This window comes from Phenylobacterium sp., assembly GCF_041913825.1.
In the GTDB taxonomy this organism is placed as follows: Bacteria; Pseudomonadota; Alphaproteobacteria; order Caulobacterales; family Caulobacteraceae; genus Phenylobacterium.
In genome coordinates this window covers 54,418-109,097 of the sequence record NZ_JAYSEO010000005.1, presented here as the reverse complement: position 1 = coordinate 109,097, position 54,680 = coordinate 54,418, and the positions used below count along the sequence as shown (strand labels likewise).

At 71.2% G+C, this 54,680-nt stretch carries 55 protein-coding genes (2 of these 55 only partly in view); 30 read left to right on the top strand and 25 right to left on the bottom strand.

Annotated features, from left to right (window positions below):
* Positions 1-1,058, top strand: partial view of a transglycosylase domain-containing protein gene (locus ACE3Q8_RS05335; RefSeq protein WP_374469327.1) — the 3' portion only. Its footprint begins 1,015 nt before the window's first position; the window shows 1,058 of its 2,073 coding nt (coding positions 1,016-2,073); its start codon lies off the left edge, out of view; its stop codon occupies positions 1,056-1,058.
* Between the two features lie 6 nt (positions 1,059-1,064).
* Here the strand turns inward: ACE3Q8_RS05335 and ACE3Q8_RS05330 are convergent, their stop codons facing one another.
* The 4 genes from ACE3Q8_RS05330 to ACE3Q8_RS05315 form a co-directional block, all read right to left on the bottom strand.
* Complete coding sequence (locus tag ACE3Q8_RS05330; RefSeq protein ID WP_374469210.1) at positions 1,065-3,425, bottom strand: PAS domain S-box protein; 2,361 nt, start codon at positions 3,423-3,425, stop codon at positions 1,065-1,067.
* Between the two features lie 69 nt (positions 3,426-3,494).
* Positions 3,495-4,685: an acyl-CoA dehydrogenase gene (locus ACE3Q8_RS05325; protein WP_374469209.1), complete on the bottom strand. Its 1,191-nt coding sequence runs from the start codon at positions 4,683-4,685 to the stop codon at positions 3,495-3,497.
* Between the two features lie 68 nt (positions 4,686-4,753).
* Positions 4,754-5,437 carry a Fe2+-dependent dioxygenase gene (locus ACE3Q8_RS05320; protein WP_374469208.1) on the bottom strand — a complete coding sequence of 228 codons (684 nt, stop codon included), beginning with the start codon at positions 5,435-5,437 and terminating at the stop codon, positions 4,754-4,756.
* A gap of 92 nt (positions 5,438-5,529) precedes the next feature.
* On the bottom strand, positions 5,530-7,830 hold the full coding sequence (locus tag ACE3Q8_RS05315; RefSeq protein WP_374469207.1) for a TonB-dependent receptor: 2,301 nt from the start codon (positions 7,828-7,830) through the stop codon (positions 5,530-5,532).
* Positions 7,831-8,005: 175 nt separating this feature from the next.
* On the opposite strand from ACE3Q8_RS05315, the gene ACE3Q8_RS05310 reads away from it, so the two are divergent.
* Positions 8,006-8,197, top strand: coding sequence for a hypothetical protein (locus ACE3Q8_RS05310; RefSeq protein WP_374469206.1), 192 nt, complete (start codon positions 8,006-8,008; stop codon positions 8,195-8,197).
* Positions 8,198-8,209: 12 nt separating this feature from the next.
* On the opposite strand, the gene cysQ is transcribed toward ACE3Q8_RS05310, so the two are convergent.
* Together cysQ and ACE3Q8_RS05300 are read right to left on the bottom strand one after the other, a co-directional pair.
* Entirely contained in the window at positions 8,210-8,986 is a 777-nt protein-coding gene (gene cysQ, locus ACE3Q8_RS05305; RefSeq protein WP_374469205.1) for a 3'(2'),5'-bisphosphate nucleotidase CysQ, read from the bottom strand.
* Positions 8,983-9,177: a DUF3553 domain-containing protein gene (locus ACE3Q8_RS05300; protein WP_374469204.1), complete on the bottom strand. Its 195-nt coding sequence runs from the start codon at positions 9,175-9,177 to the stop codon at positions 8,983-8,985. Before ACE3Q8_RS05300 ends, cysQ begins: the two co-directional genes overlap by 4 nt.
* Before the next feature lie 65 nt (positions 9,178-9,242).
* Between ACE3Q8_RS05300 and chpT the strand changes: the two genes are divergently transcribed.
* The 3 genes from chpT to ACE3Q8_RS05285 all read left to right on the top strand — a co-directional run bounded on the left by chpT (position 9,243) and on the right by ACE3Q8_RS05285 (position 11,144).
* Positions 9,243-9,905 carry a histidine phosphotransferase ChpT gene (gene chpT / locus ACE3Q8_RS05295; protein WP_374469203.1) on the top strand — a complete coding sequence of 221 codons (663 nt, stop codon included), beginning with the start codon at positions 9,243-9,245 and terminating at the stop codon, positions 9,903-9,905.
* A 61-nt stretch (positions 9,906-9,966) separates the two neighbouring features.
* The gene (locus ACE3Q8_RS05290) at positions 9,967-10,335 is read left to right on the top strand and encodes a response regulator (protein ID WP_374469202.1); all 369 of its coding nucleotides are present in this window, start codon (positions 9,967-9,969) and stop codon (positions 10,333-10,335) included.
* A complete protein-coding gene (locus ACE3Q8_RS05285; protein WP_374469201.1) occupies positions 10,332-11,144 on the top strand; it encodes a protein-glutamate O-methyltransferase CheR in 813 nt (270 codons plus the stop codon). The genes ACE3Q8_RS05290 and ACE3Q8_RS05285 overlap by 4 nt, the downstream gene beginning before the upstream one ends.
* Positions 11,145-11,212: 68 nt before the next feature.
* Here ACE3Q8_RS05285 and ACE3Q8_RS05280 read toward each other — a convergent pair whose 3' ends face one another.
* The 4 genes from ACE3Q8_RS05280 to ACE3Q8_RS05265 are packed head-to-tail and all read right to left on the bottom strand — an operon-like array spanning position 11,213 to position 13,982.
* Positions 11,213-11,350: an entericidin A/B family lipoprotein gene (locus ACE3Q8_RS05280; RefSeq protein ID WP_374469200.1), complete on the bottom strand. Its 138-nt coding sequence runs from the start codon at positions 11,348-11,350 to the stop codon at positions 11,213-11,215.
* Between the two features lie 45 nt (positions 11,351-11,395).
* Positions 11,396-13,114, bottom strand: coding sequence for a sensor histidine kinase (locus ACE3Q8_RS05275; RefSeq protein WP_374469199.1), 1,719 nt, complete (start codon positions 13,112-13,114; stop codon positions 11,396-11,398).
* Positions 13,115-13,131: 17 nt separating this feature from the next.
* The gene (locus ACE3Q8_RS05270) at positions 13,132-13,737 is read right to left on the bottom strand and encodes a sigma-70 family RNA polymerase sigma factor (protein WP_374469198.1); all 606 of its coding nucleotides are present in this window, start codon (positions 13,735-13,737) and stop codon (positions 13,132-13,134) included.
* Positions 13,737-13,982: a NepR family anti-sigma factor gene (locus ACE3Q8_RS05265; protein ID WP_374469197.1), complete on the bottom strand. Its 246-nt coding sequence runs from the start codon at positions 13,980-13,982 to the stop codon at positions 13,737-13,739. Before ACE3Q8_RS05265 ends, ACE3Q8_RS05270 begins: the two co-directional genes overlap by 1 nt.
* 177 nt (positions 13,983-14,159) lie before the next feature.
* Between ACE3Q8_RS05265 and ACE3Q8_RS05260 the strand changes: the two genes are divergently transcribed.
* Complete coding sequence (locus tag ACE3Q8_RS05260; protein WP_374469196.1) at positions 14,160-14,963, top strand: response regulator; 804 nt, start codon at positions 14,160-14,162, stop codon at positions 14,961-14,963.
* 141 nt (positions 14,964-15,104) lie between these two features.
* Here ACE3Q8_RS05260 and ACE3Q8_RS05255 read toward each other — a convergent pair whose 3' ends face one another.
* The 4 genes from ACE3Q8_RS05255 to ACE3Q8_RS05240 form a co-directional block, all read right to left on the bottom strand.
* Complete coding sequence (locus ACE3Q8_RS05255) at positions 15,105-15,425, bottom strand: hypothetical protein (protein WP_374469195.1); 321 nt, start codon at positions 15,423-15,425, stop codon at positions 15,105-15,107.
* Between the two features lie 11 nt (positions 15,426-15,436).
* Positions 15,437-15,649 (bottom strand): hypothetical protein, encoded by a 213-nt coding sequence (locus ACE3Q8_RS05250; RefSeq protein ID WP_374469194.1) that lies wholly within the window; start codon positions 15,647-15,649, stop codon positions 15,437-15,439.
* Positions 15,650-16,069: 420 nt separating this feature from the next.
* Positions 16,070-16,519, bottom strand: coding sequence for an OmpA family protein (locus tag ACE3Q8_RS05245; protein ID WP_374469193.1), 450 nt, complete (start codon positions 16,517-16,519; stop codon positions 16,070-16,072).
* Positions 16,520-16,654: 135 nt separating this feature from the next.
* Complete coding sequence (locus tag ACE3Q8_RS05240; RefSeq protein WP_334161119.1) at positions 16,655-16,999, bottom strand: YMGG-like glycine zipper-containing protein; 345 nt, start codon at positions 16,997-16,999, stop codon at positions 16,655-16,657.
* A gap of 125 nt (positions 17,000-17,124) precedes the next feature.
* Between ACE3Q8_RS05240 and ACE3Q8_RS05235 the strand changes: the two genes are divergently transcribed.
* From ACE3Q8_RS05235 to ACE3Q8_RS05225, 3 genes are read left to right on the top strand one after another with little or no spacing between them, the layout of a single operon-like run.
* Positions 17,125-17,469, top strand: coding sequence for a hypothetical protein (locus ACE3Q8_RS05235; RefSeq protein ID WP_374469192.1), 345 nt, complete (start codon positions 17,125-17,127; stop codon positions 17,467-17,469).
* A 6-nt stretch (positions 17,470-17,475) separates the two neighbouring features.
* Entirely contained in the window at positions 17,476-18,360 is an 885-nt protein-coding gene (locus ACE3Q8_RS05230) for a diacylglycerol kinase family protein (protein WP_374469191.1), read from the top strand.
* Between the two features lies 1 nt (position 18,361).
* A complete protein-coding gene (locus tag ACE3Q8_RS05225) occupies positions 18,362-19,147 on the top strand; it encodes a metallophosphoesterase (protein ID WP_374469190.1) in 786 nt (261 codons plus the stop codon).
* 6 nt (positions 19,148-19,153) lie between these two features.
* Here ACE3Q8_RS05225 and ACE3Q8_RS05220 read toward each other — a convergent pair whose 3' ends face one another.
* From ACE3Q8_RS05220 to ACE3Q8_RS05210, 3 genes are all read right to left on the bottom strand, one after another.
* A complete protein-coding gene (locus ACE3Q8_RS05220; protein WP_374469189.1) occupies positions 19,154-19,327 on the bottom strand; it encodes a DUF1328 domain-containing protein in 174 nt (57 codons plus the stop codon).
* 101 nt (positions 19,328-19,428) lie between these two features.
* The gene (locus tag ACE3Q8_RS05215) at positions 19,429-19,833 is read right to left on the bottom strand and encodes a hypothetical protein (protein WP_374469188.1); all 405 of its coding nucleotides are present in this window, start codon (positions 19,831-19,833) and stop codon (positions 19,429-19,431) included.
* Complete coding sequence (locus tag ACE3Q8_RS05210) at positions 19,830-20,135, bottom strand: hypothetical protein (RefSeq protein WP_374469187.1); 306 nt, start codon at positions 20,133-20,135, stop codon at positions 19,830-19,832. The genes ACE3Q8_RS05215 and ACE3Q8_RS05210 overlap by 4 nt, the downstream gene beginning before the upstream one ends.
* A 214-nt stretch (positions 20,136-20,349) precedes the next feature.
* Between ACE3Q8_RS05210 and ACE3Q8_RS05205 the strand changes: the two genes are divergently transcribed.
* On the top strand, positions 20,350-21,735 hold the full coding sequence (locus tag ACE3Q8_RS05205; RefSeq protein ID WP_374469186.1) for an HWE histidine kinase domain-containing protein: 1,386 nt from the start codon (positions 20,350-20,352) through the stop codon (positions 21,733-21,735).
* A 145-nt stretch (positions 21,736-21,880) separates the two neighbouring features.
* On the opposite strand, the gene ACE3Q8_RS05200 is transcribed toward ACE3Q8_RS05205, so the two are convergent.
* Positions 21,881-23,089: a CaiB/BaiF CoA transferase family protein gene (locus ACE3Q8_RS05200; protein WP_374469185.1), complete on the bottom strand. Its 1,209-nt coding sequence runs from the start codon at positions 23,087-23,089 to the stop codon at positions 21,881-21,883.
* 66 nt (positions 23,090-23,155) lie between these two features.
* On the opposite strand from ACE3Q8_RS05200, the gene ACE3Q8_RS05195 reads away from it, so the two are divergent.
* The 6 genes from ACE3Q8_RS05195 to ACE3Q8_RS05170 all read left to right on the top strand — a co-directional run bounded on the left by ACE3Q8_RS05195 (position 23,156) and on the right by ACE3Q8_RS05170 (position 29,441).
* The gene (locus tag ACE3Q8_RS05195) at positions 23,156-23,755 is read left to right on the top strand and encodes a DUF4142 domain-containing protein (protein WP_374469184.1); all 600 of its coding nucleotides are present in this window, start codon (positions 23,156-23,158) and stop codon (positions 23,753-23,755) included.
* Positions 23,756-23,797: 42 nt separating this feature from the next.
* Positions 23,798-24,478, top strand: coding sequence for a fumarylacetoacetate hydrolase family protein (locus ACE3Q8_RS05190; RefSeq protein ID WP_374469183.1), 681 nt, complete (start codon positions 23,798-23,800; stop codon positions 24,476-24,478).
* Positions 24,478-25,122, top strand: a complete 645-nt coding sequence (maiA, locus tag ACE3Q8_RS05185; protein WP_374469182.1) for a maleylacetoacetate isomerase — start codon at positions 24,478-24,480, stop codon at positions 25,120-25,122. The genes ACE3Q8_RS05190 and maiA overlap by 1 nt, the downstream gene beginning before the upstream one ends.
* A gap of 48 nt (positions 25,123-25,170) precedes the next feature.
* The gene (locus ACE3Q8_RS05180; RefSeq protein ID WP_374469181.1) at positions 25,171-25,785 is read left to right on the top strand and encodes a carbonic anhydrase; all 615 of its coding nucleotides are present in this window, start codon (positions 25,171-25,173) and stop codon (positions 25,783-25,785) included.
* A gap of 86 nt (positions 25,786-25,871) precedes the next feature.
* The gene (locus ACE3Q8_RS05175; protein ID WP_374469180.1) at positions 25,872-27,680 is read left to right on the top strand and encodes a M2 family metallopeptidase; all 1,809 of its coding nucleotides are present in this window, start codon (positions 25,872-25,874) and stop codon (positions 27,678-27,680) included.
* Positions 27,681-27,824: 144 nt separating this feature from the next.
* Positions 27,825-29,441, top strand: a complete 1,617-nt coding sequence (locus ACE3Q8_RS05170) for a pilus assembly protein TadG-related protein (protein ID WP_374469179.1) — start codon at positions 27,825-27,827, stop codon at positions 29,439-29,441.
* Between the two features lie 91 nt (positions 29,442-29,532).
* Here the strand turns inward: ACE3Q8_RS05170 and ACE3Q8_RS05165 are convergent, their stop codons facing one another.
* Both ACE3Q8_RS05165 and ACE3Q8_RS05160 read right to left on the bottom strand, forming a co-directional pair.
* Positions 29,533-30,486: an isopenicillin N synthase family dioxygenase gene (locus ACE3Q8_RS05165; RefSeq protein WP_374469178.1), complete on the bottom strand. Its 954-nt coding sequence runs from the start codon at positions 30,484-30,486 to the stop codon at positions 29,533-29,535.
* 10 nt (positions 30,487-30,496) lie between these two features.
* On the bottom strand, positions 30,497-32,401 hold the full coding sequence (locus tag ACE3Q8_RS05160) for a monovalent cation:proton antiporter-2 (CPA2) family protein (protein WP_374469177.1): 1,905 nt from the start codon (positions 32,399-32,401) through the stop codon (positions 30,497-30,499).
* Positions 32,402-32,573: 172 nt separating this feature from the next.
* Here ACE3Q8_RS05160 and ACE3Q8_RS05155 point away from each other — a divergent pair, with 172 nt between their 5' ends.
* The 3 genes from ACE3Q8_RS05155 to msrA all read left to right on the top strand — a co-directional run bounded on the left by ACE3Q8_RS05155 (position 32,574) and on the right by msrA (position 34,619).
* Positions 32,574-33,308, top strand: a complete 735-nt coding sequence (locus ACE3Q8_RS05155; protein ID WP_374469176.1) for a CoA transferase subunit A — start codon at positions 32,574-32,576, stop codon at positions 33,306-33,308.
* 3 nt (positions 33,309-33,311) lie between these two features.
* Complete coding sequence (locus ACE3Q8_RS05150) at positions 33,312-33,962, top strand: 3-oxoacid CoA-transferase subunit B (protein ID WP_374469175.1); 651 nt, start codon at positions 33,312-33,314, stop codon at positions 33,960-33,962.
* Between the two features lie 78 nt (positions 33,963-34,040).
* Positions 34,041-34,619 (top strand): peptide-methionine (S)-S-oxide reductase MsrA, encoded by a 579-nt coding sequence (gene msrA, locus ACE3Q8_RS05145; protein ID WP_374469174.1) that lies wholly within the window; start codon positions 34,041-34,043, stop codon positions 34,617-34,619.
* Here msrA and ACE3Q8_RS05140 read toward each other — a convergent pair.
* A complete protein-coding gene (locus ACE3Q8_RS05140; RefSeq protein ID WP_374469173.1) occupies positions 34,594-36,144 on the bottom strand; it encodes an ArnT family glycosyltransferase in 1,551 nt (516 codons plus the stop codon). The two genes, msrA and ACE3Q8_RS05140, sit on opposite strands and share 26 nt — an antisense overlap.
* 207 nt (positions 36,145-36,351) lie before the next feature.
* On the opposite strand from ACE3Q8_RS05140, the gene ACE3Q8_RS05135 reads away from it, so the two are divergent.
* The 4 genes from ACE3Q8_RS05135 to ACE3Q8_RS05120 all read left to right on the top strand — a co-directional run bounded on the left by ACE3Q8_RS05135 (position 36,352) and on the right by ACE3Q8_RS05120 (position 42,196).
* Positions 36,352-39,654: a carboxypeptidase regulatory-like domain-containing protein gene (locus ACE3Q8_RS05135; protein ID WP_374469172.1), complete on the top strand. Its 3,303-nt coding sequence runs from the start codon at positions 36,352-36,354 to the stop codon at positions 39,652-39,654.
* Between the two features lie 135 nt (positions 39,655-39,789).
* A complete protein-coding gene (locus ACE3Q8_RS05130; protein ID WP_374469171.1) occupies positions 39,790-40,797 on the top strand; it encodes an agmatine deiminase family protein in 1,008 nt (335 codons plus the stop codon).
* Positions 40,794-41,672: an N-carbamoylputrescine amidase gene (gene aguB / locus ACE3Q8_RS05125; protein WP_374469170.1), complete on the top strand. Its 879-nt coding sequence runs from the start codon at positions 40,794-40,796 to the stop codon at positions 41,670-41,672. Before ACE3Q8_RS05130 ends, aguB begins: the two co-directional genes overlap by 4 nt.
* Positions 41,669-42,196, top strand: coding sequence for a GNAT family N-acetyltransferase (locus tag ACE3Q8_RS05120; protein ID WP_374469169.1), 528 nt, complete (start codon positions 41,669-41,671; stop codon positions 42,194-42,196). The genes aguB and ACE3Q8_RS05120 overlap by 4 nt, the downstream gene beginning before the upstream one ends.
* On the opposite strand, the gene ACE3Q8_RS05115 is transcribed toward ACE3Q8_RS05120, so the two are convergent.
* A complete protein-coding gene (locus ACE3Q8_RS05115) occupies positions 42,193-42,969 on the bottom strand; it encodes a phosphatase PAP2 family protein (RefSeq protein WP_374469168.1) in 777 nt (258 codons plus the stop codon). The two genes, ACE3Q8_RS05120 and ACE3Q8_RS05115, sit on opposite strands and share 4 nt — an antisense overlap.
* 15 nt (positions 42,970-42,984) lie before the next feature.
* Entirely contained in the window at positions 42,985-43,869 is an 885-nt protein-coding gene (locus tag ACE3Q8_RS05110) for a MaoC/PaaZ C-terminal domain-containing protein (RefSeq protein WP_374469167.1), read from the bottom strand.
* A gap of 151 nt (positions 43,870-44,020) precedes the next feature.
* Between ACE3Q8_RS05110 and ACE3Q8_RS05105 the strand changes: the two genes are divergently transcribed.
* Entirely contained in the window at positions 44,021-44,815 is a 795-nt protein-coding gene (locus tag ACE3Q8_RS05105) for a SapC family protein (protein WP_374469166.1), read from the top strand.
* 114 nt (positions 44,816-44,929) lie between these two features.
* On the opposite strand, the gene ACE3Q8_RS05100 is transcribed toward ACE3Q8_RS05105, so the two are convergent.
* Positions 44,930-45,322: an acyl dehydratase gene (locus tag ACE3Q8_RS05100; protein WP_374469165.1), complete on the bottom strand. Its 393-nt coding sequence runs from the start codon at positions 45,320-45,322 to the stop codon at positions 44,930-44,932.
* A gap of 131 nt (positions 45,323-45,453) precedes the next feature.
* Between ACE3Q8_RS05100 and ACE3Q8_RS05095 the strand changes: the two genes are divergently transcribed.
* From ACE3Q8_RS05095 to pgi, 3 genes are read left to right on the top strand one after another with little or no spacing between them, the layout of a single operon-like run.
* Positions 45,454-47,589 carry a protein-disulfide reductase DsbD family protein gene (locus ACE3Q8_RS05095; RefSeq protein WP_374469164.1) on the top strand — a complete coding sequence of 712 codons (2,136 nt, stop codon included), beginning with the start codon at positions 45,454-45,456 and terminating at the stop codon, positions 47,587-47,589.
* 12 nt (positions 47,590-47,601) lie between these two features.
* A complete protein-coding gene (locus ACE3Q8_RS05090) occupies positions 47,602-48,219 on the top strand; it encodes a thioredoxin family protein (protein WP_374469163.1) in 618 nt (205 codons plus the stop codon).
* Between the two features lie 37 nt (positions 48,220-48,256).
* The gene (pgi, locus tag ACE3Q8_RS05085) at positions 48,257-49,873 is read left to right on the top strand and encodes a glucose-6-phosphate isomerase (protein WP_374469162.1); all 1,617 of its coding nucleotides are present in this window, start codon (positions 48,257-48,259) and stop codon (positions 49,871-49,873) included.
* On the opposite strand, the gene ACE3Q8_RS05080 is transcribed toward pgi, so the two are convergent.
* On the bottom strand, positions 49,870-51,216 hold the full coding sequence (locus tag ACE3Q8_RS05080; protein ID WP_374469161.1) for a cytochrome P450: 1,347 nt from the start codon (positions 51,214-51,216) through the stop codon (positions 49,870-49,872). The two genes, pgi and ACE3Q8_RS05080, sit on opposite strands and share 4 nt — an antisense overlap.
* 308 nt (positions 51,217-51,524) lie before the next feature.
* Here ACE3Q8_RS05080 and hisS point away from each other — a divergent pair, with 308 nt between their 5' ends.
* The 3 genes from hisS to hisG form a co-directional block, all read left to right on the top strand.
* A complete protein-coding gene (hisS, locus tag ACE3Q8_RS05075) occupies positions 51,525-52,994 on the top strand; it encodes a histidine--tRNA ligase (RefSeq protein WP_374469160.1) in 1,470 nt (489 codons plus the stop codon).
* On the top strand, positions 52,991-54,124 hold the full coding sequence (locus ACE3Q8_RS05070) for an ATP phosphoribosyltransferase regulatory subunit (RefSeq protein WP_374469159.1): 1,134 nt from the start codon (positions 52,991-52,993) through the stop codon (positions 54,122-54,124). Before hisS ends, ACE3Q8_RS05070 begins: the two co-directional genes overlap by 4 nt.
* Positions 54,125-54,191: 67 nt before the next feature.
* On the top strand, positions 54,192-54,680 hold the 5' portion of the coding sequence (hisG, locus tag ACE3Q8_RS05065; protein WP_374469158.1) for an ATP phosphoribosyltransferase. Its footprint extends 462 nt past the window's final position; only the first 489 of its 951 coding nucleotides appear in the window; the start codon lies at positions 54,192-54,194; the stop codon falls past the right edge of the window.

Here is a 54,680-nt window from a genome sequence, read left to right as displayed (position 1 = left end):
CCTCCCAGGCGGCGCTGGTGGCCATGCGCACCGACGGTCGCGTGGTCGCCATGGTCGGCGGCCTCGATTACCAGCAGAGCCAGTTCAACCGGGCCACCCAGGCGATGCGCCAGCCCGGCTCGGCCTTCAAGCTGTTCGTCTACCTCGCGGCGCTTCGGCGCGGCTACACGCCCGACAGCGCCATCCTCGACGCCCCGCTGCGCCTCGGCGACTGGACCCCGCAGAACCACGAGGGCGAGTACGCCGGCCGGCCGGTGCCGCTGCGCGACGCCTTCGCCCGCTCCAGCAATGTGGCCGCGGTGCGGCTGTCCGAACAGGTCGGCCGCCAGAATGTGATCCGCGCCGCCCGCGACCTCGGCGTCCGCTCGCCGATCCCCGGCGACCCGACCATCGCGCTCGGCACTTCCCAGATGTCCTTGCTGGAGCTCACCTCGGCCTATGCGGCGGTCGCCGCCGGTCGCACCCCGGTGACGCCGCGCGGCCTGCTGGCCGAGCCGCGATACGGCCCGTTCGGCGGCCCGCCCCGGCCGCGGGCGCTGGGCGCCCGGGAGCGCGACGGCCTGCTCGTCCTGCTGCGTGACGTGGTCACCCGCGGGACCGGGACGGGCGCCGCCCTGCGCACGCCGGTCTACGGCAAGACCGGCACCAGCCAGGACTACCGCGACGCGTGGTTCGTCGGCTTCACCGGGGACCTGGTGGTCGGAGTCTGGGTCGGCAACGACGACAACTCGCCCATGAACCGCGTGACCGGCGGCAGCATCCCCGCACGGATCTTCCGTGACTTCACGGGCTTTGCGGCCTCCCGCCAGGACTTCCGGGAGCCTGCGCCCGCGGCGCCCACCACCGAGACGCTGGACCTCGAGGCGATCGCGCCCGAGCCGCTGGAGCTGCCGCCGCTGGGCGGCGAGCCGACCGACGAGGCGCCGCTCGAGGTGCCGCCGGACGCCGGCTTCGGCGTGCCGCCGGTGACGGTGCGGCCCGAGGACCTGGCGGTCCCGCCGCCGCCGGTGGACGAGCCTGCGCCCGCCGAGGAGCCGGCGGAGGAGCCCGCGACCTAGCGGGGATCAGGCCGCGACGGCGCCGTCCGGGGACCCGACCGCGTCGCGGCCCTGGGCGATGCGGGCGATCTCGGCGATCAGCGCGGCCGGGGAGATCGGCTTGCCGACCACCCCGTCCATGCCCGCGTCCAGATAGGCCTGCCGCTGGTGCGACAGGACGTTGGCGGTCAGCGCGATGACCGGCGCCTCGGCGGCCGGCCCGTTCAGCGCCCGGATCCGCCGCACGGCCTCCAACCCGTCGATGCCCGGCATCTGCACGTCCATGAGGATCAGGTCGAAGCCGCCGCGCGCGGCGGCGTCCACACCGAGATAGCCGTCGGCGGCGGTCTCCACCGCGGCGCCGAGCTGCTCCAGCATCTTGGTGGCGATCATCCGGTTGGTGGCGTTGTCCTCGACCACCAGCACGCGGACGCCGTCGAGCACCGCCTGCGGGGTGTCCTCGGCGCGCGCCTCGGCCTGCGCCGGCTCGGCGGTGACCTCCAGCCAGAAGGTGGACCCCTGGCCCTCGGTGGAGCTGAAACCCACCTCGCCGTCCATCATCTCGGCCAGGCGCTTGGTGATCGCCAGGCCGAGCCCCGTGCCTCCGAACCGCCGGGTGGTGGAGGCGTCGCCCTGATCGAAGCGCTGGAAGATCCGCGGCTGAGCGGCCGCGGGGATGCCCACGCCGGTGTCCTGCACCTCGAACCGCAGCCGACCGCGCGCCGGGGCGGAGCAGCGGATGGTGACGTGGCCGGTCTCGGTGAACTTCACCGCGTTGCCCACCAGGTTGAACAGCGCCTGGCGCAGGCGGACCGGGTCGGACCGGACCCAGCCGATGGCCGGATCCGTCTCCAGCCGCAGCTCCAGGCCCTTGGCCTGCGCCTGCGGGCGCAGCAGGCGCGCGACGCCGTCGGCCAAGGCGGACGGCTCGATCGGCTCGCAGGCGAGCTCCAGCCGGCCGGCCTCGATCTTCGAGAAGTCCAGCACGTCGTTCAGCAGCTCGGCCAGCATGTGGCCGCAGTTCAGCGCCTCCTCGAGCATCACCCGCCCGTCGTCGCTGAGGTCCTCGGCGCGGAGGAGCTGCAGCACGCCCATGACGCCGTTCAGCGGCGTGCGGATCTCGTGGCTCATGTTGGCCAGGAAGGCGGCCTTGGCCTCGCCGGCGGCTTCGGCGGCGCGCTGCGCCTCGATCAGCGCCAGCTCCTGCTTCTTGTGGGCGTCGAAGTCGTGGATCAGGCCCACCGCCTTCAGCCAACGGCCGTTCCGGCCGACCTTCAGGTGGTGCACCACGCGCACCCAGCGCTCCTCGCCGTCCTCGCGCACGATGCGGGCCTCGAAGGCCTCGCCGGAGTCCTTGCTGCCGGCGTGCAGGGCGCGGAACGAGGCGCGGACGTGATCCAGGTCGTCCGGATGGAACCCGGGATAGCGAAGCTGGGTGGCCTCCTCGTAGGTGCTGCGCCGGCCCTTGCCGGTGAGCCGCTTGAACTCGGGCGAGCACCAGAAGGTCTTGTTGACGTGATCGATCTCGTAGACGCCGGCGCCGGCGGCCTCGAGGGCCAGCTTCAGGCGCTTGGCGTTCTGCAGCGCGTCGCGGCGGGCCTGGCGCATGATCCGCTCGCCCAGCCGGGCGGCGTCGCGGGCGTCGGCCAGCTCGGTGATGTCCTGCGACAGGCCCTTCAGCGCGTAGCGGCCGCCGGGCCGCGGCTCGGTGTGGATGGTGGCCCGCACGGTGATCCAGCGGCCGTCCTTGCGCCTGAGCCGGTGCTCGACCTGGGTGGGTTCGCCGCTGAACGTCGCCCCCAGCAGCACCTCCATCACCCCGCGGCGCTCCGAGCGGTCGAGGCAGGCCGCGAACTTCTCCCCGGTGTCCACGTCGCCGCGACCGTAGCCGGTGAGCGCCAGGAGTTCGTCCGACCAGTGGATGCTGTTGTCCTCGGGATCGTAGGACCACAGGCCCACGCCGGACGCCGCGCCCAGCAGCTTGCGCTCCCGCCGGGTGGTCTCGATCTCGGCCTCCCGCGCGATCTCGGCCGTGGCGTCGCGCATCGTCACGATCATCGCGCCGTCGGCCATCTTCTTGCTGCGGGCGGAGACCCACAGCCAACCGCCATCGCGCATGAGCAGGCGCGTGCGGCTCTCGCGCACCTCGCCGGCGGCCATCTCGGCCACGCGCTGCTGGACGGCCGTCAGGTCGTCGGGGTGGATCAGCTCGCGCATCGAGCGGCCGATCAACTCGGCCTCGCGCCAGCCGGTGACGCGCTCCCACGCCGGATTCACCAGGCGCAGGACGCCGCCCGGACCGGCCACGTGCATGAGGTCGCCGCTGTTCTCGAACAGCCAGCGGATCATCTCATCCTTGCAGGCGGCGCCTTCGGCCGGTTGACCCATGCGTTCCCCTCAACCGGAGGACGCTACCATTAGCCTGGTAAACGTAACGTTTGGGCCCGCTGCGACTTTTTAGAACGCGTTCTCGCCTGTGATCGCCCGGCCGAGGATCAGCGCGTGCACGTCGTGGGCGCCCTCGTAGGTGTTCACCGTCTCGAGGTTCGAGGCGTGCCGCATCACGTGGTACTCGCCCGAGATCCCGTTGCCGCCGTGCATGTCGCGGGCGACGCGGGCGATGTCGAGCGCCTTGCCGCAGTTGTTGCGCTTCATCATCGAGATCGCCTCCGGCACCCACGCGCCCTCGTCGATCAGCCGCCCGAGCGCCAGCGCGCCCTCGAAGCCCAGCGCGATCTCGGTGGACATGTCGGCGAGCTTCCGCTGCACGAGCTGGCGCGAGGCCAGGGTGCGGCCGAACAGCGAGCGGCTGGAGGTGTAGTCCCGCGCCGCATGGAAGCAGAACTCCGCCGCGCCCATGGCCCCCCAGGCGATGCCGTAGCGCGCCTTGTTCAGGCACGAGAACGGTCCGCGCAGGCCCTTCACGCCCGGCAGCATCATGTCCTCCGGCACGAACACGTCCGACAGCGCGATCTCGCCGGTGACGGAGGCCCGCAGGCTGAGCTTGTTCTGGATCTTCGGCGTCTCGAAGCCTTCGGCCCCGCGCTCCACCAGGAAGCCGCGGATGGTGTCGTCCAGCTTCGCCCAGACCAGCGCCACGTCGCTGATCGGCGAGTTGGTGATCCACATCTTCGCCCCGTTGAGGACGTAGCCGCCGTCGACCTTCTTCGCGACGGTGCGCATCGAGGCCGGATCCGAGCCGCCATCCGGCTCGGTCAGGCCGAAGCAGCCGATGATCTCGCCCTTCGCCATGCCGGGCAGGAACTTGCGCTTCTGCTCCTCGGAGCCGAAGGCGTAGATCGGGTACATCACCAGCGAGGACTGCACGCTCATGGCCGAGCGGTAGCCGCTGTCGATCGCCTCGATCTCGCGGGCGATCAGGCCGTAGGCGACGTGGTTCACTCCGGCGCAGCCGTACTCCTCGGGCAGCGTCGGCCCGAGAAAGCCCAGCTCGCCCATCTCGGTCATGATCTCGCGGTCGAACCGCTCCTCCGCGTAGGCCGAGACCACGCGGGGCAGCAGCTTCTCGCGGGCGTAGGCGCGGGCGGCGTCCCACACCATCCGCTCCTCTTCCGAGAGCCGCGACGCGAGGTCCAGGGGATCGTCCCAGCGATAGGTCTTCTGGCTGGCGCCGGTGTCGAGCGGCATGGGAGGTCCTCCTGGCTTGCGAGCGCCTTATGACCGCAAATCTCGCCGCCGGGTAGGCCCTCGGCGGCCTAGAGCTCGGCCCACATCCGCAGAAGGTTGTGATAGGCCCCGGTGAGCGAGACCAGCTCCGGGGCGCCCGCGCCGACCCGGCCGGAGAGCTGCTGGATCGCGAGGTCCATTTGGAACAGCAGCGACCGCTGCTCGTCGCTGCGCACCAGGCTCTGGATCCAGAAGAAGCTCGACACCCGCGCGCCGCGGGTCACCGGCGTCACCCGGTGCAGGCTGGAGGCGGGATAGAGGATCATGTCGCCGGCGGGCAGCTTCACCTCGTGGGCGCCGAAGGTGTCCTCCACCACCAGCTCGCCGCCCTCGTACTCCGCGGGTTCGGTAAGGAAGAGGGTCGCCGACAGGTCGGTGCGGATCCGCACCGCGCCGTCGCGGCTCTGGCGGATCGCGTTGTCCACGTGCATGCCGAAGGACTCGCCGCCGGCGTATCGGTTGAACAGCGGCGGGAAGACGATCTGCGGCAGGGCCGCGGCCACGAACAGCGGATTGGCCGACAACGCGTCGAGGATGCGCCCGCCCGCCGCTGCCGCGGCCGGCGAACCCTCGGGGAGCTGGGCGTTGCGCTTGGCGAGCGCGGCCTGGGCGCCGGAGGTCTGGTTGCCGTCCACCCAGGGCGCGGCGTCGATCGCCGCCCGGATCTCGGCGACCTGCGCCTTGGTCAGGACCTCGGGGATGTGAAGCATCATGGCGGGGCCACCTTAGGATCTCCGCAGGCCGGATGCGAAGCGGCCCCGCCTCGGGGAGGAGAGACGGGGCCGCGCATCCGCTACGGACCGGGTCAGTAGCGGACGTTCAGGGTCAGGATGGCCTGGCGGGCCGGGCCGTAGTCGGCGTGGTGCACGCCGTTCGTCCGGATGATGTAGTCCTCGTCGGCGACGTTCTGGACGTTGAGCTGCAGGTCGACGTTCTCGCGCAGCCGGTAGGAGGCGAAGGCGTCGAAGCGCCAGTAGGACGGGGCGAACACCTGGTTGGCGCCGCCGCCGGCGCCGCCCTGGTTCCCGCCGAAGCTCTTCGAGACGTAGTAGGCGCCGCCGCCGAGCGTGAAGGCGTCCGTGACCTCGTAGGTGGTGAACAGGCTGAAGCTGTGCTTCGGCGTGTTGGCCAGCGGGTCGCCCTCGTTGATGATGTTGTAGGCCCCGCGGACGAGCTCGCTGTCCTGATAGGTGTAGCCGCCGAACACGTCCCAGCGGTCCGTCACTGCGCCGGTGACGCCGATCTCGACGCCCTTGGCCTCGGCCTCGCCGACCTGGGCGTAGACGCCGGCCGACACCTGGATCTGGGCGTTCTCCCGCTTCAGGTCGAAGTAGGTGATCGAGGCGCTCAGCCGCTCGCCGAAGAACGCCGCCTTTGCGCCGACCTCGAAGTTGGTCACCTCCTCCGGGTCGAGGAGGACGTTGGCCAGGTTGCCCGTGCCCGTCCCCATGCCGGTGTTCTGGTCGCCGGAGGCGATGGTCGGCGGCGTCGAGGTCGTGGCGTAGGCGACGTAGACGCTCGAGGTCTCGGTCGGCTTGTAGACCAGGCCCACCTGGTAGTTGGTGAAGTCCCAGTCGCCCTTGCGCGGGGTGAGGGTCGTGCCCGTGATGACGCCGTTGGCGCTGGTGACCGCCACGTCGGTGCCCTTCACCGAGTAGCTGTCGTGGCGGATGCCGAGGTTCAGCAGCCACTTGTCGCCGAACGAGATGGTGTCGAAGGCGTAGACACCCACCGTCTCGGTGATGTTCCGCGAGGGGTCCGGGCGGGCGATGATCCCCTGCCACGGATCGTTCGGGTTGGGCGCGAAGACCCGCGTGCAGTCCCCGACCCCGAGGTTGTTGGTGGCCCCGGTGAAGCCCGCCGGGCAGGGGGCGCCGGCGGTGGTGTAGATCACATACGCGGCGTTCTTGTTCTTCTCGCGGCTCAGCTCGAGGCCAACGTCATAGCTGTGCGAGATGAAGCCGGTGTCGAACTTGCCGTAGACGTCGGTGACGTTGGCGATCGTGCGGGTCGGGTTCCAGCGCGACTTGGTCCCGCGCTTCATCCAGTACTCGCCGCCGACGAGCTGGGCCACGCCGCCGTCGCCCGGGTTGGTGACCACGTAGTCGTTGAGCGTCTTCGAGGCGCGGAAGACGTTGCGGATCTTGAAGGCCTCCGAGACGTCGTGCTCGAAAATCAGGGTCCCGATATCGGCCTGGGTCTTCTGGAAGTCGCGGGCCTCGAGGCCGTAGAAGCTGTCGCGCGGCACGTCGAGCACGCCGCTCTCGGTCCTGGGCAGGCCCGGGATCTTGGTGAACAGCGACACGCCGTAGTCCGGCAGGTCGTCGGTGCGCAGGTGGTAGTAGAGGAAGGTCGCGCGGGTCTCCGTGCCGAGGCCGGTGGAGACGCCCGCCAGGACGCCGTAGCGGCTGAAGTTGGCCGCGTCGCGCCCGGGGCTGTCGTTGTCCATCCCCATGACGTTCAGGCGGACGGCCGAGGTGTCGCCGAGCTGGTAGTTCGCGTCGATCACGCCGCGGTAGTAGTTGTCAGTGCCCACCGACGCCTGGGCATTGACGAAGCTGTCCAGGCGCGGCCGCTTGGTGGTCAGGTTGATGCTGCCGCCGCCCGAACCTCGGCCGGAGTAGGCGCTGTCGGCGCCCTTCACCACCTCGACCTGCTCGATGGCGAACACCTCGCGCATCTGGCCGCCGGTGTCGCGCACGCCGTCGACGAAAATGTTGTTGCCCGAGGCCTGCCCGCGGATGAACGGCCGGTCGGCCAGCGGCTGGCCGCCTTCGCCCGCGCCGAAGGTGATGCCGGGCGAGGTGCGCAGGATGTCGGTCAGGGAGGTGGCGGCGGTCTGCTCGATCACCTGGCGCGGGATGACCGTGACGCTGCGCGGCGTGTCGATAAGCGGGGCGGTGAACTTGGGGGCGTCGGGCTCGCGGTGGCGGCCGCCGGTCACGTCCACGCCCGACAGCTCGGCGGGCGCCGGCGCGTCGGCGGCCGTGGCGATGGCGGTCTCCTCGGCGTGCGCGACGGCGCCCATCGACAGGCCGGCCACGCTGGCGGCGGCGAAGACGAGCGCGGACTTCTTGCGTGCGACGACGCCCTTGCTGAACGACATGTCCCCCGTACCCTCAGACTGCAAATTAGAATGCGAAGCGTTCTTATTTGCAGCTTTGCGATGGCGCAATGAGAATCGTTCGCAACAGCGGGATTGGTCCGCCCACGCCGCAACCAAGGCCGGTGTTCGGTGTTCCGTCTGCGAGGGGCGATGCGCGCCCGAGGACCTGTCGCCGATGCCGACCAGCGGCGTTTTCGAGATCGTGAAGCCCTTCCTCTGGATGGCGTTCGCCGCCTTCCTCGTCGGGTTCTTCAGCTACTTCCTGTTCAACGAGCCGTCGCCAGCCTTCGCCCAGCAGCCCGAGGCCTGGTCCTCGTCGGTCTCGGGCCCGTCCTCCGACGAGTGGAACATCGTCAAGCACATCTGACGACGACGGCGTTCAGCCGCCGCGCGCTACGAACCAACCGTTCCGGAACCCCTGTTCCGCCTTGCCGTAGGTGAAGGCCTCGCCCTCCGGCGTCCGCACCGACCCGCCCGCGGCCTCCAGCACCGCGTGCCCCGCGGCGATGTCCCATTCCATGGTCGGCCCCTGGCGCACGTAGATGTCGGCCGCGCCCTCGGCGATGCGGCAGAACTTGATGGAAGAGTCCATCGGCTCGCGGCGGTCGAATCCGTACTGCTCGGCGAGCTTCTGGGCGGTCTCGTCCTTCATGGTGTGGCTGACCAGCGCCAGCGCCTCGCCGGTCGGCCAGGGCCGCACCCGCACCGGCTCGGCGGCGCCGCCGTCGCGGCGCTTGAGCGCCCGTCCGCCGGCCGTCCACCAGACCTCACCGGTCGGCGGGGCGGCGACCGCGCCGGCCACCGGGCGGCCGTTCTCGATCAGACCGATGTTGACCGTGAAGTGCGGGTCGCCGCGGACGAAGGCCTTGGTGCCGTCCAGCGGATCCACCAGGAAGAACCGTGGCCCGATGGCGTCGGGCGTGCCGACTTCGCTGGCGTCCTCTTCCGAGATCACCGGCACGCCGGGGAAACGGCGCGCCAGATGCTCCAGGATCAGGGCCTCGCCGCGGCGGTCGGCCTCGGTCACCGGGCTCTCGTCGGCCTTGTGGATCACCGTCAGGCCCGAGCGCCACAGCGGCAGGATCAGCCGCGCCGCGGCGTCGCAGATCTCCGCCAGGGCCTCGCCCACGTCATTGTCGGTGCCGGTCAAACTCACGCCCTCGGATCGTCGCCCACGAACTCCAGCCTCACGACCGCGGCGTCGATCACCTGCTTGCCGGCGTGCTCGAAGTTCACCGTCACCCGCCGCCCGGCCACCGACTGCACCTGACCCAGCCCCCAGTCCTCGTGGACGGGGTGCCGCACCAGGACGCCGGGCTCCAGGAACGGATCGGAAAACGGCTCCATGGCGGGCTCTCTTATGGGGCGGCGGGCGTTTTCCAAAGGCTCAAATCACCTCAAGGTCCGCGGCCATGAGCGACACCCCGAGTTCCTCCGCCGCCGCGCCGGTGCGCACCGCCGAGCTGACCGCCTACATCGCCGCGCGCATGTGCCACGACTTCATCAGCCCGGCCTCGGCGATCGTCTCGGGCCTCGACCTGCTGGACGATCCCTCCGCGCAGGACATGCGCGAGGAGGCCATGGGCCTGATCGCCACCTCGGCCCGCAAGCTCGCCGACCTGCTGGCCTTCACCCGCGTGGCCTTCGGCGCCTCGGCTTCGGCCGAGACCTTCGACGTGCGCGAGCTGGAGAAGCTGGCGCGCGGCATCTTCGGCCACATGCGCGCCGAGCTGGAGTGGCTCGTGGAGACCCCGGCCGTGAACAAGCCGGCGGCGCGCACGCTCCTGAACCTCGCCCAGCTCGCCGGCGCGGCCCTGCCGACCGGCGGCGTGGCCAAGGTGCGGGCCGTGCAGGAGGGCGCTGCCATCGCGATCGCCGTTGAAGCCACCGGGCCCAGGGCGCGGCTGCGGCCTGAGGTGCTCGCGGGCCTGCAGGGCCAGCCGCTCGGCGAAGGCCTGCATGGCCACTGGGCCCAGGCCTACTACGTGCACCTGTTCCTCACCGACGCCGGCGGCCGGGTGTTCGCCGACGTGACGGAAGAGAAAGTGACCTTCGCGGCCACCGTGCCGGCCTGACTCTCACCGGTCCTTAACCAAGCCCGCGCGACAAACGCCCTGAAGGAAGGGCGACCGCGTTTTGAAGACCTGCCTCGTCGTCGACGACAGCCGCGTGATCCGCAAGGTGGCGCGCCGCATCCTCGAGGAGCTCGGCTTCGAGGTGGCGGAGGCGGCCGACGGCGCGGAGGCGCTGTCCTGGTGCCGGGTGGTGATGCCCGACGTGGTGCTGCTCGACTGGCAGATGCCGGTGATGGGTGGCCTCGACTTCCTGCGCCGGCTGCGGCTGGAGCCCGGCGGCCAGGCCCCCAAGGTGGTCTTCTGCTCGGTGGAGAACGACCTCGACCGCATCCGCGAGGCCCTCGACGAGGGCGCCGACGAATACATCATGAAGCCCTTCGACGGGGAGATCATGGCCTACAAGCTAGCGGCGGCCGGGGTGAGCGCATGACGCCCGGCGAGCGCGCCCTTGTGGCCCGGCTGTGCGAGCAGCGCGCCGGCCTCGCCGTGGATCCGGCCAGGGACTACCTGATCGAGAGCCGGCTCGCCCCCGTCGCCCGCCGCGAGGGCTTCGGCTCGGTGGCCGAACTGCTGCAGGCGCTCCGCGACCGCGAGGAGGAGCGGCTGGTCTGGGCGGTGGTGGAGGCCATGGCCCACCGCGACGCCAGCTTCTTCCGCGATCCCGAGGTGTTCGCCCTGCTGCGCGACCAGGTGCTGCCGACGCTGGCCCGCCAGCGTGACGGCGAGCCTGTGCGGGTGTGGTGCGCGGCCTGCGGCTCGGGCCAGGAGGTCTATTCGCTGGCGATGATGCTGGCCGATGCTCCGATCGCCGGCACGCGGGTGGAGCTGTTCGCCTCGGAGCTCTCCGAGCGGGAGCTCGAGAAGGCGCAGGGCGGGCTCTACTCCCAGTTCGAGGTGCAGCGCGGCCTGCCCGCCCGGCTGCTGGTCCGGCACTTCGAGAAGCGCGACGAGGCCTTCGCCCTCTCCCCGCGCGTACGCCAGATGGTGCGCTGGCGGCGCGCCAATCTGCTGGAGGACGCCGCCCGGCTCGGCCGCTTCGACGTGGTGGTTTGCCGCCAGGTGCTGCCCGGGCTGACCGAGGCCGCGCGCGAGCAGGTGCTGGCCGGCCTCTCGGGGGCGGTCGCCGAGGGCGGCTGCCTGGTGCTTGGGGCGGGAGAGGCGGAGGCGCCGCCTGGCTTCGGTTCGCTCGGGCTGCCGGGAGTCTACGGCGCGGCCGAAGCGGCCCGCGCGGCCGCCTGACCCCGAAACGGCAGAAGCCCCGCCGCCTCTCGGCGACGGGGCTCCAGAGCTCGTAAGGACGCCAGCCCTTAGTTCTTGGCGTCGTTGGCGGTCTCGGTGACCGCCGAGCCGGCGGCCTGCACGTCACGGCCCGCGCCAGCAACGGTGTTGCAGGCCGCGACAAACATGCTGGCGGTCAGGGCCGCCATCACAACGATCTTGCGCATTCCTAATTCTCCCGGGGAGTCGCTACTCAGCGCCCGCCAAACGGATCACGCTGCAGCTTGGTTCCCGGCGGTCTGAGGAGAAGGCGTCTCCGCGCCCAGCGTGGGGAAGATCAGCCGCGCGGTGATGCCGCCTTCCGGGTTGCGGATCAGCTCGGCGCGCCCGCGAAGCTGGCGGGCGAAGGCGGTCATCAGGGTGCGCCCGACGCCCGAGGCGACCAGGGCGTCGTCGGGCGCCTCGCCATCGTCGGAGATCTCCAGCACCGCCTCCTCGCCCTGCACCACGAAGCGCAGGGTCAGCGTGCCGCCGCGCTCGGCGAAGGCGTGCTTCTGGGCGTTGGTGATCGCCTCCACAGCGAACAGCGCCAGCGGCGCCAGGCGGTCGGGATCGATCACCAGGGCGTCCACCTGCAGGTCGGTGCGCACCGGCGGGCCGTGCAGCATCTCGCCGGCGACGAGCTGGGCGGTGAGCTCCTCGAGGAACGGCCGCAGGTCCACGCGCTTCAGGTCCGGCCCCTGGTAGAGGGCGCGGTAGATGAGGGCGAGGGCCGTGATCCGCTGGCGGGTGTCGCTCATGGCCGCGCGCGCGGCCGGGTCCGACAGCGCCCGCTGCTGCATGTTCAGCAGCGAGGAGATGACCTGCAGGTTGTTCTTCACCCGGTGGTGGATTTCGCGCATCAGCGCGTCCTTCTGCGCGAGGCTGTCCCGCAGGGAGGCGTCGCGGCCCACGATCGCGTCGGCCATGTCCTCCAGCGTCTCGGCGAGGTCCCGGATCTCGGGGGGCATCTGCTCGGCCTGCACGGGACGGACGCTCAGCCGGCCGCGGGCGTAGAGCGAAGCGATGCGCTGCAGGTAGGCGATCCAGCGCACCACCACCCGCTCGGTCACCGCCGTCACCGCGGTGAGCGCCAGCACGAAGGTGAGCAGGGGGAAGAGGATACCCGTGAGGGGGTTCAGCCGGGCCCAGGACAGCACGCCCGGCGACTGGGCCGAGAGCACCACATAGACCTCCTGACCGACCACGGGCGCGGCGGAGTAGACGCGCCGCTGGCCCGCGCGGTCCTCGCCGTACCAGACGGCGGCGCCTTCGGTCTGCGCCTCGGTCCGCCAGTTGTCGGGCAGGCCGGATAGCGCTTGCGGGTTGGTGGTGCTGATGGTGCGGCCGGTCTGGTCGAGCAGGGCCACCTCGGCGCCCTGCGGCAGGGCCGGATCGGCCACGGTGGGCTGCAGGCTGGAAAGCGCGATCACCGCGGCCAGTGCGCCGTCGAAGCCGCCGTCGGGCCGGTTGGCGCGCACCGCCGCGATCACCGCGGGCTTGCCCGCGTAGGCGGTGCCGGCGGCGGGCGTGATCACCAGCGGGTCTCCGGCGGCCAGCCTGCGGAACCAGGGGCGGGCGGCGCGCTGCGGGTCGCCCGGCACGCCGCGCGCGGCGCAGGCCACGCCGCCGTTTGCGCCGAACCGGATCAGGTTAAGGTAGCCGGGGATACGCCGCGTCGCCTGCTCGAGGCGCTGGGCGCACTGGAAGCCGATCGAGGCCGGCGCCAGCGTCTGCAGGAGGATCTCGCCGCCTTCCACGCGCGCGCGCGCGGCCGCGGCGCTGCGCTGGGCCGCGAAGCCCAGGCTGTCGCGCAGCTCCGCGCCTTCGCGCTGGTAGGCGATCGCCGCCTGAATGACGCCGAGCAGGAGCACGGGCAGCAGCGCGGCGGCCAGGGCCGCCGTCAACCGGACCCGGATCGTGCTCAGCGATCCCTTCGGCAGGCCCTTCATGGCCCGAATTCCCGTCCTCAACGGACGGTGCTTAGCCGCTCCGCGTCGGCCAGGATAGACCGCATGGCGTCACCGGCGGCGGCGCCATCGCGCTCGTAGTTCCCTTCGTCGAGGATCGCGTGCAGCGCGCGACGGGCGCGGCTGACGCGGCTCTTCACGGTGCCGACGGCGCAGTTGCAGATCTCTGCCGCTTCCTCGTAGGCGAAGCCGCCAGCGCCGACCAGGATCAGCGCCTCGCGCTGTTCGGGCGGCAGCATGGCCAGTCCCTGGCGCAGCTCGTCGAGCGCGACGGGGGCCTCCGGATCGTCCACCGCCACCAGGGTCCGCTCGGCGGCCTCCTGATCGAGCTGGCTCTGCCGCCAGGACCGGCGCTTCTCGGAATAGAACTGGTTGCGCAGGATCATGAAGGTCCAGGCCTTCATGTTCGTGCCCATCTGGAAGCTGGCGCGGGCGTCCCAGGCCTTCATCATGGCGTCCTGCGCCAGATCGTCGGCCGCGGCCGGGTCGCCGCACAGGGTGCGGGCGAAGGCGCGCAGGTGCGGGATGAGCTGGACAAGCTCACGCTTGAAGGCGGCGTCGTCCGTCCCGTCGCGGGACGGGCGCTTGTCGTTGGCCTCCGGCATCAGCGGGTCTCCGACCGGCTGTCGGCGCGGCGCAGGATCTCCAGGAATTCTTCGGGCACGTCCTCGTTGACGATCTCGTCGAACATCTGACGCAGGCGCACGCCAATCGCCTGCTGCCGCAGGCGGGCTTCGTCCAGAGCGGCGGAAGATTTGCGCCGTTCCTCGGATGGGCGTTGTTCGATCATGGCATCGGCGCTCCGCTCACGCGGCGGCCGCCCCCTCTTTGCATCCTCGTCGCCGCTCAACGCCCGACTCCCGTCCCGAGTTCCCGGATGGCTGCAGACAAGATGCGGAAAACCACGAGTCTTGGGAACCGGTTCCCACCCGTGGCGTTTTTGCCCCATGATGGGGTTGCGGTTCGGGGGTGCTCCCGCGTCCGCCGCTGCCATGCTCCGATGTCTACACTACGGGAGGGGTCACCCTTGAGTCTTCTAGCCCGTCTGGCGCCGCATCTTCCCTATGTGCGCCGATACGCCCGCGCGCTGACCGGGGATCAGACGACCGGCGACCACTACGTCCGCGTGGCCCTTGAGGCGCTGGCCGCCGGCGAGCGTGTGCTCGAGGCCAACCTGACCCCGCGCGTCGCCCTCTACCATGTCTTCCACGCCATCTGGTGCACGTCGGGCGCCCAGCTCGAAGGCCCGGCCGAGGATGACGGCTCCTCGTCGGACGACACCACGCGGCGGCTGATGCGCATCGCCCCGCGGTCGCGCCAGGCCTTCCTGCTCACCGCCCTCGAGGGCTTCACCCCTTCCGAAGCGGCCCAGATCCTGGGCACCGACTTCGCCGAGGTCGAGAAGCTGATCGCCGAGGCCCAGGCCGAGATCGACGCCGAGCTCGCCACCGACGTCCTGATCATCGAGGACGAGCCGGTGATCGCCGCCGACATCGAGGCGCTGGTCCGCGAGCTCGGCCACACCGTGGTCGACATCGCCGCCACCCGCACCGAGGCGGTGGATGCGGTCACCCGCAAGACCCCCGGCCTGGTGCTGGCCGACATCCAGCTCGCCGACGGCTCCTCGGGCATCGACGCGGTGAAGGACATCCTGGCGCGCTACGACGTGCCGGTGATCTTCATCACCGCCTTCCCCGAGCGCCTGCTGACCGGTGAGCGTCCGGAGCCGACCTTCCTGATCACCAAGCCCTTCCAGCCGGAAACGGTGAAGGCGGCGATCGGCCAGGCCCTGTTCTTCCACCCGCGCAAGGCGTCCAAGCAGGCCGCCTGACGCGGGGCTCCAAGACGAGAATAATGGTGGGGTAGGGCGCTGCGGCTTGCTGCAGCGCCCTTCTCTTTGCTCGATCGGGCGGCGCAAACCAAAAGAAACGGCCGCCCGGTGGGGCGGCCGTCTGCTGTCGTTCGTTGCGGGTTATTGGCCGACGGGCGCGGGAGGCGCTTCGCTCACCGTCTTCGCCGGCGGCGTCTGCATGGACGCGTCCTTCTGGTAGGGCTGTGTGTTCACCGGCGCCGGTTCGGGCGCGTTGAACGCGCGGGCGTCAGCCGCCTCGCGGGCGTTGTTCGGCTCGGTGGAGGCCAGGTCGCCGGACTTCCAGGTGAAGGCGGCGAAGAAGCCGAGCACCACCAGGGCGATGCCGAACACCAGGACCCAGAGGACGTGACGGCCGAGGCGGCCTTGCCGGGCGCGGGTCGCTCCCACGGTCGGCCGTTGGGTTGCGCGCGAAAGCGCCATGACGGAGCTCCTTACTCAGACGGGAAATAGCTGGACGGGCCGAAGTACGGCTGGCCGGGATCGAGACGGTCGGAGCGGGCGGTCAGAGAGCCGATCACGCCGCTGGCGATCGCCAGGCCTGCGAAGGCCGCGATCACCGCGAGGCGCCGGCGCGCCACCTGCTGGCGATGGCTGGGCGTCTTCGTCAGAACGAAGCCGCCGCGCGTGGCGAAAGAGTTGCGCATGTGGAAGCGTTCCCTCGCGGACCCGGCGGGGCCGTTCGCCCACCGAGGAGCTAACGCGTCGCCAAAGCCGCCGTTCCCTGGCCGCACGGCGAATGGCGAAGCTGCAGAAACGCTTGAATTTTCAAGGCCTGTGGATAAGGTGGAGGCTCGTGGCCGCCGCCGCTAGAGCGCTGCTCGCCGGCGCGCGCAACTTTCTCCAACTTTTTTTCACGGCGGCCGGAACGGCTTTCGGCGGAGCGTGTTTCTAGGTGTGCGGAGGCGGCGACGCCCCCCCCGACTTGAGACTGGCGATCATGCCAGTCTGCCGTCTCCGCACCCCTTTTCTCGATGATGCACACTTCCGGCGGGTCCCAAGGGGCCCGCCCTTTCTTTATGCGCGCAGCGGGGGCCGCCGCGCCCAGGCGTAGCGGCCCGTTCAGATCAGCCGGCCCTTCCGAGCCTGAGGATCACGTCCACGCGCCGGCGAAGCGGCGCGGTGCGCCCGTCGGGGGTCGCTGCGCCGGTGTCGCCGGCGGCGGCCAGCGCGAACTCGCCCGCCGGAAGGCCGGCGTTGGCCAGGGCGGCCGTAACCGACTGGGCCCGGCGCTTCGAGAGCTCGAGGTTGGCGGCCGGCGCGCCTGCCGCATCCGCCAGGCCCATCACCTCCACGCGACGGACCTCGCAGCCCCGCGCGTCGTCGGCGGCCTGGCGGATCACCGCTCGGCCCTCCGGGGTCACCTCGGCGACGCCGGGCTCGAAATAGATCTGCACGGTGCGGTCCGTGCAGCGGTCCGGCGCGCGGACGATACGATCCCGCGCGCGTTCGACGGTCGCGCAGGCGGAAAGCCCGGCCACCAGGGCGGCCACCGCCGCGGTCCTTGCAAAGTTCATCTTACCCCTCCCCGGGCGGGCTCAGGGGCTCCGCCCATCCACCAGCAGGATCTCGTCGCCGCCGATCCGCGGCGAGCACGACAAAGGGCGGCCGGATCGACCGGCCGCCCTCGCCGTTCCATGGCGCGTCGCCGCCTAGTAGCGCGGCGTGCCGTCGGACCAGTAGTAACGGCCCGTGGCCGGGTCGTAGTAGTAATAGCGGCCCGCGCGCTCGTCATAGTACTGCTGGCGATTGGCCGGAGCCGCGCCGCAGCCGCCGTCCTCGCGGCAACCCTTCACCGCGCCCGCGACCGCGCCGACGCCCGCGCCGACCGCGGCGCCGGTGCCCACGCCGACGTCGCCGGACACCGCGCCGATGGCCGCGCCCGCGAGCGCGCCCAGCGCGGCCCCGCCGGCCGCGTTACCTTCCACGTTGCCGGTCGACGTACAGGCGGCGGCCAGAACGCCGGCCCCGGCGAGGGCGATCAATGGCTTGAGCATGTGTTTGGCTCTCCTTGCTTGTCCCCTGCGGCCCCTAACGCGGGTGCAAGCTTAGCAGTTCCGCCGGAACCCGTCGCCCGCGGCCATCGTTAGGCGCGCAAGGACACTATCCAGGAGGACCAACCATGGTCGGCGATCGCCGAGATGCGCCAGCGGACGACCTGAAGGCCGACCTGCGCGAAGCCTACGAACGCGGCCGCCGCGACGAGCGCGCGACGCGCAAGCGCCACCCGGTCCTGATGACCCTGACCGTGATCGCCGCCGCCGTCGGCCTGGCGCTGATGGCGCTGGCCGCCTTCAACGGCTCGTTCAGCGGCGCGGGACGGGTGGTGGACAAGAACCTGACCGTCGCGGCCGACCGCGCCGAGCCCGCGGTGCGCGACGCCGCCTCCAACGCAGGCCAAGCCATCCAGGGCGCCGGCCGGTCCGTGGACGCTGCGGCGACCACCACGGCGGACGCGGCAAGCTAGGACGCCATGCTGCAGCAGGGGGGCGTGACGCGCATCCGCCGCGTCGAGGCGATCGCCAACGTCGCCTCCGGCAGCGTCAACGCCGACGCGCCGCAGCAGATCGAGAAGATCTTCGCCGATTACGGCGTCGACGCCCACGTCTGCGCGCCGGCGAAAGAAGACCTCACCAACTGCCTGCGGGCGGCCGTGGACGCCGCGCCGGACCTGCTGGTGGTGCTGGCGGGCGACGGCACCGCCCGCGCCGCTGCGGAGCTCTGCGGCCCGTCCGGGCCTATGGTCGCGCCGCTGCCGGGCGGGACCATGAACATGCTGCCCCACGCCATCTACGGCGTGCGTCCGTGGCAGGACGCGCTCTCCATCGCGCTCGCCCAGGGCGAGGAGCGGATGCTGGGCGGCGGCGAGGTCGAGGGCCACCAGTTTCTCGTCGCCGGCATCTTCGGCTCGCCCGCCCTTTGGGCCCCGGCCCGGGAGGCGGCTCGCTACGGCAAGCCCAAGCTCGCCTTCCTGCGCGCCCGCCGCGCCGCCCGCCGCGCCTTCTCCGGGCGGCTCCGCTATGTGCTCGACACCGGCGAGCGGGAGAAGGCCGAGGCGCTGACCTTCATGTGTCCCCTGGCGTCGCGCGCGCTGGCCGAGGACGAGCAGGTCCTCGAGGCCGCCGCCCTGGACCTGAACGGGGCGCTCGACGCCTTCAAGCTCGGCTTCCACGCGCTCACCGGAGACTGGCGCGACGACCCCAATGTGCTGGTGCAGAAGTGCCGGCTCGCCCGCATCTGGGCGGCGGACGGGATCCCGGCGATCCTCGACGGCGAGTCCGTGCGGCTGAAGTCGCTGGCCGAAGTGCGCTACCGGCCGGATGTCGTCAGGGTGTTGTCGATTCCCAAGGACGTCTGACGTGATCCGCTTCGCCCACCTGTCGGACATCCACTTCGGCGGGGAGAACCAGGCGGCCGTCGCCGCGGCCGGGGACTATGTGAACGCCGGCGGCTTCGACCTGACGATCGTGTCCGGGGACCTCACCCGCTTCGGCGAGAAGGTGGAGTTCGAGGCCGCCGCCGAATGGCTGTCCGGCCTGAAGGGGCCGCAGCTCGTCACCCCGGGCAACCACGACGCCCCCTACATCGCCGTGGCCGAACGGCTGTTCGTGCCCTTCCGCCGCTTCGAGCGGGCCATCGGGCCGGCGTGGGCGCAGAGCTACGTCGGCGGCGGCTTCGCCGTGCGGGGCGTCAACACTGCGCGCGGCCCTCAGCCGCGTCTCAACTGGTCGAAGGGGCAGATCGCCGCCGGGCAGGTGCGCGAGGCCACGCGCTTCTTCCAGCAGGCGCCGGCGGAATGCTTCCGGATCATGGTCTGCCACCATCCCCTGATCGAGATGATCGGCGGGCCGATGACGGCGAAGGTCTGGGGCGGGGAGGCGGCGGCGCGGGCACTGGCGGAGGCGAAGGTCGACCTGGTCCTCTCGGGCCACATCCACGCGCCCTTCACATGGCCGTACCCCTTCGGCGACGGGAAGACCTACGCGGTGGGCGCCGGCACCCTCTCGGTGCGCGAGCGGGGCGTGCCGCCGGGGTTCAATGTGGTGGAAATAGAAGGGGCGGCGATCCGCGTCGCCGCCCTCGTTTGGGGGGGCTCGAAGTACGAGCCCTACAGGACCTGGTCCTTGGACCGTCGTCCTATCTGATCGGGGTCACGGTACGCCTCGTCCACGTACGAAGTGCATGACGATGGACACAAGGAACAGCACCAGGAAGACGTAGAACAGGATCTTGGCGATGCCCATGGCCGCGCCCGCGATCGAGGTGAAACCAAGAACCGCGGCGATCAGGGCGACCACCAGGAAAGTCAGAGCCCAACCCAGCATTGGCGTTCTCCTTTCTCGCCTGGGAGGCGAGTCGATCGAGTACTGAGCAACATAGCTCAGCAGATCAACGCGGCTGGAAGCGAGGCTGTTCCCGAGGCCGCTCAGCGGCGCCGTTCGGGGGGCTTTGCAGAGGCGGCGCGGCCGGCGATGGCGGCGCTGAGGATCGTGGTGACGATCTTGGGATTGCGGGCCAGCACGATGGCGCCCGCCACGGCGGCGCCCGCGGCCACGATCGGCCGCTCGCGGGCGAGCTCGATGACCCGCGGCAGCAGGCCCTGCTCCTCGGGCGGCATGGGCTTGGGCCGCGCCTTGGCCGAGAGCGACAGGGCCACCAGCAGGGCGAACAGGGCGAAGACGGCGGCCACGATGGCGGCGGCCCACGCAGGGCCGACAAACGGCTTGAACGCCGCATAGACCGCGAACGAGGCGGCCACGACGACCACGACCGCCGCGGCCGCGATCGCGGCGGCGGCGGCCAGCAGTCTCAGGATCTTCTGCGGGTTCAACGGCGCCCGGAGGACAGCAGCAGGCCGATCAGCACGCCCACACCGAGCGCGGCCCCCGTGGCGGCCAGAGGACGTTCCTTGACGCGCTCGCTGACGTACTGCTGGGCCACGTCCAGTTGCTGGCCGGCCGTGTCGGCGTAGACGCGGCTCTGGGCGCGGAGCTGCTCGAGGCCTTCCTGCACGACCTGTTCGATCTTGGCGCGGGCTTCCGTGAAGGTGCGCTGGGCCTCGGCGGCCAGCCGCTTGCTGTCGCTCGTGGACAGGGTGGCGTCGTTGGCCTCGTCAACGGCGTTCGCGGGCATGTGGATGTCTCCGAAGAAGGACCCCGGGTAGGCGCCGGGAAGCGCCACCTTGAACGCCGCACATGCTAGACGGGTTCCGCCCTCGGAGCAAAGGCGGAGCTTCTTCTCGTTCCTCGCGGCCCCAAACGCTGTGGGCAACGTACGGTTCCTGTCGCGCGGTGCGTCATTGGGTCCTATGTTCGCCCATGCAGTACGCCATGGGGTGGACCTCAGAGTGAACCACGACCGTCTGGAACTCGCGCTCGAAGCCGCCGGGCTCGGCGAATTCGAGTGGGACCTGACCCGGGACGTGCTGGTTGTGTCGAAGCGCATGGCGGAGATCACCGGCGTGCCCGCCGGCGAGATGCCGGCGGAAGGCGGCCGTGCGCTCGACCGCTACGTCCATCCGGACGACCTGCCTCAGTACCTCGACGGCCGCAGCCGCAACCTGGGCGCAGAGGGGCGCTACGAGGCCGAATTCCGGCAGGTCCGGGCCGACGACGGGCGGACCATCTGGGTCCGCATCGCCGGCGTGGTGACCATGGGATCCGATGGCCGGCCCGCCCACGTGGCCGGGATCATCCAGGACATCTCCGAGCGCAAGATCGAGGAGGAGCACCGCCAGACCCTGATGGCGGAGCTGGACCACCGGGTGAAGAACGTGCTCGCCGCGGTCCAGGCCCTGGCCCAGCAGACCGCCAAGCGGACCACCTCGCTGGAGAGCTTCCTGGCCAACTTCGCCGGCCGGCTGAAGGCGCTGGGCTCGGCCAACGAGCTGCTGACCGCCGCGCGCTGGCGCGGGGCCGCCGTGGAGCACCTCGTCGCCGCCGAGCTCGGCGCTCTCGCCCCGGGGCAGACCACCTGGGACGGACCGGAGCTGTTCCTGACTCCGCGTGCGGCCAACGCCCTGTCGCTGGCGCTGCACGAGCTCGCCACCAATGCGGTGAAGTTCGGCGCGCTGTCGGCCGAGGCCGGCCACGTGGACGTGCGCTGGGCGCACACCGGCGGCGGCTTCGAGCTCACCTGGGCCGAGAGCGGCGGCCCGCGCGTCCAGCCGCCGGTGCGCCGGGGCTTCGGCTCCACCCTGCTGGAGCAGGTCACCGGCCGTGAGCTGAACGGCGACACCTTGGTGGAATACCGCCCCGGGGGCGTCTACGCCCGGCTGCGCGCCGGCGCCCCCGCGGTCGCGCCGCGCCCGGAGACGGTGCCCGAGGCGCCCGCGGCGCGGAGCACGGAGACCATCGTCGCCTCGAGCGGCCCGGCCGACCTGAAAGGCTCGCGCGTGCTGATCGTCGAGGACGCGGTGCTGCTGGCGCTCGAGCTGGAGACCAGCCTGTCGGAAGCGGGCGCGGAGGTGATCGGTCCGGCCTACGAGCTGGAAGAGGCCATGGCGCTCCTCGACCGGCCGATCGACGCGGCGGTCCTGGACGCCAACCTCAACGGTCGCTCCGTGACACCGGTGGCCGAGGCTCTGGCCCGGCGGCAAGTGCCCTTCGTCTTCGCCACCGGCTACGGCGAGACCGGCGGCGCGCCCGGCGGCTTCGACGCGCCGGTCATCCGCAAGCCCTACGACGTGACCCAGGTCGCCGCCGCCGTGGCGGAGCTGCTGCGCGCAGGTTGACCCTGAGACAAGGCGCCGCCTCGCGTTGCGGAAAGCTACGCTGTAAATGCGGGGCCATGGGGGACCTGCGGCAACCGCAGGGGCCGGACCGGCGGCCCAGGGACATCGCCCGGAAGCAAGCGACCCGACCCTCAGATCTCCGGCGTCAGATGACGCCCTTGGCCCGGAGCGCCTGCAGCCGCTCGACCGAACACCCCGCCCGCTCGCGCAGCACCGCCTCCGTGTGCTCGCCCAGGGCGGGTCCCGGCCAGCGCACCTGTCCCGGGGTGGCGGAGAGCTTCGGGAACGCGTTCTGCATCCGGATGGTCCCGAACACCGGGTGCTCGGTGCTGACGATGGCGTCGCGGGCGGCGAACTGCGGATCCTCCAGCATATCCGGCGCGCGATAGACGCGACTCGCCGGCACGCCCTTGACCTCCAGCAGCTTCAGGAGATCGGCAAGGGCCCAGCCGCGCGTCCAGGCCGCGATGATGTCGTCCAGTTCGGTCTGGTTGCGTCCGCGGCTGGCGTGGTCGACGAACTTCGGATCGGCCTTGAGGTCCGGCCGGCCCATGGCCTCCGCCAACCGGGCGAAGACGGTGTCGCCGTTGCCGCCGATCAGGATCATCTCGCCGCCGGCGCACGGATAGGCGTTCGAGGGCGCGATGCCCGGCAGGATCGAGCCCGACCGCTCGCGCACGTAGCCGGTCAGGTCGTACTCGGTGACCAGGTTCTCCATCACCGCCAGGACGCTCTCGTAGAGGGCCGCGTCGATCACCTGGCCGCGACCCGTGCGCTCGCGGTGGTGCAGCGCCATGGTGATGCCCATCACCGCGTGCATGGCCGCCAGGCTGTCGCCGATGGAGATGCCGGCCCGCGCCGGCGGCCGGTCCGGCTCGCCGGTGACGTAGCGCAGGCCGCCCATGGCCTCGCCGATAAGGCCGTAGCCCGCCCGCTGCGAATAGGGACCGGTCTGACCGAACCCCGACACCCGAGCCATGATCAGCCGCGGGTTCTCCGCCGCCAGGCTCTCGTAGGACAGGCCCCACTTCTCCATGGCGCCGGGCCGGAAGTTCTCGATCACCACGTCGGCCTTGGCGATCAGGGCGCGGGCGATCTCCTGGCCCTCCGGAGTGCGCAGGTCGAGCCCGACCGACTTCTTGTTGCGCCCGATCACCGGCCACCAGGGCGACAGGCCCTTGGGAAGGCTGCGCCCCCACTGGCGCATGGGATCCCCGGTCTTCGGATCCTCGATCTTGATCACCTCGGCGCCGAAGTCGCCGAGAATCTGGCCGCAGAACGGGCCGGCGATCAGCGTCCCCATCTCGATGACGACGAGGTCGGAAAGCGGGCCGGTGGCGGCGGGGTCGGACATGGGATCTCGGAACGGTGGCGTCGGGCGCGGGTTGAGGTTGCGGAGCCAAGGTGGAGCCGTCGGCCCATGCCTCTGTCAATGATCACCCTGCGGCGCCTGTCGATCCCGGCGGCGCTCCTCGCGCTCGCCGCCTGTTCCGGCGACCGGGCCGAGCGGGCCCGGGCCATGGCCGAGGCCCAGGCCGCAAAGTCCGAGGTGCGCGACGTGGTGACGGTGGCCCCGCCCGCGCCTGCGCCGCCGCCGGAGGCCTTTGTCGCCGCGGCGGCGAGCGGCGACGCCTTCGAGATCGCCAGCGGCCGGCTCGGCGCGACGCGGGCGCAGGACACCCGGGTCCGCGGCTTCGCGGCCATGCTGGTCGCCGACCACACCACCTCGGCGGCGAAGCTCCGCAAGGCGGTCGCCGAGTCCGGCCGCACCCTGTCGGCGCCCGATGGCGTAGCGGGGCGCCAGCAGGCGGCGCTGACCGAGCTGTCGTCGGCCACCGCGGACTTCGACCGCCGCTTCATGGAGGCCCAGGTGCGAGCTCACGAGGAGGCGCTCGCCCTGCTGCAGGGCTACGCCGAGGACGGCGACGTGACCTCGCTGCGCGCCTTCGCCGCCGAGGCCGCCGGCGTCGTGCGGCATCATCTCGAGCTCGCCCGCAGCCTGCTGGAACAGCTCCGCTAGCGGCGCTTCCCATCCGCCGCCGCGCGGCGTAAGCCGCTGACCATGACCGCCTTCGTCGTCGAAGCCCCGCCCGTACCCACCGTCCCCGTGGAGGGGCAGGCCGCCGCCTTCCCCGTGCGCCGCATCCTCTGCGTGGGGCGCAACTACGCCGCGCACCGCCGGGAGATGGGCGGCGACGACCGCGACCCGCCGTTCTTCTTCGCCAAGCCCGCCGACGCGGTGGTGACCCCGGGCGCGAACCCCGCCTACCCGCCGCGCACCGCGAACCTGCATCACGAAATCGAGCTGGTGGTGGCCATCGGCCGCGGCGGCGCCGACGTGGCGCCCGAGGCGGCCCTGGACCTCGTCTACGGATACGCGGTCGGCGTCGATCTCACCCGCCGCGACCTGCAGTCCACCGCCAAGGACAAGGGCCAGCCCTGGGACTCCGCCAAGGGCTTCGACGCCTCGGCCCCCATCTCGGCCATCCGGCCCTGGACCGGCGCGCCGCCGCAGGGCCGCATCCGCCTCTCGGTGAACGGCGAGACGCGCCAGGACGCCACCGTCGCGGACATGATCTGGAACGTCGCCGAGATCGTCGCGGAGGCCTCGAAGCTGTGGCGGCTCGCGCCCGGCGACCTGATCTTCACCGGCACGCCGGAAGGCGTCGGCCCTCTGCTCCGCGGCGACCGGGTCGAGGGCGAGGTGGAGGGCGTCGGCCGCCTGGCGTTCGAGGTGGCCTGATGACCCTTCTCCTGCACAGCTACTGGCGCGCCACCGCCCCTTATCGGGTGCGCATCGGCCTGAACCTTAAGGGCGTCGCCTATGACTATGCGCCCGTGCACCTCGTCGAGGGCGTCCAGCACTCCGAGGGCTACAAGGCGATCAATCGGCAGGAGCTGATCCCCGCGCTCACCACGCCGGAGGGGCGGGTGATCACCCAGAGCCTGGCGATCCTCGAATGGCTCGAGGAGACCCATCCCGAGCCGGCGCTGCTGCCGAAGGACCCCGCCGACCGGGCGCTGGTCCGCGCCATGGCCGCCATCGTGGCCTGCGACATCCACCCGCTGAACAACCTGCGGGTCCAGCAGCAGCTCACGGCGCTCGGCGTGGACGCCGCGGGGCGAGACGTGTGGTCGAAGCGCTGGATCAACGACGGGTTCGCGGCTCTGGAGCCGATGGTCACCGCCCACGGGCGCGGCTTTGCGTTCGGCGCCAGCCCGACCCTGGCCGACTGCTGCCTGATCCCCCAGGTCTATTCCGCGCACCGCTACGGCGTGTGGCTGGACCCCTATCCGGCGATCGCCGGCGTGGCGCAGCGGGCGGCGGAGCATCCGGCCTTCGCCGCGGCGCATCCCGACCGCCAGCCCGACGCCCAACCTGCCTGACCCTGCGGGAACTTGCTCCCGTCCCCCGCTAGAGCTTAGAGGCGCGCCATGCTCGAAGATCTGAAAGCCAACAACCGGCGCTGGGCGGAGCGGAAGATCTCCGCCGACCCCGGCTTCTTCAAGCGGCTCGAGGGCCAGCAGGCTCCCGAGTACCTTTGGATCGGCTGCTCCGACAGCCGCGTGCCGGCCAACGAGATCGTCGACCTCGACCCGGGCGAGCTGTTCGTTCACCGCAACGTCGCCAACCTCGCTCCGCCGCAGGACGCCAACTACCTGTCGGTGCTGCAGTTCGCCGTGGACGTGCTGAAGGTGAAGCACATCCTGGTGGTGGGCCACTACGGCTGCGGTGGCGTGGCCGCCGCGGTCGACGGCAAGCGCCGCGGCCTGGTCGACCACTGGCTGCATCCGATCCGCGAGGTGCACCAGGAGCACCGGCACGAGCTGGAGGGCATCGGCGACGACCAGAAGCGCTGGGATCGCCTCGTGGAGCTCAACGTCATCCGCCAGGTGCGCAACGTGGCTTCCGACGTTTTCGTCCAGGACGCCTGGGCGCGTGGCCAAACGCTGTGCGTCCATGGGTGGGTCTATTCCATCGCCAACGGCCTCGTGACCGACCTCAATGTCGCCGTCAGCGGTCTCGAAGACCTCGAACGCCTGGGCTGACCCTTGACGGGGCGTGGCGCGGAGGCTTCCCATCCGCGCCACCTGCGGCGTCCGCAGACGACGCCCGAAACGCTCAAGGAATAGCGATGAAATCCAAGCTGTTGGCGGCGAGCGCCGTCGCCCTTCTCCTCGCCTCCGGACCGGCCGTGGCGCAGCCCCGCGCCGCTCAGCCGACGGCCGCCGAGGCCAAGGCCTTTGTGGAGAACGCCGAGACCCAGCTCGAGCGGGTCAACGCCTTCGCCGCCCGCGCGGCCTGGGTGCGCGCCAACTTCATCACCGCCGACACCCAGTGGCTGGAAGCCAAGGCCTCGGCCGAGCAGAACGAGACCGCGACCCGGCTGGCCATGGAGGCCGCGCGCTTCAACGGCGTGAAGACCGACGCGGTGACCGCCCGCAAGCTGAAGCTGCTGAAGCTCTATCTGGTCTCGCCGGCCCCGAACCGGCCCGGCGCGGCCGAGGAGCTGTCGGGCCTGCTGACCAAGCTGGATTCCACCTACTCCACCGGCAAGTTCACCTACCAGGGCAAGCAGATCACCCTGAATGACGCCGAGGACGTGCTCGCCAAGTCCCGCGACCCGGCCGAGCTGAAGGCCGCCTGGGAAGGCTGGCACTCCATCTCGCCCGTGATGAAGCCGGACTACGCCCGCTTCGTCGCGCTCTCCAACGAGGGCGCCGTGGGCCTGGGCTACAAGGACACCGGCGCGCTCTGGCGCTCCAACTATGACATGGACCCGGACGCCTTTGCGGCCGAGACCGACCGCCTGTGGAAGCAGGTGGAGCCGTTCTACAAGAACCTGCACTGCTACGTGCGCGCCCGGCTCAACGCCCAGTACGGCGACGCCGTGCAGCCGCGCACCGGCCCGATCCGCGCCGACCTGCTGGGCAACATGTGGGCCCAGCAGTGGGGCAACATCTATGACGTGGTCCAGCCGAAGGGCGTGACCTCCAGCTACAGCCTCGACGACCTGCTGGTCCAGAAGGGCTACACGCCCGTGAAGATGGTCCAGACCGGCGAGAACTTCTACTCGTCGCTGGGCTTCTCGCCCCTGCCCAAGACCTTCTGGGAGCGATCGCTGATCACCCGTCCACAGGACCGGGAAGTCGTCTGCCACGCCTCGGCCTGGGACGTGGACGACAAGGACGACATCCGCATCAAGATGTGCACCAAGGTGAACGCTGAGGACTTCACCACCATCCACCACGAGCTCGGGCACAACTACTACCAGCGGGCCTACAAGGATCAGCCGGTGCTGTTCCGCAACTCGGCCAACGACGGCTTCCACGAGGCGATCGGCGACTTCGCCGCGCTGTCGGCCACGACGCCCACCTACCTCCAGCAGATCGGCCTGCTGGAAAAGGCCCCGGGCGCGGAGGAGGACATCCCGTTCCTGCTGAAGATGGCCCTCGACAAGATCGCCTTCATGCCGTTCGGCCTGCTGGTCGACCGCTGGCGCTGGCAGGTGTTCTCGGGCGAGGTTACGCCGGAGCACTACAACGAGGCCTGGTGGAAGCTCCGGCTGCAGTACCAGGGCCTGACCCCGCCGGGCACGCGTCCGGCCGACGCCTTCGACCCCGGCGCCAAGTACCACGTGCCGGGCAACACGCCCTACACGCGCTACTTCCTGGCCCACATCTACCAGTTCCAGTTCCACCGCGCGGCCTGCAAGCAGGCCGGCTGGAAGGGCCCGCTGCACCGCTGCTCGATCTATGGCCAGAAGGAGGTGGGCCAGCGGCTCAACACCATGCTGGCGCTCGGCCAGTCGCAGCCCTGGCCCGACACGCTGAAGACCTTCACGGGCGAGACCCGGACGGACGCCAGCGCCGTGGCCGACTACTTCCAGCCGCTGAACGCCTGGCTGGTGCGCCAGAACCGCGGCGAGACCTGCGGCTGGTAGGCTGACGCGGCGGGGGAGGGCGGTCGCGCCCGGCCTCCCCCGCCCGTTAACCTTTCAGCGGGAGTTAACCCTCCCTCTTGCCCCGATTTTTACAGCGATCGCGCGATCCGATGGGCGAATTCCGGCTCAAGGATCGGGCGACCCATGCAGACCCAGGCACGTGACCAAGCAACCGGTGTGCTGGCCCGGCTGAAAGCCGGCGCCCGCGACGACCGGGGCGTGGCTGCCGTCGTCTTCGCCCTGGCGCTGGCCGTGCTCGCGCCCATGGCGCTGGGCGTGTTCGACGTCTACATGGCGAGCGAACAGCGCGGGAAGCTGCAGGACGCGCTGGACGCCGCCGCCCTGTTCGCCGCCCGCTCCAACGCCCAGACCGGGGACGAGATCGACGCCATCGGCGACAAGGCGCTGGCCGCCAACCTGAAGCTGCTCCGCGGCGCCAGCCTGCAGGACTCCACCTTCGCGCTTTCGGGCACCAAGGTCGTCGCCTCGGCCTCGGTCGAGCTGCAGGCGTTCGCGCCCACGTTCTGGGAGCACGAGCCCGTGCGGGTGTCGACCGAGGTGCAGCGGGCCGTCGACCGGCTGGAGATCGCGCTCGTCCTCGACAACACCGGCTCCATGGTCCTGAACAACTCGCCGAAGCTGGCGACGCTCAAGACCGAGGCCAAGAAGCTGGTCGACAAGCTCTCCCAGGCGGCGGCCCTCAGCGCCGAGCCGGAGCCGATCAAGATCGCGCTCGTGCCGTTCTCCAACACGGTGCGGGTGCAGGACACCACCAGCCTGGGGACCTACGACGCCGCCACTCATACGGGGACCGGCATCCCGACCTGGATCGATCCGCGCGGCCAGCAGCACTGGCAGGGCTCGATCAACAACGACATCTTCAGCGTACAGCATACCGACCGCCTGACGCTGATGAAGAACATCGGGCAGTCGTGGGCCGGTTGCGTGGAATCCCGCCGCCCGCCCTTCGACATCAGCGAACAGGCGCCGGCCAGCGCCACGCCCGCCTCGATGTTCGTGCCGTACTTCTGGCCCGACGAGCCCGACGTGTCCGGCACGGCCAAGGTCAACGACTACCTCACCGACGGCGGCGGCTCGGACTGGATCACCAAGGAGCGGCGGGTGGCGAAGTACGCCGCGGGCGCGCCGTGGAAGCGGGTGGGCACGTTCCGGACCGACCTCGGCATGACCTATTCGCACGGGCCGAACGCCGGCTGCACCCTTCAGCCGATGATCCGGCTGACGACGGACATGCAGGACATCAAGGACGGCATCGACGCCATGACGGCGATCGGCGAGACCAACATCCCGCTGGGGATGGTCTGGGGCTGGCACGCGCTGACCCCCAACGCCCCGCTGGCCGACGGCGCGGCCTACGGCACGCCGCACCTGCGCAAGATCGTCATCCTGATGACCGACGGCGAGAACACGATGTTCGACTCCAATACGTCGAACGACTCCTATTACGGCGGCCTCGGCTTCGTCTGGCAGGGGGTGCTGAACGGGATCACCGGCTCCTCGAGCACCGGCCAGCGGACCACGGCGATGAACAACCGGCTGACGGCGCTCTGCACCGCCATGAAAGCCCGCAGGATCGAGATTTACACGGTGCGGGTGGAGGTCACGAGCGGCTCGTCCAGCCTGCTCAGGGACTGCGCCACCTCCACTGACAAGTTCTTCGACGTGACCAATGTGGCCCAGCTCGGCGCGGCGTTCGACGCCATCGCCGCGGCGATCACCAACCTCCGGATCACCCGATAGAGATCCTCCCCCTCGCGGGGAGGTGGCCTGCGCGGGCCGGGGGTCGCGGTTTCTTCCCCAGGGACCGTGACCCCCACCTGGCGCGCCGGCCTTACGCGAGCTTGATCTCGCGCAGCCGCTCCTGGAGGTAGCCGTCGGCGGTGATCGGCTCCGGGTAGCGATCCGGGTGCTGGGCGTCCACGCAGTTGGGCAGCGTCCGGATCAGGTAGTCCGAGTTGAAGTGCAGGAAGAACGGCGTGGAGTAGCGCGGGAAGCCGCGGCGCTCCGGCGCCGGATTGACCACCCGGTGCGTCGTGGACGGCAGGCGGTGATTGGTCAGCCGCTGCAGCATGTCGCCGATGTTGCAGACCAGCGCGCCGGGCGGCGGGTTGATGGCGATCCAGCGGCCGTCGTGGTCCTTCACCTCCAGCCCGGCCTCCTCGGCCCCCAGCAGCAGGGTGATGACGTTGATGTCCTCGTGGGCGCCGGCGCGGATATGCGGGCCGTCCTGCGGCACTGGCGGATAGTGCAGCAGGCGCAGGATCGAATTGCCCACGTCCACCTTGTCGTCGAAGAACTGGCGGTCGAGGCCGAGGTAGACGCTGATCGCCTCCAGCACCTTCAGACCCATGGCGTCGAGGGCGTCGTAGAGCCACTGCACCTTCTCCCGGAACTCCGGCAGCTCGGCGTCGGGCCAGACATTGTCGGGCATGTGGTCACGGAAGGCGTGGCCCGGCGGCAGCTCGCGGCCAACGTGCCAGAATTCCTTGAGGTCGTAGTGGGTGTGGCCCTTGGCGGTCTCGATGCCGAAGGGCGTGTAGCCCCGCTGGCCCGCGACCGGCAGCTTGTACTTCTTCTTCACGTCCTCCGGCAGGGCGAAGAACGCCTTCATCTGCTCCAGCGCCGCGTCGATGCGGTCCTGCGGCAGGCCGTGGTCGGAGATCACCGCGAAGCCCCACCGCGCATAGCTGTCGCCCAGGGTGCGGGTGAAGGTGTCGAAGTCCTTGGAGAAGAGCTCGTAGGAGACGGGCTCGATGCGGTCTTGGAGGTCGAGGGCTTGGCTCATGCGGGCCGTTCTACACCCGCTCCCGGTCGGTCTCCACCCGCTCGGGCGCGCCCAGGCGCGGCGCTCCGTCGCCGTCGTCCCCATCGCCGTCCTCTTCCCGGCCGATGCGGGCCATCTCGGCGCGGATCAGCTTCTCGAAGGTCTCTCGGCTCGCGCGGGTGGCCATGATGTAGCGGTCCTCTTGGCCGTAGGCCGGCTGCAGCTTGCGGAACAGCGCCGCGTCGTGCTCGCGGAAGGCCACCGCGGCGCGCAGCGCCCGGCGCTCCGAGAGGCCCAGGTGGACCAGCGCCTTGCGCCCGAAGTTCAGCGCGCTCTCGTAGGTCTCGCGCTCGACGCCGTCGGCGCCCGCCTCCAGCAGCTCGTAGGCGTGCGGCCGGTCGAACGCCCGTGCGATCACCGACAGGTGGGGGAAGCTCTCCTTGGCGAGTTCCACCAGCTCCTTGGCCTTGTCGCGGTCGTCGATGGCGATGATCAGCAGCTTCGCCTTGTCGGCGCCCGCCGTGCGCAGCAGGTCGAGCCGGCTCGCGTCGCCGTAGTGCACGCGCCAGCCGAACCGGCGGATGACGTCGATCTGCTCGATCGAATTGTCCAGGAGAACGACCTTGAAGTCGTTGGCCATGAGCAGGCGGGTGGCGATCTGGCCGAAGCGGCCGAAGCCGGCGACGATGGCGTCGGGGTCGCCCTCGTCGAAGGGGATCCGTTCCGGCTCCGCCAGTTCCTCGGTGCGGTTCAGCACCAGCCGCTCGTAGGCGGCGAAGACCAGCGGCGTGGCCGCCATGGAGACGGCGATCACCGCGGTCAGCAGGCGGGCGAGCTCGCCGTCGAGCACCCGCGCGCCGGTGGCGAAGCCCAGCAGGACAAAGGCGAACTCGCCGCCCTGGGCCAGCGCCACGGCCGTGGTGAGCGAGGTCCGCTTGCCCGTCCGGAAGAGGCGGGCGGCCAGGTACATGGCCGCCGTCTTGCCCGCGATCAGGCCGATCACCAGGCCGAGGATCAGCACCGGCTGGCTGGCCACCAGGCCGATGTCCAGCCCCGCGCCGACGGTGATGAAGAACAGGCCGAGCAGCAGGCCGCGGAACGGCTCGATGTCGGTTTCCAGCTCGCGGCGGAATTCGCTTTCGGCCAGCACCACGCCGGCAAGGAAGGCGCCCAGCGCCGGCGAGAGGCCGACGAGCTCCATCAGCGCCGCCACGGCGACGACCAGCAGCAGGGCCGAGGCGGTGAACATCTCGCGCAGCCGCGCGGCGGCGATGAACCGGAAGAGCGGGCGGGTCAGGTAGCGCCCGGCGATCACCACGGCCAGCACCGCGGCGATCACCACCAGCGGCTGTGCCCACGCCGGCAGGTCGGCGATCAGCTCGCCGCCATGCCCGCCCTCCACGTGCGCCGCCGCCCCGCCCATGGCCAGCAGCGGCAGGAGCGCAAACATCGGGATCACCGCCAGATCCTGGAACAGCAGGACCCCGAAGGTCGCCTCGCCCACCGCCCCCTGGCGGAGGCCCTTCTCTTCCAGGTTGGAGAGCACGATGGCCGTGGACGACATGGCCAGGATCAGGCCTGCGGCCAGCGCGATGCGCCAGTCGAGGCCGAACGCCATGCCGGCGGCGCCGAGCAGGGCCGCGGTGGCCGCCATCTGGCCCGCGCCCAGGCCGAAGATGTTCACCCGCATCCGCCACAGCAGGGCGGGGCGGACCTCCAGCCCGATCAGGAACAGCAGGATCACCACGCCGAACTCGGCGAAGCGCATCACGTCCTCGGACTCGCCCACGAGGTCGAGCAGGAACGGGCCCACCAGCACGCCGGCCAGCAGGTAGCCGAGCACGGAACCGAGCCCCAGCCGCTTCGCGATCGGGACCGAGATCACCCCCGCCGTCAGATAGACGAGGGCCTGAATCATGAGCGGCTGGCCGTTCATCGGGCCGGTCCGGAGCGGGGCGTCAGCATGGCCGCAATGGAGCGTGCAACGGCCCGCCGTGCACGCGCTTTTTTCGGCCGGCGGAAACGGCCGGCTTGCGAACCTTCATCGTTTGATGAATTTCTGCGCCTGGCCGGTTCTCAACCGCCGGTTCTCAGCGTAAAGGCGAGGCATGGCGAACAAGGTGCAGACTTCGGCCGCAGACGCCCTTTCCGGGCTGCTCTTCGACGGCATGACCATCATGGCGGGCGGCTTCGGCCTCTGCGGCATCCCGGAGAACCTGATCGCGGCGATCCGCGAGACGGGGGTGAAGGACCTGACGGTCGTCTCCAACAACTGCGGCGTGGACGACTTCGGCCTCGGCGTGCTGCTGGCCGGCGGCCAGATCCGCAAGATGATCTCGTCCTATGTGGGCGAGAACAAGCTGTTCGCCGAGCTCTACCTGTCCGGCAAGCTCGAGCTGGAGTTCAACCCGCAGGGCACGCTGGCCGAGCGGATCCGCGCCGGCGGCGCGGGCATACCCGCCTTCTTCACCAAGACCGGCGTGGGCACGCTGGTGGCCGAAGGCAAGGAGGTCCGCGTCTTCGACGGCGAAGAGTACGTGATGGAGCGGGGGCTCACCGCCGACCTCGCCATCGTGAAGGCCTGGAAGGGGGATGCGGAAGGCAACCTCGTCTATCGGAAGACGGCCCGGAACTTCAATCCGATGATGGCCACGGCCGGCAAGGTGACGGTCGCCGAAGTCGAAGAACTGGTGGAGGTGGGCCAGATCGACCCGGACCAGATTCATACCCCGGGCATCTACGTCGACCGGATCCTGAAGGGCCCGGTGTACGAAAAGCGCATCGAGCAGCTCACCGTCCGCAAGCGCGAGGCGGCAGGCGCCGCCGCCGGAGAGGAAGTCTAAGAGATGGCCTGGACCCGCGACCAGATGGCGGCCCGCGCCGCCCAGGAGCTGCGCGACGGCTTCTACGTGAACCTCGGCATCGGCATACCGACGCTGGTGGCCAACTACATCCCGCCCGGCATGAGCGTCACCCTGCAGAGCGAGAACGGCATGCTCGGCATGGGGCCGTTCCCGCTGGAGGGCGAGGCCGACCCCGACCTGATCAACGCGGGCAAGCAGACGATCACCGCCCTGCCGACCTCCTCCTATTTCAGCTCGGCCGACAGCTTCGCCATGATCCGCGGCGGCCACATCGACCTCTCCATCCTGGGCGCCATGCAGGTGGCCGCCAACGGCGACCTCGCCAACTGGATGGTGCCGGGCAAGATGGTGAAGGGCATGGGCGGGGCCATGGATCTGGTGGCCGGCGTGAAGCGCGTGGTCGTCGTCATGGAGCACGTGGAGAAGTCCGGCGCGCCCAAGCTTGTCGACACCTGCTCGCTGCCGCTTACCGGCAAGGGCGTGGTGGACCTGGTGGTCACCGACCTGGGCGTCTTCGACGTGGCCCGCGGCAAGCGTCCGTTGCGGTTGCTGGAGCTCGCCCCCGGCGTGAGCCTGGACGAGGTCCGGGCGAAGACCGAGGCGGCCTTCGAGGCGGCGGAAGCCGCGGCCTGAGGCCAAGCTCGCGGCGGGGCCGGAGGCTTCCTACCTAAGCTCGTGACCTGAACGATCACGAGTGACAGACTTCGCCCCATGAAGACGCGCCTCCTTGCGGCGCTCGCCGCCTCCGGCCTCGCCCTCGCCTCCGCGTCGCCGGCCCAGTCGACCCTGAAGACCGCCGTGTTCGCCGGCGGCTGCTTCTGGTCGGTCGAGAAGTTCTTCGAGTCCGCGCCGGGCGTGGTCAGCGCCGTGTCCGGCTATTCCGGCGGCGGAATGCGCAACCCCACCTACCAGAACCACCAGGGCCACCTCGAGGCGGTGAAGGTCACCTACGATCCGGCGAAGACCAGCTACGCGAAGCTGGTCGACCACTTCTTCCACAACATCGACCCGACGGATCCCAACGGCCAGATCTGCGACAAGGGCCCCGCCTACCGGACCGCCGTCTTCGTCGCGAACGGCCAGGAGCGGCAGACCGCCCAGGCCATCCGAGCGCAGGTTCAGAAGACGCTGAACGCCCGCATCGCCACCGAGGTGCGGCCGGCGGCGACCTTCTGGCCGGCCGAGGCCTACCATCAGGACTTCGCCAAGAAGAACCCGGTCCGCTACGAGGGCTACCGGATCGGCTGCGGCCGCGACCGCCACCTCAAGGTGATCTGGGGCGGCCGGTAAGCGGATCGCGCGGGCGCGGCGCAAAGCCCTCGCCCACGAACATCTCGATGCGGCGCCGGCGCTTGGCGTCGAGCCGCACGCCGGCGATCTCGGCCCCGTACGCCCGCCGGAAGTCCCCTTCCATCTCCGCCCGCCAATTGCCCTCCAGCGCGACGGCCAGCACCCGCCGGCCCTGCGAGACGGTGAGCGGCGCGCTGGTCTCGGCCTGGTTCTGCGGCGTGTCGGCAAGCAGCCAGGCGCGGAGCGGGGGGGCGGAGGGGTCCTCGAACCAGTCCCGCCCGTAGTAGCGCATGGCGTAGTAGAGGAAGCGGCTGTTGACGGCGATGGCCGAGAGGCCGGCCGGGCCTGCGGCCTCGGCCTCGGCCCGGGCGAGCGCCAGCTCGGTGGTCTGCGCCCAACCCTTGGCCCGCTTGAAGCTGTTGGCCGCGCCCATCCGTTCGGCGAACGCCGGCGAGATGGTGAAGGCCAGGAACAGCGCCGCCACCGCCGCCTGGAGGGCGAGCGCCGCGATCAGCCAGCCGCGCGCGCGCCAGCGCACCAGCCAGGCGGCGACCACGATGGCGCCGGGCAGGTAGGCCGCGCCCGACCAATTGGCGTTGGCCCGGCTGACGAAGGCCTGGGCGGTGACGATCAGGAGCGGCGGTAGGGTGAAGCAGAGCAGCAGCAGGTCGGCGGGCGCCAGCCGCCGGCGGCGGACCGCCAGGACTACGCCGACGATCAGCACGGCGAACGGGATCGGGCCGAAGACGCCGAACTGGGTCAGCAGAAATTCGCCGAGCTCCGGGACGTTGAAGAGCTGCCGGCCGCCCCAGGCGGCGTTGGCCGCGGTGTGCTGCACCGTCGCAAAGCCGTGGGCGGCGTTCCAGGCCACGTTGGGAGCCATCACGGCGGCGAAGGCGAGGATGGCGACGCCTGCCCGGGTCGGCGACCAGGCCCGTCTGGTCTCCGGCGACAGCACCAGATGAAGGGCGATGCCGATCAGTCCGTATACGGCCGCATACTTCGACAGGAAGGCCAGGCCCAGCGCCGCCCCGACCGCGGCAGCCAGCAGCAGGCGCCGCTGCGTGGCGCGCAGCAGGGCCACATAGGCGAGGATCGTCAGGCCAAGGAAGAAGAGCAGGGGCGCGTCCGTGGCGATCACCGCTGCGGAGAGCTGGATGGCCGGCGCGAGGGTGTAGAGCGCCGTGGCCGCGAGCGCGATCCGGCCGTCGTACAGCCGCCGGGCGATGGCGAAGACCACCAGCGCCGCGCCCGCCTGGAACAGCGGGGCGCCCAGCCGGACCCACGCCTCGGCGTCCCCGCCCAGGGCCGTGGTCGCCCAGATCGTCCAGGCGATCATCGGCGGCTTGGAGTAGTAGCCGAAGTCGAGGGTGCGCGACCAAAGCCAGTACTGGGCCTCGTCGGGATAGAGCTCCAACGGGGTGGCGAACAGGGCGACCAGCCGGGCCACGGTGAGGCCCGCCACGAGCAGGACCGCGGCCCGCCAGTCGCGCGCCTGCCCCTGATCCGTCACACTCCCGCCCATCGCGAACCTCGCCTCCGCCCGCCGCCGCCTCTCGGCGGGGGCATGGATGTATAGCGCCGGCGCCACGTTTCGGTGCGATTCGTGCGACCCGTCGTCACCGTTACAAAACCGTCACCCACAAAGGCCGATTCCGGGGTATAGGGCGCCGAAAGACACCTAGGGTCCGTCGGGGGCGACGGCTCGACGGTTCGGAGAAGGGGATACTTCATGAACATCACTCAACGGCTCGCCTGTGGCGCGGCGGTGATTGCGCTCGCGTCGGCCGCCTCGAGCGCCGTGTACGCCCAGGCGACCACCGGCGCGATCCGCGGCCAGATCACCGACGAGAACAGCGTCGGCGTCGCCAACGCCACCGTCACCATCACCCACGTGCCGACCGGCTCGACCTCCACCTCGGTGACCGACGCGAGCGGCTTCTACTCCGTCCGCGGCCTGCGTCCGGGCGGCCCCTACCGGATCCAGGCGACCGCCGCGAACTTCGACGCCGGCACCGCCAACGTGGCCGCCATCGGCGTGGGCGAGCCGGCCAACGTCGACGTCCTGCTGTACGCCACTGGCGCCCAGGTCGCCGAGCTGGTCGTGACCGCCGCCGCCGCGGCCCCGAGCCAGGGCGGCCCCAGCTCGAACTTCACCTCGGGCGACATCGAGAACCTGCCCTCGATCAGCCGCGACCTGAAGGACGTGGCGCGGATCGACCCGTTCGCCTCCATCGACCCGACGAACCAGGACGCCCTGTCCTTCGCCGGCGCCAACACCCGCTTCAACCAGCTCACCGTCGACGGCGTCCGCCAGAACGACGACTTCGGGCTGAACAACAACGGCTACCCGACCCAGCGCTCGCCGATCTCGCTGGACGCGATCGCGGCGGTGAACGTCTCGGTGGCGCCCTACAGCGTCATCAACAACGGCTTCACCGGCGGCCAGATCAACGCGGTCACCAAGTCGGGCGGCAACACCTTCTCCGGCACGGCCTTCTACGAGTACACCGACCAGGACCTGCGCGGTGACTCCATCGAGGGCGTCCGCGCTGGCGCGGCCTTCGAGGAGAAGGTCTACGGCGCCACCCTCGGCGGCCCGATCATCAAGGACCGCCTGTTCTTCTTCGGCTCCTACGAGAAGTTCGAAGGCGTGCTAGGCTTCGACGAAGGCCCGATCGACAGCGACGCCTCGGTCCGCATCCCGCGGATCACCTCGGCCGCCGTCGAGCAGTTCCGCGCCGACACCCAGCGCATCTACGGCTACGATCCGGGCGGCGTCGTGACCGGCCCGTTCCCGGTCGAGGACGAGAAGTGGCTCGGCAAGATCGACTGGAACATCACCGACAACCACCGCGCCTCGTTCACCTACCAGAACACCAAGGGCAACTCGTTCAACGGCTCGGTGTCCGACACCTTCGCCCAGGGCAACAGCACGACCCAGCCGGCCATCGGCCTGGAGTCGCGCCAGTACGTGAAGAACGAGGAACTGACCGCCTACACCGTGCAGGTGAACTCGGACTGGACCGACGACTTCTCCACCGAGCTGCGCTGGTCGTCCAAGGAGACCGACACCACCCAGATCCCGCTGGGCGGCCTGACGGTCGGTGAGACCACGGTCCGGATCACCCCGACCGACACCCTCGCCGGCATCCAGCCGGGCGCCGGCACGCCGGAAATCCGCTTCGGCGCGGACATCAACCGTCACGACAACTACCTGAACGTGAAGGTCGACACCCTCGAGGCCATCGCCCGCTACCGCCTCGGCGCGCACGACTTCCTGTTCGGCGCCCGCACCGAGAAGAACGACCTCTACAACGTGTTCGTGGCCCGCTCGCTGGGCGCCTACACCTTCAACAGCTATGCGGACTACCTGGCCCGCCGGGCCTCGGCCTTCTCGCTGACCGGCGGCATCGATCCGTCCTCCGGCACGGTCCCGGCGACGCTCGGCACCGCTCGCACCGGCGCCGCCGACTTCGGTTTCCGCCTGTCGAGCCTCTACGCCGAAGACCGCCTGCAGATCCTGGACAACCTGGACATCACGGCCGGCGTCCGCTTCGACTGGTACTCGACCAACGACGAGCCGATCCTCAACACGGCCTTCGTGTCCCGCCAGGGCTTCGCCAACACCAAGAGCCTGGACGGCGAGTCGGTGCTCCTGCCGCGCGTCTCGTTCAACTACGAGCCGATCGAGCGCCTGAACATCAACGGCGGGTTCGGGCGGTTCTCGGCCACCGGCCTGAACGTGTGGATCTCGAACTCCTTCTCGAACACCGGCGTCAGCCAGACGAACGCGGTCTGCCCGGCCGGTCCGTACACGAACGTGAACCTGTCCGGCGTGCCGGCGGGCTGCACCTTCACCCCGCGCGGCGGTGACGTGAACGCGCTCGCGCCGTCGTTCCAGATCCCGACCACCTGGAAGGCCAACCTGTCGGTGGGCTACGAGTTCGACTTCGGCCGCTTCGGCCTGGGCGACGGCTGGCTCCTGCAGGTCGACTACCTGAAGGCCATCAACGAGAATGCGCTCTACTGGTACGACGCCCGCGCCACCCAGATCGGGACGGCGCCGGACGGCCGTCCGGTGTACGGCCGCTCCACCACGGGCGACCTGACCGGAAACTCGGGCGACTTCATCCTGCGCAACATCGACAAGGGTGGGTCGGACGCGATCGCGTTCACCGCGGCCAAGGACTGGCGTGAGGGCATCCTGGACGGCTTCGGCTTCCGCTACAGCTACACCTACACCGACGCGGAAGACGCCAACCCGATGACCAGCTCGATCGCTTCGTCGAGCTTCACCCGGTTCGGCAGCGCCGACCCGCAGCGCCCGCCGGCGGCGACCTCGGACTACGAGGTCCGTCACCGTCACGCGCTGAACCTGGCCTACGCGAAGAAGTTCTTCGGCGACAACGAGACGTCCTTCACCGTCTTCGCCCAGCACCGCTCGGGCCTGCCGTTCAGCTACACCTTCGCCAACAGCCGGACCGGCAACTTCGACAACGACTTCGGCTACTACACCTCCAGCTACTCGGGCCGCCAGGCGACCTCGAACGCGCTGCTCTACGTCCCGACCGCCAACGACCCGCGGGTCGTCTACGCGCCGGGCTTCGACGTGGCGCGCTTCCAGACCTTCCTGGAGAACTCGGGCCTGGCGAAGCACGCCGGCAAGATCGCCCCGCGGAACGGCTTCCGTCAGCCGGACGTGACGACGATCGACCTGCGGATCAGCCAGGAGCTGCCGGCCTTCTTCCCGAACGGCGCGAAGCTCGAGGTCTTCATGGACGTGGAGAACCTGGGCAATCTGCTGAACGACAAGTGGGGCGTGCTCGAGCAGTACGATTTCTCGCGCATGGTGCCGGTGATCGACGTGAGCTGCGTCAATGCGGGCGGCGCGGCCGTCGGCTGCGGCGTGGCCGGCGCCCGGTACCTGTACCGCGGCACGGGCGCCAACGGCGCCTTCCAGGAGCCGGTGAAGCCCTTCCGTCGCGACCAGTCCCTGTGGCAGGTCAAGTTCGGCGCGAAGTACAAGTTCTAAGCCTTACGGCCTGAACGGAAACGGGGGCGGCCGCAGCGATGCGGCCGCCCTTCTTCTTTGCGCGCTATGTCGCGGATGCTTGACGCGGGGGGCCCCCGGGGCCATCTGCGCGCGGCTTTGATCGAGAGGGGGCCGATGCGCTTCACCGTACCTGCCGAATGGGCGCCCCACCGGGCCATGTGGCTGGGCTTCCCGAGCCACGCCGACCTGTGGGAGACCGATCTCGAGGCGGCCCAGGAAGAGGTCGCCGCCCTGGCCCGCGCGCTCGCCGGCCCAGGCGGCGAGACCGTGCGCCTGATGACCGGCCACCCGGACGGCGAGGCCGCCGCGCGCCGGATGCTGGGCGACGTGCCGAACGTCGAGATCGTGCCCGGCAGGTTCGGCGACATCTGGCTGCGCGACACCGGCCCGATCTTCGGGCTCGGCGAGCAGGGGGTGGAGGCTCGTGGCTTCCGGTTCAACGGCTGGGGCGGCAAGTACGACCTCGAGCACGACGACACGGTGGCTGAGCAGATCGCCACCGCATCCGGCGCCCCGCTGCGCGCCTTCCCCTTCATCCTCGAGGGCGGCGCCGTCGACCACGACGGCGAAGGCACGGTGCTGACCACCGGCCAGTGCGTGCTGAACCCCAACCGCAACGCCGGCTGGACCGAAGCCGAGGCCGAAGCCGCCTTCGCCGAGGCGCTGGGCGCGAACACGGTGATCTGGCTGGGCGAGGGTCTGCAGAACGACCACACCGACGGGCACGTGGATAACCTGGCGCGCTTCGTGGCGCCGGGCGTGGTGGCCGTGCCGGTGGCCTGGGGCCGCGGTGATCCGAACGCTGACGCCTACGACGACGCGGCGCGCCGGCTGGCCTCCGCCACCGATGCGGCCGGCCGCAAGATCCAGGTCGTGCGCATCCCTTCGCCCGGCTGGGTGGAGGGCGACGACGGCCGCGCGATTCCCGCCAGCCACATGAATTTCCTCATCGCCAACAAGGCGGTGGTCGTGCCGGTCTACGAAGAGCGGCCGGGCCAGCTCGCCGTCCAGGCGCTGGAGACGCTGTTCCCCGACCGGCAGGTGATCGGCCTGCCCTCCGTCGCCATCCTGACCGGCGGCGGATCCTTCCACTGCATCACCCAGCAGGAGCCTGCCCGATGACGCGCACCATGACCGTGGCCGCCATCCAGACGTCCTACGGCGACGATCTGCAGGCCAACATCCGGAAGACCGCCGACTTCATCCGCGAGGCCGCCGACAAGGGCGCCCAGGTGATCCTGCCGTCCGAGCTGTTCCAGGGGCCGTACTTCTGCGTCGCCCAGGAGGAGCGCTGGTTCGCCACCGCCAAGCCCTGGCGCGAGCACCCGTGCGTCACCGAGCTCGCGCCGCTGGCCAAGGAGCTGGGCGTCGTCCTGCCGATCTCGATCTACGAGCGCGAGGGCCCGCACTACTTCAACAGCCTGGTGATGGTGGACGCCGACGGCTCGCTCATGGGCGTCTACCGCAAGAGCCACATCCCCGATGGGCCCGGCTACATGGAGAAGTACTACTTCCGGCCCGGCGACACCGGCTTCAAGGTCTGGGACACGCGCTTCGGCAAGGTCGGCGTCGGCATCTGCTGGGACCAGTGGTACCCCGAGACGGCCCGCGCCATGGCGCTGATGGGCGCCGAGGTGCTGCTCTATCCCACCGCCATCGGCTCGGAGCCGCACGACGCGACACTGGACACCGCCGCGCCTTGGCGCCGCGCCATGCAGGGGCACGCGGTCTCGAACGTCATCCCCGTCGTGGGCGCCAACCGCACCGGGTTCGAGCCCTGGGAGAACTATCCGAACGGCGGCCAGCTCTTCTACGGATCGAGCTTCATCGCCGATCACCGGGGCGACCTGGTGGCCGCCTTCGGGCGCGAGGACGAGGGGGCCCTCGTGCACACCTTCGACCTCGACTTCCTGCAGACCCACCGCGCCGCCTGGGGCTTCTTCCGCGACCGCCGGACGGACCTCTACGCGGCGCTGGCCAACGCACGGCCGGCGTGATCGAGACCGACCGGCTGATCCTACGGCCGTGGCGGGACGGGGATCGGGCGCCTTTCGCCGCGATCAACGCCGACCTGCGGGTGGCGCAGTGGCTGGGCGGCCCGCTCGACGCCGCCCAGACCGACGCCATGATCGACAGGATCAACGGCCATATCGCGCGTCACGGCTTCGGCTTCTTCGCCGCCGAGCGGAAGGCCGACGGCCGGCTGGTCGGCATGATCGGTCCGCAGGTCATGGCGGACGACCTGCCCGAGCCGGGCGAGATCGAGCTCGGCTGGCGGCTCGCCCACGAGGTTCATGGGCAGGGGCTGGCCACCGAGGGCGCTGCGGCCGTGCGCGACTGGATCTTCGCCAACACCGACGCGGGCCAGGTGCTGGCGATCACCGCCGAGAGCAACCTGCCCTCGCAGGCGGTCATGCGGAAGATCGGCCTCGCCCGCGATCCGGCGGCCGACTTCGACCACCCGCGTCTGGCGGCGGACCATCCGCTCCGCCGCCACGTGCTCTATCGCCTGCGCCGCTAGGCGGCGGGGCAGCTCGCCGCCGGCGCGGCGGCGAGCTCGCCGCGCGCCTTGGCCATGTCCGCCACGAACTGCGGCTCGGCATGCAGGCGCGCGACCATGCCCGAGGCCAGGGTGCGGCCCGCCTCGATGTCGCTCATGAAGTGCACGCCGCAGATCGCCCGACTCTCGCCCATCTCGCGTCCGGCGATCAGCAGGGCGTCGGCGCGGGCGGGCGCTAGCTCGGTGAGCAGCAGGGCCCAGGTCCAGCCGACCATGGCGTGCCCCGATGGATAGGACGCGTTGGTGCGCATCCAATCGGCGCGGGCGATGCAGATCGGCTTCTCGTTGCCGACCGCCGGACGCTGGCGGGCGTAGTGGTCCTTCGGCGGCGTGCCCACGGTGCGCACGTCCAGCTCGATCCGGTGCAGGATCCGCCAGGCTGTGGGCGTCCGGGCTTCGCTGAGCTCCTTGCCGAGCGCGCAGGAGAAGCGCTTCAGCGCGCCGCCCTGCCAGATCTCGTTGTCCTCGATCGCCTGCTTCCAGCGGGGCGAACCCTCGAGCGCCCGGCTTTCGTCGTAGAAGGCCCGCTCCGCGCGGCCCTGGGCCGAGTCCGGAGCGGCCGGCGGCGGCAGGATCGCCTTGCCGTCGAGCGCGCCGGCCGACAGGTAGCCCGTGAGCTTGGTGGGCACGGGCGCCGCGCGCGCGGCGTCCACGGCGGCCTTCGACGCCGGAGCGTCGGTGGCGCAGGCGGAAAGGGCCGCGAGCGAGGCGGCGAGCAGGAGTTTGCGGATCAACGGAGCCCCCAGGTCTTACGCGCGCAGGACCGTCTTGCCATTCTTGATCACGGTCGCGCCGCGCTCCTTAACCCGCGCTTCGAAGGAAATCACCGGCCCGTCGCGCCACAGATCGACGGTGATCGTGTCCCCCGGGAAGACCGGGGCGGAGAAGCGCGCCTGGTGGCTGAGAATCCGGTTCGGGTCGTAATCGGCGATGGCCTGCAGCACGGCGCGACAGGTGATCCCGTAGGTGCACAGGCCGTGCAGGATCGGGCGCGGGAAGCCCGCCCGCCGGGCCACGTCGGGATCGGAGTGCAGCGGGTTGCGGTCGCCGTTCAGCCGGTAGAGCAGGGCCTGGTCCGGCCGGGTCTCGAAGTCGACTGACAGGTCCGGCGCGCGCTCCGGGATAGGGTGCGGCTCGGGCGCCCCGTCGCTCGGCCCGCCGAAGCCGCCGTCGCCCCGGGCGAAGGTGGAGCCGGTGAGCGTGGCCACCTTCTCGCCGGCCTCGTCGCGCCAGACCGTCTCGTTGACGATCACCGCGCCCTTGTCCTTGCCCTTGTCGTAGGCGCCGATGGTCCGGCTCTCGGCGGTGAAGGTCCCGGAGACCGGGAGCGGCTGGTGCAGCTCCACCTTCTGCTCGCCGTGCACCACCATCAGGAAGTTGATCTCGCTCAGCCGTTTGCCGTCGGGCACCTGCGGCGGGGTGCGGCCCTGGCGGCCGCCCGCGGCGGCCAGCACGGTGGCGGCGGTCGGGACCACCTTCAGGTTCTTCTCGTAGGTGAAGTCGAGCTCGCGGGCGTCCATGGGGTCGCGGCCCATCCCGATGCCCAGCGCGTAGAGCATCACGTCCTTGTCGCCGTAGGAGAAGGTGCGCGGCGCGGTCGTCTGCTCGAGAATGTCGGGGTAATAGATCGGCATCTGAAATCCTCCCAATTTTTATGGCTCGGATTGAAGCCGTCCGCGGCCCCCGGAGCAAGCGGGCGCCATTTGCGGGTGTAGCGGCGATACGCTAGAAGCGGCGACCTCGCGCGCGCGGGCCCGCGGCGCCCCAGACTTCTCGAAGGCTTCCATGACCACGACGACCCAGCCCGGCCTCGGCCAGATCACCGGCAACGTGCTCTTCTATTCCCAGCCCGAGCCGCTCACGCCCGAGCTGCACGGCAAGCTGGGCGTCAAGCGCATGGACGGCCCCTTCCGCTTCGCCAAGGCCGGCCACGCCATTCCGCTGACCGTGGGCGAGTTCCCGCTGGCCGCCGTCACCGGCCCGATCATCTTCGTCGGCGAGGAGAAGCTGCCGATCGCCGTGATGGGCCTGAACGCCGGCGAGAACATGTTCGTCCGCGACAACGGCAACTTCGAGCCCGGCGTCTATATCCCGGCCTATGTCCGCCGCTATCCGTTCGTCTTCGCCAACGACCAGTCGAACAGCCAGATGGTCCTCTGCGTCGACCGCGCCGCGGAATTCATCGTGGAAGGCGGCGACCTGGCGTTCTTCGAGAACGGCCAGCCGAGCGAATACACCAAGAACTGCATCGAGTTCTGCAACAACTTCGAGATCGAGCGGCAGCGGACGATGTCCTTCGTCCAGCTCCTCAAAGATCTCGACCTGTTCGAGCAGAAGACCGCCAATTTCACGCCGAACAACCCGGACGGCTCCGCCGGCGAGCCCCAGAAGATCGCCGACTACTTCGGCGTCTCCGAGGACAAGCTCAGCAAGCTGCCATCCGACAAGCTGACCGAACTGCGCGACAACGGCGCGCTCGGCCAGATCTACGCCCATCTGCTGTCGCTGGTCGGTTGGGACCGCCTGATCGCTCTGGCCCTGGCGCGCGGCGCCCAGGAGCCGGTCGCGGCGAACAGCTAAGCCCGAGGGCCCGCCTTCTCCTCCCGGGGAGGCGGCCTGCGGAACGGCTTGCAGGAGGGGCCCCGGCGTCGCCGGCGGCCCCTTTCTCATGTCCGGCCCGTGAAGCGGGCGTCCTCAGCGCGCGAAGACGCTGCGGGTCAGGCAGGAGAAGACCAGGCGACCGGCCTCGTCGAGCAGGTCGTGCTGGCAGATGACGATGCCCTTGCCGTCGCCCACCGGGTCCTTGGCCATGACCGTCATCCGTCCGCGGAGCAATTCGCCCGGCGGCGGGTTGCGCACCCAGCGCAGCGCGTCGACGCCCAGCCGCTTGGTCTGCGGCCAGTCGGTGTGGGCGACCGCGTCCAGCCTCGCCCAGATGGCGTAGAGCATGGCGTCGGGGCAGCCCCGGTCGACGGTCCAGCCGGGCGTGAAGGCGTCGCAGAAGGCCTCCAGCGCCTGGGGGTCGACGGCGGCCGCGCCGAGCGGGACCACCTGGCCGATCTGGATCTCGTCGAAGGATGCGGGCACGGACGGCTCCGGAATGAGGAACAGGGTCTTCCTTTGGATGTGCCGTTCCCGGAGCCGGGAGTCGAGCGCGCTTTGCGTCCCGGCCGCCGCCGCGCCATATAGCTGCCAGGTTGCGCGGGGCGGATAGGCGGATGATGCGGTTCCTGGCGGGGCTCCTGATGGCGCTGGCGACGGCCGGCGCTGCGTTCGCTGAGCCGGTGAACACCGGCCACCTGGAAACCGAGCTGGTGGCCGAGTCCCGCGGCATCGCGCCCGGCCAGACGATCCGCGCGGCCCTGCGCCAGGACATCCAGGAGCACTGGCACACCTACTGGCGAAATCCCGGCAGCTCCGGCGAGGCCAGCAAGATCGAGTGGGACCCGCTGCCGTCCGGCTGGGCCACGGGCGGCTTCGAATGGCCGACGCCCAAGCGCCTGCCGGTCGGGCCGCTGGTCAACTACGGCTACGAGGGCGAGGTCCTGCTGCCCTTCACCGTGACGGCGCCGGCGGACGCCCGGGTAGGCGAGACGGTGACCCTCTCGGGCACCGCCTACTTCCTCGTCTGCGAGGAGATCTGCATCCCCGAGAAGGGCGAGGTGCGGCTGGCGTTGCCAATCACCGCGGGCCCGGCGGCCGAGGACGGCAAGTGGGGCCCCGCCATCCGCAAGGCGCTGGCGGCGACGCCGAAGCCGGCGCCGCTGAACGCCGCCTTCGAACGCCGCGGCGACCGCCTCGCGCTGGCGGTCGCCGGCGCGCCCCTCAAGGGGGCGGACTTCGCCGACGCCTACTTCTTCCCGTTCGCCCCGGGCGTGGTGGATCACGCCGCCCCGCAGGCGATCGAGCGCGGGCCGGAGGGCCTAACGCTGACCCTCGCGCCCGGCGACGACTTCCAGGTGGCGCCCGGACCCAAGGCGCTAGCCGGCGTGCTGGCCCTCGCCAACGGCGCCGCGTTCGAGGTCTCCGCGCCCGCAGGCCCGCTGCCAGCCGGCGCCGCCGGGCTCGGCCCGCCGCCGGCCCGCGCGCCCGCCTCGCCGGGCGTCGGGCTCGGCCTGCCCATGGCGGCGCTGTTCGCCCTGCTGGGCGGGCTGATCCTCAACCTGATGCCCTGCGTCTTCCCGATCCTGGCCATGAAGGCGGCTTCGCTGGCCGGCCACGCCCACGAGGCCAGCGGCGCGCGGCGCCAGGGCCTGGCGTTCGGCGCGGGCGTGCTGGCGAGCTTCGTGGCCCTGGCCGCGGTGCTGATCGCCCTGCAGGCGGCCGGCGCCGCCGTGGGCTGGGGCTTCCAGCTCCAGTCGCCGCCCGTCGTGGCAGGCCTGGCCCTGCTGATGCTGGCCGTGGCGCTCAACCTCTCCGGCGTCTTCGAGGTCGGCCTGTCGCTGCAGGGCGCGGGCTCCGGCCTGGCGAGCCGTGGCGGGGTGACCGGCGCCTTCCTCACCGGCGTGCTGGCCGTCGTGGTCGCCGCGCCGTGCACGGCCCCGTTCATGGCGCCGGCGCTCGGCTGGGCGCTCACCCAGACGCCGGCGGCCGCGCTGGCGGTCTTCGTCGCGCTGGGGATCGGCTTCGCACTGCCCTTCGTGGCCGTGGCCTTCGCCCCGGGCCTGCTGGCCCGTCTGCCGCGGCCCGGCCCGTGGATGGACGTGTTCAAGAAGGCGCTGGCCTTCCCGATGTACGGGGCCGCCGCCTGGCTCGTCTGGGTGCTGACCCAGCAGGCGGGGGCCGACGGACTCGCGCGGGTGCTCGCCGCGGCCGTGGTCCTGGCCGCCGCCCTTTGGCTGGCGGGCGCGGCGCAGCGCCGGCGGCTCGCGGGCGGGCGGTCCCTGCCGATCGCCGCGGGCGCCGGAGCGCTCGGCCTCGCCGCGGCGGCCGGCGCGGTCTGGCCCAGCTATACGCTCGCGCCCGCACCCGGCGCCGCCGAGACGATGGGCGCGATGGCCGCCGCGCCCTACGAGCCCTACAGCCCCGAGCGGCTCGCCGAGCTGCAGGCGGAGGGCCGGCCGGTGTTCGTGAACTTCACCGCCGCCTGGTGCGTGAGCTGCCAGGTGAACGAGCGCGTCGCCATCGCCCGCCAGGGGGTCGCCGACGCCATGACGGCCAACAACGTCGCCTACCTGAAGGCCGACTGGACCCGGAAGGACGAGGCCATCGCCACCGAGCTCGCCCGCCACGGCCGGGCCGGCGTGCCGCTTTACCTCGTGTATGGCGCCAAGGGCGGAGAGCCCCGTATCCTGCCCAACATCCTCACGGAGGGCACGGTGGTGAAGGCGCTGGAAGCCGCCGCCCGCAGCTAGGGAGACTTCGGCATGATCCGCCGCCGCGCCGTCCTCACGCTCGCGCTGCTTGGCCTCGCCGCCGGGCCCGCGTTCGCCAAGCCGCAGATCGGCCAGCCCGCCCCCGCCTTCCAGGCGCAGGACGCCGACGGCCGCACCCGCAACCTGGCCGAGTTCCGGGGCCGGACCGTGGTCCTGGAGTGGACCAACAACGGCTGTCCGTACGTCGGTAAGCACTACGCGTCGGGAAACATGCAGCGCCTGCAGCGCCAGGCGGCCAAGGACGGCGTGGTCTGGCTGACGGTGGTGTCGTCCGCGCCGGAGATGCAGGGCCACCTGACCGCGCCGCAGGCGAGGGCGTGGAAGGTGAAGGCCAAGGCGGCCTCGACGGCCGTCCTGCTCGATCCGGCCGGCACGCTTGGGCGCGCCTACGACGCGCGGGTGACGCCGCACATGTTCATCGTCGATGGGGCGGGCCGGCTCGTCTACATGGGCGGCATCGACGACCGGCCGTCCTCCGAGCCGGAGAGCCTGAAGGGCGCCACCAACTACGTCGCCGCGGCGCTGGCCGACGTGAAGGCCGGGCGCCCGGTGGCGCAGCCCGTGACCCGTCCGTACGGCTGCGGCGTTAAGTACGGGTCGGCCGGGTGACGGCCGGGGGAAACCACCGACAAGGGGTCTGAAGAGCTTGTCCGAAGTCGACGCCGCCTGGGCGGCCCTGCACGCCGCCGCGGAGCGCGCCCGCACGCGCCGTATCGTCAGCCTGTTCGGCGAGGAGCCCGAGCGGCTGGAGCGCCTGACCGTCGCGGCCGCGGGCCTCACCCTGGACCTGTCGAAGCAGCCCTGGTCGCTTGCCGACGTGGCCGAGGCGCTCGACCTCGCCCGGGCGAGCGGCGTGGAAGCCGCCCGCGGGCGGCTGTTCGCCGGCGAGAGGGTGAACGCCTCGGAGGGCCGCGCGGCCCTGCACATGGCGCTGCGCGCCCCCCGCGGCGCCGGCTTCCAGGCGCAGGGCGAGGCCGTGTCCGCCGAGGTGGAGGGCGTCCGCGACCGCATGACCGCCTTCGCCCGCGCCGTGCGCTCCGGCGAGCGGAAGGGCGCCACCGGTCGGACGTTCCGCGCCATCCTGCACATCGGCATCGGCGGTTCGGACTTCGGCCCGCGGCTGGTCTGGGAGGCCCTGCGGCCCCTCGACCCTCCGATCGAACTGCGGTTCGCGGCCAACGTCGACCCCGCCGAGATCCAGCAGGCCCTGGTCGGCCTCGACCCCGCCGAGACCCTGGTCGTGGTGGTCTCAAAGACCTTCACCACCCAGGAAACCATGACCAACGCCGAGACCGCGCGCGCCTGGCTGCGCGACGCGCTCGGAGCGGGGGCGGACAGCCACCTCGTCGCCGTCTCCACGGCGCTCGACAAGACCCGCGCCTTCGGCGTGGCGGACGAGCAGGTGTTCGGCTTCTGGGACTGGGTCGGCGGACGTTACTCGGTTTGGTCGGCGGTCGGGCTCTCGTGCCTGATCGCGCTTGGCCCCGAGGTGTTCGACCGGCTGCTGGCCGGCGGCGCGGCGCTGGACGACCACTTCCGCGAAGCCCCGCTGGCGGCCAACGCGCCGGTGCTGCTGGCGCTCGCCCACGTGTTCAACCGCAACGGCCTCGGCCGGCCGACCCGCTCGGTGGTCCCCTACGCCCAGCGCCTGCGCCTGCTGCCCAACTTCCTCCAGCAGCTCGAGATGGAGTCCAACGGCAAGCGGGTGACGGCCGACGGCCGCCCGGTCCAGCACGCCACCGCCGCGGCGGTGTTCGGCGACGCCGGGTCCAATGTGCAGCACGCCTTCTTCCAGATGCTCCACCAGGGGACGGACGTGATCCCGCTGGACATCGTCGCGGTCGCCGAAGGCTCGGAAGGCGACCCGGCTGCCCAGACCAAGCTCCTCGCCAACGCCGTCGCCCAGGCCGAGGCCCTGCTGGTCGGCCGCAGCGAGGCCGACGTGCGGGCGGAGCTACAGGCCAGGGGCCTTCCCGAAGCGGAGATCGCCACGCTCGCGCCGCAGCGCACCTTCCCGGGCGACCGGCCGTCGAGCTTCATCCTCATGGACCGGCTGACCCCCGACACGCTGGGCGCGCTGATCGCGCTCTACGAGCACAAGACCTTCGTGGAAGGCGTGCTGTGGGGCATCAACAGCTTCGACCAGTGGGGCGTCGAGCTCGGCAAGACCCTGGCTACCCGCGTGCTGGGCGAGCTGGAGGGCGGCGCGGCGGGCGAACACGACCCCTCCACCGCCGCCCTGATCGCCCGGCTGAGGGGTTAGCGCTCCGGGGTGAACTCCACCGGCATGGAGCGGATGGCGTAGACGAAGTTGTTCGGCGCCACGTCCTTGGGGCCGGCCTGGCGGATGTCGGGGAAGCGGGCGAGCATCTGGCGGTAAACGGCCTCGAGCTGCAGCTTCGCCACCTGCTTGCCGATGCAGGTGTGCGGGCCGTAGCCGAAGGCGATGTGCTTGTCGGCGTTCGCCCGTTCGATGTCGAACCGGTCGGGGTCCGGGAACACCGCCTCGTCCCGGTTGGCCGCGCAGTAGTACATGATCACCTTCTCGCCCTCGGCGATCTGCTGGCCGGCGACCTCCACGTCGCGGGTGGCGGTGCGGCGCATGTAGAGCACGGGGCTCACCATCCGGATCACCTCGTTGACCGCACCGGGCATCAGCTCGGGCCGGGCCAACAGCTTGGCCTTCTGGTCGGGGAAGCGGGACAGCAGCTCCATGGCCCCGGAGATGGTGTTCCGGGTGGTGTCGTTGCCGGCGAAGACGATCAGCAGCCAGGAGCCGTCCAGGTACTCGTCGGCCAGGAACTCGCCGTCCACCTGGGCGCGGGCGATGGCGCTCATCAGGTCGGGCTTGGGGTCTGCGCGGCGCTTGTGCAGCATGTCGCGGCCGTACTCGAACATCTCCTGCACGGCGGCCGTGAAGGCGTCGAGGAACATCTTCATCTGCGGCGGCAGCTCGGCGGCGATCGCCTCGACGTCGCCTCCCGCCTGGGCCGCCCGCTCGGCGGCGAAGGAGTTGGCCATCTCCAGGAAGTGCATCCAGTGCAGGAACTTCGGCCGGTCCTCCTGCGGGACGCCCAGGATCTCGCAGAGCGTGAACAGCGGGAGCTGGGCCGAGAGCGTCGGCACCAGGTCGCACTTTCCGAGCGGCGCCATAGCGTCGAGCAGCCGGGTGACCTCGCCCTCCACCTTCGACTGCAGCCCGCGCAGGTAGGCCGGCGTGAAGTAGGGCATGTGCTCGCGGCGGAGCTGCATGTGCAGCGGCGCGTCCAGCGTGATCATGGCGTCCAGCGAGGCGCGCGCGAGCTGCATCTCCGACTTCTGGTGATGCATCAGGATGCCGCCCTTCTGCGACGAGAAGGTCTCGTAGTCGCTGTTCACCCGCATGACGTCCTCGTAGCGGGTGACCGACCAGAAGCCGGGCCGATCGTTCGGCTCCTCGTTCCAGGCCACCGGCGCCTCGCGGCGCAGCCGCGCGAGGTCGTCCAGCGGCGGCCCGTCCGTGAACCGCTCCGGGTTCCACAGCTCCGCCGCGCTCGGCGGATAGGCGGCCGGATACTTGTGGCCTCTCCGATAGGTCGTCTCGATGGTGTCGCTGACGAGCTGCATGCCTTCCTCCCGTTGACGCGAACGTAAGCGGGCTTCCGTTGCGCCATCCAAGCGGGATGACAGCGGTCGGCGGCTCGGCTATAGACCCGCCCCGATGACCCGCGTCGCGCACCATCACGGCCACCACCACCATCCGACCCGCGAGGGCTCGGTTCGGGATCGTCTGGCCTGACGCGACCGCACCCGAAGCCCCGCCGCACCGGACGGGGCTGACGCCATCTCAGCTCCGTCCTCCGAGAGAGATCCCGAGGACCGAGCATGAGCCTTCCTTCCTTGAGCCCGCAGCCTGCGCAGGCTAAGCGCGCGCCATGAGCGAACCTGTCCGCCCCGAGGCGCGCGCCCCGCGCGGCTTCGTCGACCGCCGCGCCCGCGACCTGGCCGCCGAGCGCGCCATCCTGGAGGCCGTGTCCGCCATCTACGAGCGCTACGGCTTCGAGCGGCTGGACACCGGCGCGTTCGAATATGCCGACGCGCTCGGCAAGTTCCTGCCGGACGCGGACCGCCCGAACGAGGGGGTCTTCGCCCTGCAGGACGACGACGAGCAGTGGATGGCGCTGCGCTACGACCTGACCGCGCCGCTCGCCCGCTTCGCCGCCCAGAACTGGGAGACCCTGCCCAAGCCCTTCCGCCGCTACGCCTTCGGGCCGGTGTGGCGCAACGAGAAGCCGGGGCCGGGGCGCTTCCGCGAGTTCACCCAGTGCGACGCCGACACCGTTGGTTCGGCGCGCCCCGAGGCCGACGCCGAGATCATCGGGATGGCGGTGGAAGGGCTCGAAGCGGCGGGGCTGCCGGCCGGCTCGGCGGTGCTGAAGATCAACAACCGCAAGCTCCTGAACGGCCTGATGACCGCCGCGGGCGTCGCCGACGACAACCAGAAGCTCGCCGTGCTGCGCGCGGTGGACAAGCTCGACCGCCTGGGGCCGGACGGGGTGCGCCTGCTGCTGGGCGAGGGACGGCTGGACGAGTCCGGCGCCTTCACCAAGGGCGCGGGCCTGAACGCCGCCGCCGCCGAGCGGGTGCTGGCCTTCACGGCCGCGGGCGTCGGCGGGCGCCGCGAGACGCTGGACGCGCTGGCCAACGTCGTCGGCGGCTCGGACGAGGGCGACGCCGGCCTGGCGGAGCTCGCCGCCATCGACGCGGCGCTCTCCGGGCTGGGCGTCGGGACCGACCGGGCGGTGATCGATCCTTCGGTCGTGCGGGGGCTCGAGTACTACACGGGCCCGGTGTTCGAGGCCGAGCTGCTGCTCTCGACCACCGACGAGAAGGGCCAGCCGATGCGGTTCGGCTCCGTCGGCGGCGGCGGGCGCTACGACGACCTCGTGGCCCGGTTCACGGGCGAGCGGACGCCGGCCACCGGATTCTCCTTCGGCGTGTCGCGCCTGGCCGCGGCGCTCCGCGCCGCCGGCCGCGACCTCGCCGCCCAGGTGCGCGGGCCGGTGGTGGTCATCGCCTTCGACCAGAGCCGGATGGCCGACTACTTCGCCGTCGCCGGCGAGCTGCGGAGCGCGGGCGTCCCGGCCGAGGTCTACCTCGGCCAGTCGGGTATGAAGGCGCAGATGAAGTACGCCGACCGGCGCCTGTCGCCGGCGGCGGTCATCGTCGGCGAGGACGAGCTGGCGGCCGGCACGGTGACGGTCAAGGACCTAGACCTCGGTCGGGCGCTGTCGGCCAAGGTCACCGACAACGCCGAATGGCGCGAGCAGCGGCCCGGGCAGCAGACCGTGCCGCGGGGCGAGCTGGTGGCGACGATCCGTAAGATCCTGGATCAGGCCTCATGAGGACCGAGCCGCCCGTCCCGGCCGACGCGCTCGCCGCGATCCGCGCGCCCCTGGCGGCCGCCGGCGCCGAGCGGGTGGACGCGCCGCTGCTGCAGCCGCTCGGGCTGCTGCTCGACCTCGCCGGGGAGGCCATGCGCGCCCGCCTGTTCGTGGTGCAGTCGGAAGGCGGCGGCGAGCAGTGCCTGCGCCCCGACTTCACCGTCGCCATCGCGCGCCGCCACCTGGAGAGCGCCGCGGCCGAGGGGCGCTACTACTACGAGGGCCCCGCCTTCCGCGCCTCGCCCGAGGCCGACCGGCCGGAGGAGTTCGTGCAGGTGGGCCTGGAGCTGTTCGCCCCGGCCGGCGCGGCGACCCTGGACGCCGACGTGGAGGCGGCGAGCCTCGCCTGGCGCGCGTCGGAGGCCGGCGGCCGGTCCGACTTGACGCTCTGGCTGGGCGACGTGGGCCTGTTCGCGCCCTTCATCGAATCCCTGTCCCTGCCGGCCGGCGTCGCCGCGCGCCTGAAGCGCGTCGCCGGACGCCCCCGGCTGCTGCAGGCCGAGCTCGCCCGCACCGGCGCGCCGGCGGCCGAGACCGAAGGCTCGCAGCTCGCCGGGATGCTGGCCGGCCTCACCGAAGCCCAGGCCGCGACCCTGCTGCAGGAGGTCTGGGCGCTGGCCGGCGTGGAGCCGGTGGGCGGCCGCGGCCCTGCCGAGATCGCCGCCCGCCTGGTGCGCAAGGCGGAGGCCGCCGCCGCCCCCGCGCTCACCGAGGCGCAGGCCGCCGCGATCCGCGAGTTCATGGCCATCTCCGACGCGCCCGCCGCCGGCCTCGCACGGGTCCGTGCGCTGGCCGGACGGAAGGGCCCCGCGCTGGACGACGCCATGGCCGCCTGGGGCGAGCGGCTGGCCCGGCTGGAAGCCGCCGCGCCGGCCGGCCGGATGCGCTTCTCGCCCGCCCTCGGCCACGCGTTCGAGTACTACGACGGCCTCACCTTCGAGGTGCGCAGCGACGCGCTCGGCGCCGACCGGCCGGTGGCCGTGGGCGGCCGCTACGACTCCCTGCTCGCCCGCCTGGGCGGGGCGGCGGAGGCCCGCGCCGTCGGCTGCATGGTCCGGCCCTGGCGGGCCTATGCGGGAGGCGAGGCATGATCCGCCTTCGCCAAGGCTTCGGAGGATCCGTCCGATCCTGCGAAGCGCCTCCGAGGAGCGCAGCACGATGACCGGCCCCCTGATCGTCGCAGTCCCCTCCAAGGGCCGGCTGAAGGAGCAGGTGGAGGCCTGGCTCGCCGACAGCGGCGTTCCGCTGCAGGCGGTGGGCGGCGCCCGCGGTTATCTGGGCGAGCTGAAGGGCTTGCCGGGCGCGCAGGTCCGGCTGCTGTCGGCCGGCGACATCGCCGACGCGCTGGACGCCGGCGAGATCCATCTCGGCGTGACCGGCGAGGACCTGCTGCGCGAGAAGGGCGAGCTGGACGGCCGCGTGCTGCTGCTCCGCGCCCTGGGCTTCGGCCGCGCCGACCTGGTCGTCGCCGCGCCCAAGAGTTGGCTCGACGTGGAGACCATGGCCGACCTCGAGGAGGTGGCGCACGACTACCTGGCCCGGACCGGCCGGCGAATGCGCGTGGCCACCAAGTACCTCGCCCAGACCCGCGCCTTCTTCGCCCGGCATGGCGTCGCCGACTACCGCATCGTCGAATCGGGCGGCGCC

Bases quoted from the DNA above. Each gene is read 5' to 3' on its own strand.
- ACE3Q8_RS05330 (WP_374469210.1), bottom strand. From the start codon at position 3,425: ATGGGTCAACCGGCCGAAGGCGCCGCCTGCAAGGATGAGATGATCCGC.
- ACE3Q8_RS05325 (WP_374469209.1), bottom strand. From the start codon at position 4,685: ATGCCGCTCGACACCGGCGCCAGCCAGAAGACCTATCGCTGGGACGAT.
- ACE3Q8_RS05320 (WP_374469208.1), bottom strand. From the start codon at position 5,437: ATGATGCTTCACATCCCCGAGGTCCTGACCAAGGCGCAGGTCGCCGAG.
- ACE3Q8_RS05315 (WP_374469207.1), bottom strand. From the start codon at position 7,830: ATGTCGTTCAGCAAGGGCGTCGTCGCACGCAAGAAGTCCGCGCTCGTC.
- ACE3Q8_RS05310 (WP_374469206.1), top strand. From the start codon at position 8,006: ATGCCGACCAGCGGCGTTTTCGAGATCGTGAAGCCCTTCCTCTGGATG.
- ACE3Q8_RS05300 (WP_374469204.1), bottom strand. From the start codon at position 9,177: ATGGAGCCGTTTTCCGATCCGTTCCTGGAGCCCGGCGTCCTGGTGCGG.
- chpT (WP_374469203.1), top strand. From the start codon at position 9,243: ATGAGCGACACCCCGAGTTCCTCCGCCGCCGCGCCGGTGCGCACCGCC.
- ACE3Q8_RS05285 (WP_374469201.1), top strand. From the start codon at position 10,332: ATGACGCCCGGCGAGCGCGCCCTTGTGGCCCGGCTGTGCGAGCAGCGC.
- ACE3Q8_RS05280 (WP_374469200.1), bottom strand. From the start codon at position 11,350: ATGCGCAAGATCGTTGTGATGGCGGCCCTGACCGCCAGCATGTTTGTC.
- ACE3Q8_RS05275 (WP_374469199.1), bottom strand. From the start codon at position 13,114: ATGAAGGGCCTGCCGAAGGGATCGCTGAGCACGATCCGGGTCCGGTTG.
- ACE3Q8_RS05270 (WP_374469198.1), bottom strand. From the start codon at position 13,737: ATGCCGGAGGCCAACGACAAGCGCCCGTCCCGCGACGGGACGGACGAC.
- ACE3Q8_RS05255 (WP_374469195.1), bottom strand. From the start codon at position 15,425: ATGGCGCTTTCGCGCGCAACCCAACGGCCGACCGTGGGAGCGACCCGC.
- ACE3Q8_RS05250 (WP_374469194.1), bottom strand. From the start codon at position 15,649: ATGCGCAACTCTTTCGCCACGCGCGGCGGCTTCGTTCTGACGAAGACG.
- ACE3Q8_RS05245 (WP_374469193.1), bottom strand. From the start codon at position 16,519: ATGAACTTTGCAAGGACCGCGGCGGTGGCCGCCCTGGTGGCCGGGCTT.
- ACE3Q8_RS05240 (WP_334161119.1), bottom strand. From the start codon at position 16,999: ATGCTCAAGCCATTGATCGCCCTCGCCGGGGCCGGCGTTCTGGCCGCC.
- ACE3Q8_RS05235 (WP_374469192.1), top strand. From the start codon at position 17,125: ATGGTCGGCGATCGCCGAGATGCGCCAGCGGACGACCTGAAGGCCGAC.
- ACE3Q8_RS05230 (WP_374469191.1), top strand. From the start codon at position 17,476: ATGCTGCAGCAGGGGGGCGTGACGCGCATCCGCCGCGTCGAGGCGATC.
- ACE3Q8_RS05220 (WP_374469189.1), bottom strand. From the start codon at position 19,327: ATGCTGGGTTGGGCTCTGACTTTCCTGGTGGTCGCCCTGATCGCCGCG.
- ACE3Q8_RS05210 (WP_374469187.1), bottom strand. From the start codon at position 20,135: ATGCCCGCGAACGCCGTTGACGAGGCCAACGACGCCACCCTGTCCACG.
- ACE3Q8_RS05200 (WP_374469185.1), bottom strand. From the start codon at position 23,089: ATGTCCGACCCCGCCGCCACCGGCCCGCTTTCCGACCTCGTCGTCATC.
- ACE3Q8_RS05195 (WP_374469184.1), top strand. From the start codon at position 23,156: ATGCCTCTGTCAATGATCACCCTGCGGCGCCTGTCGATCCCGGCGGCG.
- ACE3Q8_RS05190 (WP_374469183.1), top strand. From the start codon at position 23,798: ATGACCGCCTTCGTCGTCGAAGCCCCGCCCGTACCCACCGTCCCCGTG.
- maiA (WP_374469182.1), top strand. From the start codon at position 24,478: ATGACCCTTCTCCTGCACAGCTACTGGCGCGCCACCGCCCCTTATCGG.
- ACE3Q8_RS05180 (WP_374469181.1), top strand. From the start codon at position 25,171: ATGCTCGAAGATCTGAAAGCCAACAACCGGCGCTGGGCGGAGCGGAAG.
- ACE3Q8_RS05175 (WP_374469180.1), top strand. From the start codon at position 25,872: ATGAAATCCAAGCTGTTGGCGGCGAGCGCCGTCGCCCTTCTCCTCGCC.
- ACE3Q8_RS05170 (WP_374469179.1), top strand. From the start codon at position 27,825: ATGCAGACCCAGGCACGTGACCAAGCAACCGGTGTGCTGGCCCGGCTG.
- ACE3Q8_RS05165 (WP_374469178.1), bottom strand. From the start codon at position 30,486: ATGAGCCAAGCCCTCGACCTCCAAGACCGCATCGAGCCCGTCTCCTAC.
- ACE3Q8_RS05160 (WP_374469177.1), bottom strand. From the start codon at position 32,401: ATGAACGGCCAGCCGCTCATGATTCAGGCCCTCGTCTATCTGACGGCG.
- ACE3Q8_RS05155 (WP_374469176.1), top strand. From the start codon at position 32,574: ATGGCGAACAAGGTGCAGACTTCGGCCGCAGACGCCCTTTCCGGGCTG.
- ACE3Q8_RS05150 (WP_374469175.1), top strand. From the start codon at position 33,312: ATGGCCTGGACCCGCGACCAGATGGCGGCCCGCGCCGCCCAGGAGCTG.
- msrA (WP_374469174.1), top strand. From the start codon at position 34,041: ATGAAGACGCGCCTCCTTGCGGCGCTCGCCGCCTCCGGCCTCGCCCTC.
- ACE3Q8_RS05140 (WP_374469173.1), bottom strand. From the start codon at position 36,144: ATGGGCGGGAGTGTGACGGATCAGGGGCAGGCGCGCGACTGGCGGGCC.
- ACE3Q8_RS05135 (WP_374469172.1), top strand. From the start codon at position 36,352: ATGAACATCACTCAACGGCTCGCCTGTGGCGCGGCGGTGATTGCGCTC.
- ACE3Q8_RS05130 (WP_374469171.1), top strand. From the start codon at position 39,790: ATGCGCTTCACCGTACCTGCCGAATGGGCGCCCCACCGGGCCATGTGG.
- aguB (WP_374469170.1), top strand. From the start codon at position 40,794: ATGACGCGCACCATGACCGTGGCCGCCATCCAGACGTCCTACGGCGAC.
- ACE3Q8_RS05110 (WP_374469167.1), bottom strand. From the start codon at position 43,869: ATGCCGATCTATTACCCCGACATTCTCGAGCAGACGACCGCGCCGCGC.
- ACE3Q8_RS05105 (WP_374469166.1), top strand. From the start codon at position 44,021: ATGACCACGACGACCCAGCCCGGCCTCGGCCAGATCACCGGCAACGTG.
- ACE3Q8_RS05095 (WP_374469164.1), top strand. From the start codon at position 45,454: ATGATGCGGTTCCTGGCGGGGCTCCTGATGGCGCTGGCGACGGCCGGC.
- ACE3Q8_RS05090 (WP_374469163.1), top strand. From the start codon at position 47,602: ATGATCCGCCGCCGCGCCGTCCTCACGCTCGCGCTGCTTGGCCTCGCC.
- ACE3Q8_RS05080 (WP_374469161.1), bottom strand. From the start codon at position 51,216: ATGCAGCTCGTCAGCGACACCATCGAGACGACCTATCGGAGAGGCCAC.
- hisS (WP_374469160.1), top strand. From the start codon at position 51,525: ATGAGCGAACCTGTCCGCCCCGAGGCGCGCGCCCCGCGCGGCTTCGTC.
- ACE3Q8_RS05070 (WP_374469159.1), top strand. From the start codon at position 52,991: ATGAGGACCGAGCCGCCCGTCCCGGCCGACGCGCTCGCCGCGATCCGC.